The 55,796-nt window shown below is 60.7% G+C and carries 53 protein-coding genes (2 of these 53 cut by a window edge); 27 read left to right on the top strand and 26 right to left on the bottom strand.

The window, feature by feature from the left end; translation table 11 throughout:
• A protein-coding gene (locus ACYVM5_RS19335) for an aminotransferase class V-fold PLP-dependent enzyme (RefSeq protein ID WP_460619730.1) crosses the window boundary here: on the bottom strand, nt 1-659 show its 5' portion. Its footprint begins 409 nt before the window's first position; only the first 659 of its 1,068 coding nucleotides appear in the window; the start codon lies at nt 657-659; the stop codon falls past the left edge of the window.
• 357 nt (nt 660-1,016) lie between these two features.
• Nucleotides 1,017-1,463, bottom strand: coding sequence for a type II 3-dehydroquinate dehydratase (gene aroQ / locus ACYVM5_RS19330; RefSeq protein ID WP_460620205.1), 447 nt, complete (start codon nt 1,461-1,463; stop codon nt 1,017-1,019).
• A gap of 173 nt (nt 1,464-1,636) precedes the next feature.
• Here aroQ and xerD point away from each other — a divergent pair, with 173 nt between their 5' ends.
• The 8 genes from xerD (at nt 1,637) to ACYVM5_RS19290 (ending at nt 12,002) form a co-directional block, all read left to right on the top strand.
• Nucleotides 1,637-2,536 carry a site-specific tyrosine recombinase gene (xerD, locus tag ACYVM5_RS19325; protein ID WP_460619729.1) on the top strand — a complete coding sequence of 300 codons (900 nt, stop codon included), beginning with the start codon at nt 1,637-1,639 and terminating at the stop codon, nt 2,534-2,536.
• A gap of 193 nt (nt 2,537-2,729) precedes the next feature.
• A complete protein-coding gene (locus tag ACYVM5_RS19320) occupies nt 2,730-5,759 on the top strand; it encodes an FtsK/SpoIIIE family DNA translocase (protein WP_460619728.1) in 3,030 nt (1,009 codons plus the stop codon).
• Nucleotides 5,760-5,879: 120 nt separating this feature from the next.
• On the top strand, nt 5,880-6,524 hold the full coding sequence (locus tag ACYVM5_RS19315; protein WP_460619727.1) for a LolA family protein: 645 nt from the start codon (nt 5,880-5,882) through the stop codon (nt 6,522-6,524).
• A 68-nt stretch (nt 6,525-6,592) separates the two neighbouring features.
• A complete protein-coding gene (locus tag ACYVM5_RS19310) occupies nt 6,593-7,894 on the top strand; it encodes a DUF2851 family protein (protein ID WP_460619726.1) in 1,302 nt (433 codons plus the stop codon).
• A complete protein-coding gene (locus tag ACYVM5_RS19305) occupies nt 7,891-9,204 on the top strand; it encodes a hypothetical protein (protein WP_460619725.1) in 1,314 nt (437 codons plus the stop codon). The genes ACYVM5_RS19310 and ACYVM5_RS19305 overlap by 4 nt, the downstream gene beginning before the upstream one ends.
• 128 nt (nt 9,205-9,332) lie before the next feature.
• Nucleotides 9,333-9,965, top strand: a complete 633-nt coding sequence (locus ACYVM5_RS19300) for an LbetaH domain-containing protein (RefSeq protein WP_460619724.1) — start codon at nt 9,333-9,335, stop codon at nt 9,963-9,965.
• Nucleotides 9,966-10,072: 107 nt separating this feature from the next.
• Entirely contained in the window at nt 10,073-11,014 is a 942-nt protein-coding gene (gene trhO / locus ACYVM5_RS19295; protein WP_460619723.1) for a rhodanese-related sulfurtransferase, read from the top strand.
• Between the two features lie 106 nt (nt 11,015-11,120).
• The gene (locus ACYVM5_RS19290; RefSeq protein ID WP_460619722.1) at nt 11,121-12,002 is read left to right on the top strand and encodes a nucleoside phosphorylase; all 882 of its coding nucleotides are present in this window, start codon (nt 11,121-11,123) and stop codon (nt 12,000-12,002) included.
• A gap of 85 nt (nt 12,003-12,087) precedes the next feature.
• Here the strand turns inward: ACYVM5_RS19290 and ACYVM5_RS19285 are convergent, their stop codons facing one another.
• The gene (locus ACYVM5_RS19285; protein ID WP_460619721.1) at nt 12,088-12,393 is read right to left on the bottom strand and encodes a hypothetical protein; all 306 of its coding nucleotides are present in this window, start codon (nt 12,391-12,393) and stop codon (nt 12,088-12,090) included.
• 108 nt (nt 12,394-12,501) lie between these two features.
• Nucleotides 12,502-13,515 carry an acyl-CoA reductase gene (locus tag ACYVM5_RS19280; protein WP_460619720.1) on the bottom strand — a complete coding sequence of 338 codons (1,014 nt, stop codon included), beginning with the start codon at nt 13,513-13,515 and terminating at the stop codon, nt 12,502-12,504.
• A gap of 196 nt (nt 13,516-13,711) precedes the next feature.
• On the opposite strand from ACYVM5_RS19280, the gene ACYVM5_RS19275 reads away from it, so the two are divergent.
• Nucleotides 13,712-14,062 (top strand): 4Fe-4S dicluster domain-containing protein, encoded by a 351-nt coding sequence (locus tag ACYVM5_RS19275; RefSeq protein WP_342300786.1) that lies wholly within the window; start codon nt 13,712-13,714, stop codon nt 14,060-14,062.
• Between the two features lie 78 nt (nt 14,063-14,140).
• Here ACYVM5_RS19275 and ACYVM5_RS19270 read toward each other — a convergent pair whose 3' ends face one another.
• Both ACYVM5_RS19270 and ACYVM5_RS19265 read right to left on the bottom strand, forming a co-directional pair.
• The gene (locus ACYVM5_RS19270) at nt 14,141-15,319 is read right to left on the bottom strand and encodes an N-acetyl sugar amidotransferase (protein ID WP_460619719.1); all 1,179 of its coding nucleotides are present in this window, start codon (nt 15,317-15,319) and stop codon (nt 14,141-14,143) included.
• Nucleotides 15,320-15,462: 143 nt separating this feature from the next.
• A complete protein-coding gene (locus ACYVM5_RS19265; RefSeq protein ID WP_460619718.1) occupies nt 15,463-16,329 on the bottom strand; it encodes a carbon-nitrogen hydrolase family protein in 867 nt (288 codons plus the stop codon).
• Nucleotides 16,330-16,761: 432 nt separating this feature from the next.
• On the opposite strand from ACYVM5_RS19265, the gene ACYVM5_RS19260 reads away from it, so the two are divergent.
• Both ACYVM5_RS19260 and ACYVM5_RS19255 read left to right on the top strand, forming a co-directional pair.
• Nucleotides 16,762-19,392 carry a valine--tRNA ligase gene (locus ACYVM5_RS19260; protein WP_460619717.1) on the top strand — a complete coding sequence of 877 codons (2,631 nt, stop codon included), beginning with the start codon at nt 16,762-16,764 and terminating at the stop codon, nt 19,390-19,392.
• Between the two features lie 135 nt (nt 19,393-19,527).
• Nucleotides 19,528-19,962, top strand: a complete 435-nt coding sequence (locus tag ACYVM5_RS19255) for a hypothetical protein (RefSeq protein WP_460619716.1) — start codon at nt 19,528-19,530, stop codon at nt 19,960-19,962.
• A 14-nt stretch (nt 19,963-19,976) separates the two neighbouring features.
• Here the strand turns inward: ACYVM5_RS19255 and ACYVM5_RS19250 are convergent, their stop codons facing one another.
• From ACYVM5_RS19250 to ACYVM5_RS19185, 14 genes are all read right to left on the bottom strand, one after another.
• Nucleotides 19,977-20,174, bottom strand: a complete 198-nt coding sequence (locus ACYVM5_RS19250; RefSeq protein ID WP_198068127.1) for a hypothetical protein — start codon at nt 20,172-20,174, stop codon at nt 19,977-19,979.
• Nucleotides 20,175-20,234: 60 nt separating this feature from the next.
• The gene (locus ACYVM5_RS19245) at nt 20,235-21,629 is read right to left on the bottom strand and encodes a dihydrolipoamide acetyltransferase family protein (RefSeq protein ID WP_460619715.1); all 1,395 of its coding nucleotides are present in this window, start codon (nt 21,627-21,629) and stop codon (nt 20,235-20,237) included.
• A 157-nt stretch (nt 21,630-21,786) separates the two neighbouring features.
• On the bottom strand, nt 21,787-22,173 hold the full coding sequence (locus ACYVM5_RS19240) for an energy transducer TonB (RefSeq protein WP_460619714.1): 387 nt from the start codon (nt 22,171-22,173) through the stop codon (nt 21,787-21,789).
• Between the two features lie 206 nt (nt 22,174-22,379).
• Nucleotides 22,380-22,787, bottom strand: a complete 408-nt coding sequence (locus tag ACYVM5_RS19235; RefSeq protein WP_460619713.1) for a hypothetical protein — start codon at nt 22,785-22,787, stop codon at nt 22,380-22,382.
• A gap of 80 nt (nt 22,788-22,867) precedes the next feature.
• Nucleotides 22,868-23,236 carry a hypothetical protein gene (locus ACYVM5_RS19230; RefSeq protein WP_460619712.1) on the bottom strand — a complete coding sequence of 123 codons (369 nt, stop codon included), beginning with the start codon at nt 23,234-23,236 and terminating at the stop codon, nt 22,868-22,870.
• Nucleotides 23,237-23,376: 140 nt separating this feature from the next.
• Nucleotides 23,377-24,723, bottom strand: a complete 1,347-nt coding sequence (gene accC, locus ACYVM5_RS19225; RefSeq protein ID WP_460619711.1) for an acetyl-CoA carboxylase biotin carboxylase subunit — start codon at nt 24,721-24,723, stop codon at nt 23,377-23,379.
• 126 nt (nt 24,724-24,849) lie between these two features.
• Nucleotides 24,850-25,320 carry an acetyl-CoA carboxylase biotin carboxyl carrier protein gene (gene accB / locus ACYVM5_RS19220; RefSeq protein WP_460620204.1) on the bottom strand — a complete coding sequence of 157 codons (471 nt, stop codon included), beginning with the start codon at nt 25,318-25,320 and terminating at the stop codon, nt 24,850-24,852.
• Nucleotides 25,321-25,405: 85 nt separating this feature from the next.
• Nucleotides 25,406-25,969, bottom strand: a complete 564-nt coding sequence (efp, locus tag ACYVM5_RS19215) for an elongation factor P (RefSeq protein WP_190922262.1) — start codon at nt 25,967-25,969, stop codon at nt 25,406-25,408.
• Nucleotides 25,970-26,105: 136 nt separating this feature from the next.
• A complete protein-coding gene (locus ACYVM5_RS19210; protein ID WP_460619710.1) occupies nt 26,106-27,116 on the bottom strand; it encodes a beta-ketoacyl-ACP synthase III in 1,011 nt (336 codons plus the stop codon).
• Nucleotides 27,117-27,265: 149 nt separating this feature from the next.
• A complete protein-coding gene (gene plsX / locus ACYVM5_RS19205; RefSeq protein ID WP_460619709.1) occupies nt 27,266-28,207 on the bottom strand; it encodes a phosphate acyltransferase in 942 nt (313 codons plus the stop codon).
• 118 nt (nt 28,208-28,325) lie between these two features.
• Nucleotides 28,326-28,556, bottom strand: a complete 231-nt coding sequence (rpmF, locus tag ACYVM5_RS19200; protein WP_460619708.1) for a large ribosomal subunit protein bL32 — start codon at nt 28,554-28,556, stop codon at nt 28,326-28,328.
• Between the two features lie 68 nt (nt 28,557-28,624).
• Nucleotides 28,625-29,158, bottom strand: a complete 534-nt coding sequence (locus tag ACYVM5_RS19195; protein WP_460619707.1) for a YceD family protein — start codon at nt 29,156-29,158, stop codon at nt 28,625-28,627.
• Nucleotides 29,159-29,261: 103 nt separating this feature from the next.
• Nucleotides 29,262-30,296: a PdxA family dehydrogenase gene (gene pdxA, locus ACYVM5_RS19190; protein ID WP_460619706.1), complete on the bottom strand. Its 1,035-nt coding sequence runs from the start codon at nt 30,294-30,296 to the stop codon at nt 29,262-29,264.
• A gap of 139 nt (nt 30,297-30,435) precedes the next feature.
• Complete coding sequence (locus ACYVM5_RS19185; protein WP_460619705.1) at nt 30,436-31,893, bottom strand: leucyl aminopeptidase family protein; 1,458 nt, start codon at nt 31,891-31,893, stop codon at nt 30,436-30,438.
• Between the two features lie 226 nt (nt 31,894-32,119).
• Here ACYVM5_RS19185 and rsmA point away from each other — a divergent pair, with 226 nt between their 5' ends.
• The 6 genes from rsmA to ACYVM5_RS19155 all read left to right on the top strand — a co-directional run bounded on the left by rsmA (nt 32,120) and on the right by ACYVM5_RS19155 (nt 36,836).
• Nucleotides 32,120-32,950, top strand: coding sequence for a ribosomal RNA small subunit methyltransferase A (gene rsmA, locus ACYVM5_RS19180; RefSeq protein WP_460619704.1), 831 nt, complete (start codon nt 32,120-32,122; stop codon nt 32,948-32,950).
• A gap of 17 nt (nt 32,951-32,967) precedes the next feature.
• A complete protein-coding gene (locus tag ACYVM5_RS19175; RefSeq protein ID WP_460619703.1) occupies nt 32,968-33,393 on the top strand; it encodes a hypothetical protein in 426 nt (141 codons plus the stop codon).
• A complete protein-coding gene (locus ACYVM5_RS19170; RefSeq protein ID WP_460619702.1) occupies nt 33,387-34,355 on the top strand; it encodes an NAD(P)-dependent oxidoreductase in 969 nt (322 codons plus the stop codon). Before ACYVM5_RS19175 ends, ACYVM5_RS19170 begins: the two co-directional genes overlap by 7 nt.
• 101 nt (nt 34,356-34,456) lie before the next feature.
• On the top strand, nt 34,457-34,933 hold the full coding sequence (gene greA, locus ACYVM5_RS19165; RefSeq protein ID WP_460619701.1) for a GreA/GreB family elongation factor: 477 nt from the start codon (nt 34,457-34,459) through the stop codon (nt 34,931-34,933).
• 146 nt (nt 34,934-35,079) lie between these two features.
• Complete coding sequence (locus tag ACYVM5_RS19160) at nt 35,080-35,910, top strand: nuclease A inhibitor family protein (protein ID WP_460619700.1); 831 nt, start codon at nt 35,080-35,082, stop codon at nt 35,908-35,910.
• A 101-nt stretch (nt 35,911-36,011) separates the two neighbouring features.
• Entirely contained in the window at nt 36,012-36,836 is an 825-nt protein-coding gene (locus tag ACYVM5_RS19155; protein ID WP_460619699.1) for an alpha/beta hydrolase, read from the top strand.
• Nucleotides 36,837-36,904: 68 nt separating this feature from the next.
• Here ACYVM5_RS19155 and ACYVM5_RS19150 read toward each other — a convergent pair whose 3' ends face one another.
• The gene (locus ACYVM5_RS19150) at nt 36,905-38,371 is read right to left on the bottom strand and encodes a DNA/RNA non-specific endonuclease (RefSeq protein WP_460619698.1); all 1,467 of its coding nucleotides are present in this window, start codon (nt 38,369-38,371) and stop codon (nt 36,905-36,907) included.
• A gap of 105 nt (nt 38,372-38,476) precedes the next feature.
• Between ACYVM5_RS19150 and ACYVM5_RS19145 the strand changes: the two genes are divergently transcribed.
• Nucleotides 38,477-39,202 (top strand): Bax inhibitor-1/YccA family protein, encoded by a 726-nt coding sequence (locus ACYVM5_RS19145; RefSeq protein ID WP_460619697.1) that lies wholly within the window; start codon nt 38,477-38,479, stop codon nt 39,200-39,202.
• Nucleotides 39,203-39,336: 134 nt separating this feature from the next.
• Here ACYVM5_RS19145 and ACYVM5_RS19140 read toward each other — a convergent pair whose 3' ends face one another.
• Nucleotides 39,337-40,218: an alpha/beta hydrolase gene (locus ACYVM5_RS19140; protein WP_460619696.1), complete on the bottom strand. Its 882-nt coding sequence runs from the start codon at nt 40,216-40,218 to the stop codon at nt 39,337-39,339.
• Between the two features lie 141 nt (nt 40,219-40,359).
• Between ACYVM5_RS19140 and ACYVM5_RS19135 the strand changes: the two genes are divergently transcribed.
• The gene (locus tag ACYVM5_RS19135) at nt 40,360-42,933 is read left to right on the top strand and encodes an alpha-amylase family glycosyl hydrolase (protein ID WP_460619695.1); all 2,574 of its coding nucleotides are present in this window, start codon (nt 40,360-40,362) and stop codon (nt 42,931-42,933) included.
• A gap of 92 nt (nt 42,934-43,025) precedes the next feature.
• Here ACYVM5_RS19135 and aspA read toward each other — a convergent pair whose 3' ends face one another.
• Nucleotides 43,026-44,432 (bottom strand): aspartate ammonia-lyase, encoded by a 1,407-nt coding sequence (gene aspA / locus ACYVM5_RS19130; RefSeq protein WP_460619694.1) that lies wholly within the window; start codon nt 44,430-44,432, stop codon nt 43,026-43,028.
• 237 nt (nt 44,433-44,669) lie between these two features.
• Here aspA and ACYVM5_RS19125 point away from each other — a divergent pair, with 237 nt between their 5' ends.
• Nucleotides 44,670-46,421 (top strand): DUF885 domain-containing protein, encoded by a 1,752-nt coding sequence (locus ACYVM5_RS19125; protein WP_460619693.1) that lies wholly within the window; start codon nt 44,670-44,672, stop codon nt 46,419-46,421.
• A gap of 88 nt (nt 46,422-46,509) precedes the next feature.
• On the top strand, nt 46,510-47,274 hold the full coding sequence (locus ACYVM5_RS19120) for a YdcF family protein (RefSeq protein ID WP_460619692.1): 765 nt from the start codon (nt 46,510-46,512) through the stop codon (nt 47,272-47,274).
• A 113-nt stretch (nt 47,275-47,387) separates the two neighbouring features.
• Here ACYVM5_RS19120 and ACYVM5_RS19115 read toward each other — a convergent pair whose 3' ends face one another.
• Nucleotides 47,388-48,782, bottom strand: a complete 1,395-nt coding sequence (locus tag ACYVM5_RS19115) for an NAD-dependent succinate-semialdehyde dehydrogenase (protein ID WP_460619691.1) — start codon at nt 48,780-48,782, stop codon at nt 47,388-47,390.
• 271 nt (nt 48,783-49,053) lie between these two features.
• Here ACYVM5_RS19115 and ACYVM5_RS19110 point away from each other — a divergent pair, with 271 nt between their 5' ends.
• The 6 genes from ACYVM5_RS19110 (at nt 49,054) to ACYVM5_RS19085 (ending at nt 53,370) form a co-directional block, all read left to right on the top strand.
• Nucleotides 49,054-49,614, top strand: coding sequence for an RNA polymerase sigma factor (locus ACYVM5_RS19110; protein WP_460619690.1), 561 nt, complete (start codon nt 49,054-49,056; stop codon nt 49,612-49,614).
• A 7-nt stretch (nt 49,615-49,621) separates the two neighbouring features.
• Entirely contained in the window at nt 49,622-50,530 is a 909-nt protein-coding gene (locus tag ACYVM5_RS19105) for an anti-sigma factor (RefSeq protein WP_460619689.1), read from the top strand.
• A gap of 111 nt (nt 50,531-50,641) precedes the next feature.
• Complete coding sequence (locus tag ACYVM5_RS19100) at nt 50,642-51,181, top strand: heme NO-binding domain-containing protein (RefSeq protein WP_460619688.1); 540 nt, start codon at nt 50,642-50,644, stop codon at nt 51,179-51,181.
• Between the two features lie 36 nt (nt 51,182-51,217).
• A complete protein-coding gene (locus ACYVM5_RS19095; protein ID WP_460619687.1) occupies nt 51,218-51,754 on the top strand; it encodes a rhodanese-like domain-containing protein in 537 nt (178 codons plus the stop codon).
• Entirely contained in the window at nt 51,747-52,397 is a 651-nt protein-coding gene (locus ACYVM5_RS19090) for a TIGR04282 family arsenosugar biosynthesis glycosyltransferase (protein WP_460619686.1), read from the top strand. Before ACYVM5_RS19095 ends, ACYVM5_RS19090 begins: the two co-directional genes overlap by 8 nt.
• A 106-nt stretch (nt 52,398-52,503) precedes the next feature.
• Entirely contained in the window at nt 52,504-53,370 is an 867-nt protein-coding gene (locus ACYVM5_RS19085) for a hypothetical protein (RefSeq protein ID WP_460620203.1), read from the top strand.
• 120 nt (nt 53,371-53,490) lie between these two features.
• Here the strand turns inward: ACYVM5_RS19085 and ACYVM5_RS19080 are convergent, their stop codons facing one another.
• Nucleotides 53,491-54,855: a hypothetical protein gene (locus ACYVM5_RS19080; RefSeq protein WP_460619685.1), complete on the bottom strand. Its 1,365-nt coding sequence runs from the start codon at nt 54,853-54,855 to the stop codon at nt 53,491-53,493.
• Between the two features lie 17 nt (nt 54,856-54,872).
• A protein-coding gene (locus ACYVM5_RS19075; protein ID WP_460619684.1) for a cellulose synthase family protein crosses the window boundary here: on the bottom strand, nt 54,873-55,796 show its 3' portion. The gene runs 534 nt beyond the window's last position; only the last 924 of its 1,458 coding nucleotides appear in the window; the start codon falls outside the window, past its right edge; the stop codon is at nt 54,873-54,875.

Here is a 55,796-nt window from a genome sequence, read left to right as displayed (position 1 = left end):
GCGTTGTAATGGGCGCGGTCGTTCACGAGCTTGGCCTGGGCCACGGCGCGGGGCGAGAGAATCATCACGCCCAGGCCGGCCGGCAGCCCGAAGCACTTCTGCACTGAGCCGTACCAGATGTCGGCCTTGATGTATTTCAGGTTCAGGCCGGCCAGCGAGCTGGTGGCATCCACGGCCAGCAGGGCCCCGCCGAGGCGGTTATATAGGTTCAGGATGAAGCCTTCACGGAGCTGGGTGGCGGTGCTGGTTTCGTTCTGGGTGATGCACACCAGGTCGGTATCATCAGCAGCGAAGGGCAGGCTGGCCACGTCGGGCAGCTCATCGAGCCCGAAGCTGAGGCCCGTGCTGGCCGGCCGGATGGCCTTGGCGTACTTGTACCACTTCTCGCCGAAGTCGCCGTTGTAAATATGAAACGAGCGGCGCGGGGTGAGGCTTTGGGCCAGGATTTCCCAGCATTCGGTGGCCGAGCCGGTGAACAGGACGGTGTAGTCCTGCGGCACGTTGAGCTTGGCCTTGAGGTCGGCAACGGTCTGGCGCACCAGGCTGATGACTTTGTCGGAGCGGTGCCCGGCCGAGAGCCAGTCCTCGTCAAACGCATCGGTGAGGTACTGCCGAACGGCGGGATATACGGCCGAAGGGCCGGGATTGAAAGTATACATGGGAAGGGAGGTCTGAGGAGTGAGGCGCCGCCGCCGCAAAGGTAGCGGCTGGGCCAACCGCCGGAAGAACGATTTTGGGGCCGGCGAACGCCGCCCCCAACGTTTCGCCGCCGGTTTTCAGTGCATCGAACACCCTGCCCGGCCTTTCGAACCCGTTGCCCGGCCCTTCAAACACTTCTCCCGGCCTTACGAGCAGTACGCCCGGCGTTTCAAACACCTTCCCGGCCGTTACGAACAGTCATCCCGACCTTACGAACACTGTTCCCGACCTCGGGAATACTGTTCGTAAGGTCGGGATGACCGTTCGTAGGGCCGGGAAGACCGTTCGTAACGGCCAGGAAGGTGTTTGAAAGCTTTTTATACCCGAAAGCCCACGCGCTTGGGCGCCTGGTTCACGAACCACTGCACGGCGAGGCGGTAGCTTTCCAGTCCGAAGCCGCTGATGCTGCCGGCGCAGTGCCGCCCAAAGAGGCTGCGTTGGCGAAAGTCCTCGCGGGCGTGCAGATTGCTCAGGTGCACCTCCACCACGGGCGCGCTGATGGCGGCCACGGCATCGGCCAGGGCCACGCTGGTGTGGGTGTAGCCCCCGGCGTTGAGGATGATGCCGTGGTGAATGAAGCCGACTTCGTGCAGCTTATCCAGAATCGCGCCCTCGTGGTTGGACTGAAAGTGCGTGAGCTTCACCTGCGGAAAGGCTTCTTCGAGCTCAGGGAAAAAGTCTTCGAAGGAGCGGTTGCCGTAGATGCCGGGCTCGCGGCGGCCGAGCAGGTTGAGGTTGGGGCCGTTGAGGATGAGGATGTCCATGCGTAGGGGAATTGTCAAAGGGCAAAGAACGGCTGTAGAGACGCGACACTTCGCGTCTCGGCGTTGAGCGATGTCCGAACGATAACCGCATTATTTCTGAGATGGCGCGCACGCCGAGACGCGAAGTGTCGCGTCTCTACAGCCGTTCTTTGACTATTCAAAGCCCGCAACCCATGACCTGGCCCCTTGCCCTCAAACAATTCGACGGCTACCTGCGCCTCGAAAAATCCCTCTCGCCCAACTCCGTGGAGGCGTATGTGCGCGACATCACCAAGCTCCAGCAGTTTCTCATCATCCAGAAATTGCCCCTCGGCCCCACGCAGGTGAGCACCGACGTGCTGCGCGAATTCCTCAACACGCTGCAAGGGCTGGGCCTGAGCGCCACCTCGCAGGCCCGCACACTCTCGGGGCTGAAGGCGTTTTTCAGCTTCCTCATCATGGAAGACCTACTGAAGCTCGACCCCACCGACACCCTCGAAGCGCCTAAAACCGGCCGCCACCTGCCCGATACCCTCAGCTACCCCGAAGTAGAGCAGCTTCTGGCCGCCATTGACCTAAGCACCGACGAAGGCCTGCGCTCCCGCGCCCTGCTCGAAGTGCTCTACTCCTCCGGCCTGCGCGTGAGCGAGCTCTGCGACCTGCGCCTGAGCAACATCTACACCGACGAAGGCTTCATGAAAGTGGTGGGCAAGGGCAACAAGGAGCGCCTCGTGCCCGTGGGCCGCGAAGCCCTCAAGCACCTCAACTTCTACCTCAGCGGCGTGCGCGGCCACCTCAACATCAAGCCCGGCAGCGAAGATTTTGTGTTCCTGAGCAAGAACGGCCGGCCGCTTTCGCGCATCACGGTGTTCACCACGCTCAAGAAACTGGCCGAGCAGGCGGGCCTGCGCAAAACCATCAGCCCGCACACGCTGCGCCATTCCTTCGCCACGCATTTGATAGAAGGCGGGGCCGACCTACGCGCCGTGCAGGAGATGCTGGGCCACGCCAGCATCACCACCACGGAGATTTATACGCACCTGGACCGCGACTTTTTGCGGCAGGTGATTACCGAGTTTCACCCGCGCAGCTGATAGGGTGGGGGGGGATGGGATTGAAAGGGTAACGGAACTTTCATCCTGAGCGCAGCGAAGGACCTTATCACAGTTGAACAAGTCTTCTCAACGTGATAAGGTCCTTCGCTGCGCTCAGGATGACAACTGCAACTTAACTTCCCAGCCACTTCCCGCCCGCATTATGTAAATTTGACCTTTCTGCACCCGTCGAATGGCCGATAATCGTTATAAAAACCCTCCCGCCGGCCCCTCGGCTAACCGCCCGACTGAGCCCAAGGCCAACCGGCGCAACGAGCCGCGCACCAACGGCCCGGCCCCCGAGCCTGCCCCCGCTGCCCGCCCGGAGCCCCGCCCCGCCGCCGCCAACGTACCCAAAGCTGCCCGCGTAGCCCAAGCCCAGCCAGCCAAATCCGCCAAGCCGCCCCGCGCTCCGCGCGGTCCCCTGCCCGGCGTGGGCAATCTGCTGAGCCTATTGCGCGACCGCCGCTTTCACCTGTTCGTGGGCTTCGGGCTGCTGCTGGGCAGCCTCTACCTCACCATTGCTTTCACTTCTTTCCTCTTCACCGGCCACGCCGACCAGAGCGTAGTGGGCGCCATGAGTACCATCCCGGTGCGGGAGGCGGGGGCCGAATCGCACAACTGGCTGGGCCTGCTCGGGGCCTGGGCCGCCGAGCTGTTCATCTACAAGCTGTTTGGCGTGGCGGCGTTCGCGCTCATTCCCATCGTGTTTTTTCTGGGGTATAAGATTGTGTTCCGCACCGCGCCGGTTTCGGTGAGCTACGTGCTGGCGCTGGGCCTGTTCACCATGGCCTGGCTGAGCGTGTTGATGGGCTACGTGGTGGTGTCGCTAGCCACGCCGGGGGCCGACCCCGTGCTGGCCCATCGCCTCGATTTCCTGTGCGGCGGCGTGGGGTTTGAAGCCGCGTCCTGGCTCGATAGCCTCATCGGCTGGGGCACGGTGCTGCTGCTGGCCTTCGCCCTGATATCCTTCGTAGTCTTCTTCTTCAACGTCACCAGCCTCAACCTGGGCCGCTTCCGCAGCCTCAGCACCGAGGACGACGCCGACGAAGATGCCGAGCTGGAAGCCGAAATTGCCGCCGAACAAGCTGCCGCCGCCGCTCCGCCGGTAGCCCCAGCCGCGCCCGCCGCTCCGGCCATGACGCTGAAAACTCGTCCGGCCGCGCCGGAGGTCACCGCCACTTCCTCCGCTACGGTTGCGGCTGGCGGAATACAGGCCGCCGGTCCGTCTTTGGAGCTTGATGAAGAAGATGAAACGGACGAGGCCCAGGGATTCGTAAAAGAATACGAGCCCGCTCCCCGGCCCGCCGCGGGCCTGCCGCTGAGTGTGGCCGGTACGGTAGCTGCTGGCGCGCTGGGCACGGCGGCCGCAGCTTCTTCGCTGGGGACTTCGGTTGCTGGCGGCGCTTTGGCGGCTGCCTCGGTTCCGCTGGCCGTCAGCGGCCCGTCTTTCTCCATCGAAATGCCCGCCGCCGAAGAACCGGCGGTGGCTCCCGTTACACCGATTTCCACCGTTCCCACGCCACTTTCGCTGGCCGATTTGGCCGATGATGACGCGCCGCTGCCCGCTGCCCGCCCGGTGCTGCCTGTGCCCGCCGTCCGTCCGCTCGAAATCACCGTGCCCGGCCGCGACGACCTCGACCCTAACGCCGGGGCCGACATCGCCGCCGTAGCCGACGAGGACGAGGACGCCGACGCCATGCCCAACGTCAACTACGACCCCACGCTGGACCTCTCGCGCTTCCAGTTCCCCACCCTGGAGCTGCTCAACGACTACGGCACGCCCAAGGCCCAGGTAACCAAAGAAGAGCTGGAGGCCAACAAGGACCGCATTGTGGAGACGCTTGGGCACTACAGCATCGCCATTGCCAGCATCAAGGCCACCATCGGGCCTACGGTCACGCTCTACGAAATCGTGCCCGAAGCCGGCGTGCGCATCTCCAAAATCAAGAGCCTCGAAGACGATATTGCCCTGAGCCTAGCCGCACTCGGCATTCGCATCATCGCGCCGATTCCGGGCAAGGGCACCATCGGTATCGAGGTGCCGAATACGAAGAAGGAAATGGTGAGCATCCGCTCGGTGCTGGGCTCGGAGAAGTTCGCGCGTAGCGAGATGGACCTGCCCATTGCTTTCGGCCGCACCATTACCAACGAAGTTTTCGTGGCCGATTTGGCCAAAATGCCCCACTTGCTCATGGCCGGTGCTACGGGCCAGGGCAAGTCGGTGGGTTTGAACGTGATTCTGGCCTCGCTGCTCTACAAGCGCCACCCCGCGCAACTCAAGTTCGTGCTCGTTGACCCCAAAAAGGTGGAATTGAGCATCTTCAACAAGATTGAGCGCCACTACCTGGCCAAGCTGCCCGACACCGAGGAGCCCATCATCACCGACACGAAGAAGGTGGTGAACACGCTCAATTCGCTGTGCATGGAGATGGACCGGCGCTATGACCTGCTGAAAGAAGCCGGCTGCCGCAACCTGAAGGAGTACAACGCCAAGTTCATCGAGCGCCGCCTGAACCCCAAGAAAGGCCACCGCTTCCTACCCTTCATCGTGTTGGTAATCGACGAGTTGGCCGACCTGATGATGACGGCCGGCAAGGAAGTGGAAACGCCCATTGCCCGTCTCGCGCAGCTGGCCCGCGCCATTGGCATCCACCTTATTGTGGCCACCCAGCGCCCCTCGGTGAACGTGATTACCGGCATCATCAAGGCCAACTTCCCTTGCCGGATTTCCTTCAAGGTGACCAGCAAAATTGACTCGCGCACCATCCTGGACACCGGCGGGGCCGACCAGCTCATCGGTCAGGGCGACATGCTGTTCTCGGCCGGTTCGGACCTGATTCGGGTGCAGTGCGCCTTCATCGACACGCCGGAAGTGGACCGCGTCTGCGACTTCATCGGCGAGCAGCAGGGCTATTCCGATGCCTATATGCTGCCCGAAGTGGCTGGGGCCGACGGCGACGCCGGTAGCGGCAATGAGGACATGGACCCTTCGGAGCGCGACTCCATGTTTGAGGATGCGGCCCGCTGCATCGTGCTGCACCAGCAGGGCAGCACCAGCCTGCTCCAGCGCAAGCTCAAGCTCGGCTACAACCGCGCCGGCCGCCTGATTGACCAGCTCCAGCATGCTGGCATCGTGGGGCCGTTCGAGGGCAGCAAAGCCCGCGACGTGCTTATTCCCGACGAGTACCAGCTGGAGCAACTGCTGAACTCGATGAAGTAAGCTCAACTAATTTTAGCTTCATCGGCACTTCATTGGCATTTTGGCCGGACGTTTGTTAAACGAAATCCGTATCAGGCTTTCCAAGCCCCGCACAAGCGCCTTTTGAACTCTCTTCTTCTAATGAAAAAATCAATTTCCTTCCTGCTGCTCGCGGTTTCGCTGGCCCTGCCCGCCGCCGCCCAGCAGGACCCCAAGGCCGGTAAAATTCTCGACCAGATGAGCGCCAAGTATCAGGCGTTGAAAGCCTTTCAGGCCACCTTTACCCAAACGCTGGAGAACCCCAGCGCCAAGGTAAAGCAGAACATCAACGGCGACATTGTGGTGAGCGGCCAGAAATTCCGCCTCAAAATCAGTGGCCAGGAAGTCATCAACGATGGCAAAACCACCTGGACGTACCTGAAGAACGAAAACGAGGTGAACATCTCCGATTCGGACCCGGATTCGCAGGAAATGTCGCCCTCCCAGATTTATACGATGTATAAAAAGGGCTATAAGTACACCTACGTGCAGCAGGTAACGGAAAGCGGTGAGCCGCTCGACGTGATTGAGCTGGCACCCGAAAACCGCCAGAATGACGTATTCAAGGTGCGGCTGAAGGTGCGCAAGAAAGATGCCTCCGTGAAAAGCTGGCAGATGTTCAAGAAGAACGGCAACCAGTACACCTTCCTCATCAAAAACTTCAAGCCCAACCCGCCCACCGACGCTGGTACGTTCGCCTTCGACAAGGCCAAGTACAAAGGCGTGAAGGTGGTGGACCTGCGCTAAGCCTCGGGAATAACGTGATTTAAGAAACGGCCCGCTTCGAAAGAGGCGGGCCGTTTTACATTTGCCCCATGCGCGAAGATTTCTACCATTACGTCTGGCAACACCAGTACTTTGATAAGGCCGACCTGCGCACGGCCGACGGCGAGGAAATCCAGGTGCTGAAACCCGGCCACCGCAACGCCGACGCCGGCCCCGATTTCCTGAACGCCCGCCTGCGCGTGGGCGAAGTGGAGTGGAACGGCGCCGTAGAAATTCACCTCCGCGCATCCGACTGGACCCGCCACAACCACCAAACCGACCCCAAATACGACCAGGTAATTCTGCATGTAGTGGGCCGGCACGATGCCGACGTGGCCCGCACCAACGGCAGCCTGATTCCCGCGCTGGCTCTGCAAGGTCGCCTTGCCCCGGAGCTATTGGCCCGTTACCAGGCCCTGGTTGACGCGCCCGCCACTGCCCCTTTGCCCTGCGCCCCGCTGCTGAATCTGGTGCCCGAAATCACCCGCACGATGATGGCCGAGCGGGCCTTGCTGGAGCGCGTGGAGCGCAAGGCCGATGACGTGATGGCCCTGCACCAGCACCTCGGGCAGGACTGGGAAGCCACCGCCTACCACGCGCTGATGGCCGCTTTCGGCTTCCAAAAAAACAGCGAGCCGCTGGCGCGTCTGGCCAAAGCCCTGCCGCTGGCCGTGTTGCGCCGCCACCGCCACGACCAGCGCCAACTCGAAGCGCTGCTGTTCGGTCAGGCCGGATTTCTGGTTGAAGATGAAGAGACTGCGGCCGATGACTACATTCGGGACTTGAGGCAGGAATACGAGTTTCTGCGGCACAAGTACAGCCTGACCGATGCGGCCCTGGCTGTACACGAATGGAACTACCTGCGCCTGCGCCCAGCCAATTTCCCACCGGTGCGGCTGGGGCAGCTGGCGGGCCTGCTCCACGCCCGCCCCGCCTTGTTCGATGCCTTACTCACGGCCCAAAGCGTAGCTGCACTGACGGAGTTTTTCCAGGCTCCCGCCCCGGCATACTGGCGGGCGCATTTCCGGCCTGGCCGGCCGGGCAAGGTGCCGGGCCTGGGCAAAAGCAGCATCGACCTGCTTATTACCAACGTGGTGGTGCCGCTGCGCGTGGCCTATGCCCGATACGTAGGCAAACCCGAGGTAGTAGAAAGCAGTGTGGCTTTGTTGTCTGAATTACCGCCCGAACACAACCAATATACCGACGTGTACGAAGCGCTGGGTTTCACGCATCGCACGGCGGCCGACTCTCAGGGCCTGCTGGCGTTGCACAAGAATTACTGTACTCCACGCCGCTGCCTGCACTGCGCCATCGGCAGTCGACTGGTGCAACAACCCCGCGTGGTCCGGTGAAAGTAGCGCTGGCCATTTTGCTGAATGCGGCCCTGCTGGCCGGATTGCTGCCGTGGCTACGGCGGCAGTGGCGCGAAGTTTCGGCGCCCTGGTGGCGGGCCGCCTTGGTGGCTGGTCTGGGCGTGCGCGTAGCCGTGGGCCTGATGCGCAACTGGAATTTGCAGCTCGATGCCAAGTTCATGAGCGACCTGAGCCAACCCATCACGGCGCAGCTGTGGGCACACCCGGCCCAGGCCTGGCAGACGCTCACGCAAGCCGTGACACTCATTCATGTCGTCAATTACACTGCTGTTTTTCAGGGATTTTCCAATACTTGGTTCTTCATCAAGGTGCTGGCGTTCCTGAATCTGGCTTCATGCGGAGTTGGCTGGCTGAACGGTTTGTACCTAAGCTTATTCGCGTTTGTGAGCAGTTGGCAACTGGTGCGGGTGCTGGCCCGGATATTCCCAAATACACCGGCCGGAGCGGGCGCGGTGGCGTTTCTACTGTGGCCATCCGTGTGGTTCTGGGCCACGGGGCTGAGCAAGGAGTCGCTGCTAGTGGGCAGCGGGGCGTGGCTCACGGCGCTCGTGCTGGAACGGCTGTACGGTGACCCGGCAGTGCGGTCGTCCGGCGCGTGGTGGAGCCAGGCCGGCTGGTGGTTGGCAATTGTTGTGCTGGCCTTTGTCCACTTCAAAATGCGTTACTTTTTTGCCGCGCCGCTGCTGGCAGTGCTGGTGGGCATTGCGCTGGTACGGAGCCTGCAGGTGCGCGGGCTGGCGCGGTCGCGCTGGGCGCAGGCCGTGGCACTTTTGGCAGTGCTGGGCTCCGGCCTCTGGCTGGCGCAGCAGGTAAGCGTGGCCTTCAGCGTGAATAAATTCACCAACCAGGTGGTGCGCGTGTACACCTCCGACCTGCCTAACTTGGTGGGACGACCTCATTTCGAGTACCCTGACCTGCGCCCTACGCTGGAAAGCGTGCTGAGCTACGCTCCGCTGGCGGTGGCCAATACCCTCACGCGTCCCTACCTGGGCGAGTCCCACGAAATGCGCCTGGCCGCCGCCGGGGCCGAAAACCTGCTCCTGCTGGTCTTGATGATGGTGGCTGCCGTGGGTGCCGGGCGGGGCCGGGCGGGCCATTTGCCATTTATACTGGGCCTAGGGCTATTGATATTCTGCATTGTACTGGCGGCTTTGATGGGGCTGACCACGCCCAACCTAGGCTCGCTGCACCGCTACCGCAGCGACCTGATGCCTTACCTGGTGCTGCTACTGCTCCAAAATGACTACGCCGCGACCCTACTGCGCCGGCTCGGGTTTCGGGGAAAGTAGCCGTTGCCGGGGTGGCTGATGCTACCGAAACCGCCCCTGCGGCGTGTGCCGTACCTTTGCATTGCCTGGCCGGGCGGCGGCGCAATTTGCGGCCGACTGGCCGGGCCTTCCTCATCCGAATTCCCTCCATGGAAAACCCCGTTATCATTCTTGGTGCCCAAACCGTGGGCACCGCTGCCCTCGACGCTTTCCTTTCCAACGACGTGGTAGTGTATTGCCTGCTCGACGACGACCAGAAGCTGCAAGGCACCGAGCTGCTTGATGTGCCCGTGATGGGCAACACCGACGACGGCGAACTGCTGAAACTCCTCGGCAAAAAGTGCGAAGTCTTCGTAGCCACCGAAGACACCGCCAGCCGCCGCAGCCTCACCCAGATGCTGCGCACTGAGTACGAAGCCGTGCCCGTTAACGCCATCCACGAGCGGGCCAGTGTGTCGAACCACGCCATCCTGGGCCACGGCAACTACATCGGCCCCAACGCCGTGGTAGCCGCCACCGCCACCCTCGGCGACGGCTGCCTGGTGGGTGCCAATGCCGTGGTGGAAGCCCGCGTCACCGTGGCCGACTACGCCCAACTGGGCAGCGGTGCTCTGCTCGGAGCCGATGTAAAAGTGGGCGAGCAAGCCTTCATCGGAGCCGGCGCGGTGGTGGTGGCCGGTGTGAAAATCGGGGATAAGGCCCGCGTTGGCGCTGGTTCGGTGGTAGTGGCCGATGTTCCGAATGGCCAGACGGTATTCGGCAACCCGGCGGTGAAAGTTTAGAAAGTGTTGAATGTTGAATGTTGAGTTTTGAGTTGATGCAGTATTCCGAACCAAATAAATTGTGAATAGCACTCAACATTCAAAACTCAAAACTCAGAACTTTTAGAATGTATCAGGTTCTTCTTTATTACTGCTATACCCCGCTCGAGAACCCCGAGCAGTTCCGCGACGAGCACCACCGCCTGTGCCTGGCGCTGGATTTGCGCGGGCGCATCATTGTGGCGGCCGAGGGGCTGAACGGCACGGTATCGGGCACGCGCGAAAGCTGCGCGGCCTACATGGCCGCCGTGAAAGCCGACCCGCGCTTCGCCGCGCTGGAGTTCAAGGTAGACGACGTGGAAGCCCACACCTTCCAGAAGCTGCACGTGCGGGTGAAGTCCGAAATCGTGCACAGCAGCCTGCACCACGTGCGGCCTCATGAGAAAACCGGCCAGCACCTCTCGCCCGAAGAATTCAAGGCGCTGAAGGACCGCGACGACGTGGTGGTGGTAGACGTGCGCTCGGATTACGAGTACAACCTCGGCCGCTTCAAAAACGCCGTGACGCTGGACATCGAAAATTTCCGCGATTTCCCCGACCGCGTCGAGCGCCTCAAGGAGTTCAAGGACAAGAAAATTCTGACTTACTGCACCGGCGGTGTGAAGTGCGAAAAAGCCAGCGCCTACCTGCTGGAGCAGGGTTTCGAGAACGTGTACCAGCTGCACGGCGGCATCATCAAGTACGGCATCGAGGCCGGGGGCGAGGATTTCGACGGCCAGTGCTACGTGTTCGACAACCGCGTGGCTGTAGACGTGAACCGCGTGAACCCCACCGTGATATCGCGCTGCCACCACTGCCAGCAGCCCAGCGCCCGCCTCATCAACTGCGCCAACCCGCACTGCAACGCCCACCTGCCCCTCTGCGAAAGCTGCGGCGAAACCCTGCAGGGAGCCTGCTCCGAAGTCTGCGCCCAGCACCCCGACAAGCGCGTGTACGACGGCACCGGTACCTACCCCAAGCTCAGCAACCACTACAACCCCGCCCAGGGCCTGGCCTCCTACAAAGCCTAAATCTTAGTAGTCGGATTAAGTAGTCAGTAGGCGGTACTTGCCGTCGGTTGCGTTTCTTGCCGATTATTTCGACGCCTGATTTCTGACTACTCAACACCGACCCCCGATGTCAATTCCCAACTCCGAACTCATCCTCAATCCCGACGGGAGCATTTACCACCTCAACCTGCTGCCCGACCACATTTCCGACACCATCCTCACAGTGGGCGACCCTGCGCGGGTGGCCCAGGTCAGCCGGCATTTTGATTCGGTGGAGTTTGAAACCACCCACCGCGAATTCGTGACCCACGTGGGCTACTACCGCGGCAAGCGCCTCACTGTGCTCAGCACCGGCATGGGCACCGACAACATCGACATCGTGATGAACGAGCTCGACGCCCTGGTCAATATCGACTTCATGGCCCGCGAGGTGCGCCCCGAGGAGGAACGCATGAGCCTGCGCATCATCCGGCTGGGTACCAGCGGCAGCCTTCAGGCCGATGTGCCCATCGGCGCAATGCTGGCCACCGAGCACGCTGTGGGCCTCGACAGCCTCATGCAGTTCTACCCGCTGATGGAAACCGGCCTCGAAACCGAAGTAGCCACCGAACTGCAAAAGAGCCTGGGCCTGTCCTTCACGCCCTACGTGGTGCGCGGTTCCGACCTGCTGCGCGAGCAGTTGGGGGCCGGTATGACGATGGGCAACACGCTCACCTGCCCCGGCTTCTATGGGCCGCAGGGCCGCAGCCTGCGCCTGCCGCTGCGCCAGTCCGACTACATTTCCCGCCTCCAGAATTTCCGCCACCAGAGCGGCGAGGGCGAATTCCGCCTCACCAATTTCGAGATGGAAACGGCCGGCTATTATTCCCTGGGCCGCCTGCTGGGCCACGAAGTATTGTCGCTGAATGCCATTGTGGCCAACCGCGCCACCGGCGAATTTGCCGAGAATGCCGGGGCTGTGGTCGATGCCATGATTGAGCGCACGCTCCAGCATTTGGTAGCGAAATAATCTTCAGTCAAGTAACTCAAAAGGCCGGGCCGTGCGAAATCCTTCGCAGGGTCCGGCCTTTTTTTGCCGCAAATGCTGGTGCTGGCTAATAAAAATCAAACCCAAGCACGGCCCGCAACGGCAGCGAAGAGCCCGATTTCAGGGTGAGATGCTCGGCATCGGCAGCCCAGATGGTGGTGGCCACGCGCTTGGTAGCGCCATCGGCCGTCTGAAAATAGATATCGAGCTTGCCGTGGTAGGCGTTGCCCAGGGTCACGGCGCGGTCGGCATCGGCGCGGCGGCGTTGGCGGTCGGCTTCGTTGGGCAGCACATCGGCCTGGCCGAACTGCATGGTGGCTATTTCTTCCTTTTCAACAATCTCAACGGTATCAATGGGATAGGTAAAAGACATGGCGGTAATGGGTAATCGGGTGGGTGGAGGAGAGGAAGGCAAAGTGCCTCCGTTGGTCTATCCAAACGATAAATTACCCGCCGACGTCTGATTTTTTGATGAAAATTTCTAGGGCAGCTGCGCCAGAAATTCCATCGTATCCACGCGGTCGGCGTACTCGTCCACGCCCGGGGCCTGGGCTTTGCCAAACGGCACGCTGCCCGCAAACCGCCCGCTGGCCGACACCACGCACTGCGTCTGGGCCGCCACATCGGTGAGCTGGTCCACGAGGTCAACCTCGCTGGCGTACTCGGTGTAGTGCACCACCGAAATGGGCGACACCAGCGCTGCGCCGCGCGTGAGCAGCAGGAAGCCGGTGTCGTAGTGCGGCACGGCATTCACCAGCAGAATGCTCTTGTTGTAGTCGTAGTTGTTGTTGTATTTGTGATGATTAAGCACACCTTCAAACCCTTGCAAGGCATCGAGCAATGGCACAAAGTCATAGCCCTCGGGCACGAAGAGCTTGCTCACATTGCGGCAGCCCAGGCCGTAGTATTGGAAGATGTCCGGCCCCAGCAGGGCCAGCTCCGCGCCGGTTTCCTGGCCCGTGAGCACGGCCACGCTGGTGCGGTTGCGGCGGATGAGGTGCGGCCGCTGGCCAAAGTAGAATTCGAAATAGCGCGCCGTATTATCTGAGCCCGTGGCAATGAAGGCATCGGCCGCGTTCAGGCGCGGCAATACTTTGATGAAATCCACGAAACGCGGCTCAATTTTCACCAGCTCTTCTATCAGCCAGGTCATTAGCACGGTATCATCGGCGCTGGGCTTGGCCAGCAGCACGTGGCCGCTGAGCAGCACGCACAGCAGGTCGTGGAAGCCGACCATGGGAATGTTGCCGGCCATCACCACGCCCACCTGGCGCACGGTGGTGGGCTCGGCGGGGTAGCGCGCGGCCCAGTGGCGCAGCGGCGCTTCGGCCAGCAGGTGTGCGATACCGGCCACGGCGGCTGTCACGTTGGGCAGGTCGAACCAGGCATTTTGGTTGCGGGCGCGGGCCGCTAGGCCGGTCAGCTCATCAGTAGAAAGGGTGGCAAGGCGCTGGCCGAGGGCCACAAAAGCAGCTAGGCGTTCGGAATGATTCATGGGAAAAGGGGAGGGCGCGGGCTGCAAAAGGTGCCCGCACGGAAGATTACCCGGCAAAATTGGCTTAAACTGTGCAAACCCAGCCGTTGTTGGTTAATTTTGCAGGCCCAAAGAACGGCGCGGGGCGGGCGTTTTACGTAAAGCTCCCTCGTTCTGCTTTGGTTTCCTCACTTCACCCTCCGAACCCCGACGCCCCATGGCCATCATGATAACCGACGAGTGCATCAACTGTGGTGCCTGCGAGCCGGAATGCCCCAACAACGCTATTTACGAAGGCGGCGCGCAGTGGCGCTGGGCCGATGGCACCACCCTAAAGGAAGTAACCGCCGCCGACGGCACCGTGGTATCGGGCACGGCCCCGCAAACCCCGGTATCGGACGAGTACTACTACATCGTATCGGATAAATGCACCGAGTGCGTGGGCTTCCATGAAGAGCCGCAGTGTGCCGCCGTGTGCCCCGTCGATTGCTGCGTGGACGACCCCGACTACCGCGAAACCCGCGAGCGCCTGCTCGAAAAGAAAGATTGGCTGCACATTGCTGCCTAATCTGACCGCAAGCAATTCTGCTCAAAAAGAGAGGCCGCTTCCGATGCAGGGAGCGGCCTCTCTTTTTGAATTTACGGCTCAGGTGCCGCAGTTAAAGTACTTATCGTAAGTCGATTCGGGAATCAGATTGAGCCGGCTCATGAGCTTGATGGGGCCGCGCAGCAGCTGGAGCAGCGCGTAGTTGTTGGGGTAGTCGTGGAAGGTTTTGGGCGGGGCGGCCACAATGGCTTCAAACTCGGCCCGCGTCAGGCCCAGGCGCTTGATGCAGAGCTGGATAACGGTTTCGTCCTCAATGGAATTGATGTGGGAAATGCGTTCCAGAGCATATTCCCGGCTCATCTGGCCCGAGCGTATTAGCGCCGAGTAGTTGAACAGCCGCCGGTCGATGTTGAATTTGACGCGGTTCAGGTAATAAATCAGGCTTTGGTAGAGGTCGTCGGAATAATGCGCGCCAGGGCTTTTCCAAGCCAGTTCCCGCACCAGCAGCTCGTCGACCTCGGTGCGCACATAATCAAGGTGATAGAGCAGCGTCACGGTTTTGATGCGCCGCACAAACGCGTAATAGAATATCTCCTTGATGCCCAGATTGAAGCCCGGGTCGGCGGGCTGCCAGCGCCGCAGCGGCACCGTGCCAAACTGCTTGTGTACGGCCCGCAGGTAGCGGCCATCCAGAAAATTCCAGCTGAGCGGCGCAATGCCCTCGGTGCGAAACGACTGGCCAATGACCAGGTGCCGGATGCCCTCCTTGGCCGCCACGCCATACAGTGCGGTCGCGATGCCCAGGTCGGTGCCTTCTTCCATATCGGGTACGGAGGCTTTCAAAAAGGCGATTTTCAGGTCTTTCGACTCGCGCCAGTCTGAGGTGATGGTGCGGAGCTCCACGCCCAGGCGCTGGCAGGTGCGCACCATGTTTTCGCCGGCCACGGGGTTGCCGAAGCCGTCGTTGAAGTGCACCGCCAAGGGACGCAGCTTGAGTTGAGTGACGCAATACCAGAGCGTGTAGGTGCTGTCGCGACCACCGCTCACGCCCACCACGCAGTCGTAGCGGCGGTTGCGGCCGGCCCGTCGCATTTCATCAGCTTGGCGCCGCACGGTTTCGCGTCCGGCTTCACCAAGGGGGAAGGCGGTTTCCATGCGGTCATGGACGTCGCAAAAAGAGCAGGTGCCTTCCGAATCAAAGGTGATGCCCGGCGCGGTCGTGTCCATGACGCATCGAGTACAGCGCTGATAGTCAGCCGCTGAACTGGTGGTGGACATGGAATCGTGGGGGAGTAACTGAGTTAGCAATTCTAGTTGAAATGAGGGGGCTGCAGATGAAAGTGGGTGGGCAGCAAAGACAGAGCGTAAGGCGGTAAAAAGGTAGGACGAAGGATGAAAATAGAGGACTACAAAAGTCGTGATTAAGGCAATTGGTCGAAGCGGTAGCCTTTGCGTTGGAGCATGACGCCAATGTCGGTGCCCCGTTCGGGACGGTGGGGCCGGGCCAAGTCGGCCACAACCAACTGGCCGGCAAACTCATTGAACGCTCCCTGTGCGCGCACGCCGTGGGCGTCAACAGCCAGGGAGCAACCCACACTTTTTTTCCCTTCATACGGCCCGCCCACGATATAACCGACGGATGTGACGCTGACCACCACTACGTTGTAGAGCTGGGCAAGGATGGAAAACGGCTTCACCCATTTCTCCTGATAGGGGTCGTGCTCCTCGGTGATGGAGTAGTCCACAGTCCACGAGGCCGGCGCAATGATGAATTCGGCACCCATGCGGGCCAGCGTGTGGCCTATGTGCAGCCCGTCGAGGTAGTTATCGGCGCAGATGTTCACCCCGATTTTGCCTAGTGGGGTATCGACTACGTTCAGTGTCTGGCCCACGGCATAGTACGGCTGTTCTACATTCAAGAGGTTTATCTTGTGGTATTTAACGATAATATTGCCCTGCGGGTCGATGAGAATTGCCGCGTTGAAATTGCGTCCATCGGCGGCGCGCTCGGTGAGGCCGGCGCACACGTAAATCTGGTGGCGGGCCGCCGCTTCGCACAGCATATTGCTATACGCGCCGGGAATGGGCTGGGCCTCGTAGAGGGCGCTGGGGTGCGTCCAGGCAAAGTCGAGGGTTTCGGGTAGGAGTACCAGCTCACAGTTTTGGGCGGCGGCTTCAGCAATCTGCTCCACGGCCCGGGCGAGGTTGCGGGCGGGCTCCCCGCCTTCCACCAGTAGCTGCCCCAGGCCAATACGTAGCGTACCAATCGGTTCCGGTACCTCGGGCACGGTCGTAACCGGAGGTGCAGGTTTACGAAAAGAAAAGAGCGAAGCCATGAAATTTTGCGAAGCAACAAACTGAATCTCTCGGAAGGTACAAACAGCGAATTAAACTTTCAGCGTTAAATACGGTCGACGACTTTCAAAACGATAGGGTTGTAGTGGGCTTATTGAATCAATTATTTGACTAATAAAAGCATTTTATAAATTTTATGTATTTGAAAATCAGCGCAATATTATTTTATAAAAATGACTTTTGACAAGGATGTGTCGTTGGTAGCTAAATGGTTGTAAAAGGGCTGACATCGGTGAATTTTCTATTAATGCCGTGGAGCTCTTTGAAACTCAAACAGAGTAATAAGTTAGGTTGGGGTTGAGTAGCTTATTCTCCCGCAGTTCTAATGCCTATTTTTGTTGCTTCTGCTACTTGCACAACTCTCCATGTCCCTCGCCACCACCTATTCGCCTACCGACGTTGAAGCCAAATGGTACCAACGCTGGCAGGAGCAGGGCTTTTTCAAAGCCAAACCCAACCCCAAAAAGAAGCCCTACACCGTAGTCATTCCGCCGCCCAACGTGACGGGCGTGCTCCACATGGGGCACATGCTCAACAATACGATTCAGGACGTGCTGGTGCGCCGCGCTCGCATGCAGGGCAAGGAAGCCTGCTGGGTGCCCGGCACCGACCACGCCAGCATCGCCACCGAGGCCAAAGTAGTGGCCCAGCTCAAGGAGCAAGGCATCAACAAAACTGACCTCACTCGCGAGCAATTCCTCAGCCACGCCTTCGAGTGGAAGGACAAGTACGGCGGCATCATTCTGGAGCAGCTCAAGCAGCTCGGCGCCTCCTGCGATTGGGACCGCACGCGCTTCACGATGGAGCCGGATTTGACTGATGCTGTACTCCGCGTGTTTGTGGATTTGTATAACAAAGGCCTGATTTACCGCGGTGTCCGCATGGTGAACTGGGACCCCGAAGGCCGCACCGCCATCTCCGATGAGGAGGTGATTGCCAAGGATGTGCAGGCCAAGATGTACTACCTCAAATACGCCGTGGTAGGGCAGGAGGGCCAGTTTCTGACCGTGGCCACCTCGCGCCCCGAAACCATCATGGCTGACGTGGCCGTAGCCGTGAACCCCAACGACCCGCGCTACGCTCACCTGGCCGGCCAGAAAGTGCGTATCCCGCTACTGGGCCGCGAAATCCCGGTGATTTTTGACGAGTACGTGTCGATGGACTTCGGTACGGGCGCACTGAAGGTGACGCCCGCACACGACCTGAACGACTACGAGCTGGGCGTGAAGCATAACCTGCCCGTTATCGACATTCTGGCCGATAACGGCACGCTGAACGAGAAGGCCGTGCTCTACGTGGGGCAGGACCGGTTTGCCGCGCGCAAGCAGATTGCCAAGGATTTGCAGGAAGCCGGCCTGCTCGAAAAAATCGAGGAGTACGCCAGCATCGTGCAAACGTCGGAGCGCACCAAGGCGGTGATTGAGCCCAAGCTCAGCCTGCAGTGGTTCATGAAGATGGAGCAGATGGCCAAGCCCGCGCTCGACGTAGTGGAGAACGACACCGTGAAGCTGCACCCGCCCAAGTTCAAGAACATGTACCGGGCCTGGATGGAGAACGTGCGTGACTGGTGCATCTCGCGCCAGCTCTGGTGGGGCCAGCAGATTCCGGCCTACTATCTGCCCGATGGCACCTTCGTAGTCGCCCTCACCGCCGAGGATGCCCTGCAGCAAGCCATTGCCCAGAGTGGCAAGGCTGATATGCAGCTCTCCGATTTGCGCCAGGACGAGGACGTGCTCGATACCTGGTTTTCGTCGTGGCTGTGGCCGATTTCGGTGTTCGACGGCTTCAAAGACCCCGACAACGCCGACATCAACTATTTCTACCCCACCAATGACCTGGTGACCGGGCCTGACATCCTCTTCTTCTGGGTGGCCCGCATGATTATGGCCGGTCTGGAATACCGCCAGGAAGTGCCGTTCAAAAACGTGTACCTCACCGGCATCGTACGCGACGCGCAGGGCCGCAAAATGAGCAAGCAGCTCGGCAACTCGCCCGACCCGCTCGACCTCATCGCCCAGTACGGTGCCGATGGCGTGCGCACCGGCATGCTGTTTTCGGCCCCCGCCGGCAACGATTTGCTCTACGACGTGAAGCTGGTGGAGCAGGGCCGCAACTTCTCCAACAAGCTCTGGAACGCTTTCCGCCTCGTAAAAGGCTGGGAAGCTGATGCCTCGCTGCCTTTTGTGAATGAGAAGGCCGTGACGTGGTTCAATGCCAAGTTGCAGGCCGCCATCGTGGAGATGGACGACCATTTCGAGAAATTCCGGATGTCGGATGCGCTGATGACCATTTACAAGCTGGTGTGGGACGATTTCTGCGCCCAGTACCTGGAGATGGTGAAGCCCGCCTACCAGCATCCCATCGATGCCGAAAGCCTGCGCCACACCACCGCCTACCTCGAAACGCTGCTCAAGCTGCTGCACCCCTTCATGCCCTTCATCACCGAAGAGCTGTGGCACGAGCTGGCCGAGCGCGGCCCCCGTGACTACGTGACCGTGGCCCCCTGGCCCCGTGCCATCGCCCCCGCCAACAGCGCCGAAACCCTGGCCAACATGGACAAGGCCCTAGCCATCGTTGCCGGCATACGCACCGTGCGCAACCAGAAAAACCTCGGCCCCAACAAGCCGCTGACGCTGGTAGCCAAAACCGACGAGCCGCAGCTGGTGACCGATTACGAAGGCATCATCCGCAAGCTGGGCAGCATTTCGGAGGTGAGCTTTGCCGAAGCCGGCCCCGCCGCCTCGGTGAGCTTCGTGCTGGGCGGTAGCGAGTTTTTCATCCCGCTCGAAGGCCACATCGACATGGCCGCCGAGCGCACCCGCCTCGAAAAAGAGCTGGAATACGCCCAGGGCTTCCGCGATTCGGTGCAGAAGAAACTTGGCAACGAGAAGTTCGCCCAGAACGCCAAGCCCGAAGTATTGGAAAAGGAACGCCAGAAACTGGCCGATGCGGAGGCAAAAATCGCCGCGCTGGAACAGGCGCTGAAAGGCTTGTAACTTCGGACTGGTAAATTTTCAGAAATAAGAAAAGCCGCTTCTGAGAACCAGAAGCGGCTTTTCTTATTTCTGACGTTAAAGGGATAAAACCAGCCCCGCGACATTTTTTATGATATTCAAGTAGTTGTCGTTACTATGAATTTTCCAAAGACTGCAGACGATGTAGAAAGTGAAATCCTAGTCTCTGTTGGCAAATACAGGGAACACCAAAGCCTCCGAATCAGGCAATTGGCATACGTTCTGCAAAAGGTGGACCCCGAAATAGTTGTGGAGGGTGTAATTATGATTTTGGAGCGGGAAAGTGATGCGGATGATTACTCACAGCAGGAATTCGCCGGCCAACTTTTAGAAGTTATCTGTCCAAAGTCACAAAAAGACTTAAAGCAAGTGTTACAACGGGCTCTAAAAGGGTGGAATAAAAGCGTTGCGCAATTTCCTTTCTGGCTGAGAGACAACTACGGTATTGATAAACTGAAAGAGGAGTTTGCCGAATTAGAGTTGACTGAAACAGAAAAGGACAAGCTGCAGACCATGAAATGGTGGCTGCGTTTAAATGAATCCAGCACCTAAAGGCTACGCAATGATTACTGCGGAATTCCGCCCGGCTGTTTTTTTTGCAAGGGTGCGAGCTGGTTCTGAAGCTGGAATGTGACCTTTTGACAATCAGCAAAGCGCTGCTCCGATAGTTTCAGCGCCTTTTCGGTGGCATCGAGTTGTTGGTATAAATAGCCGATGAGGCCCAGTGCCAGCACCAGAGCTCCGAGGAAAACAATGTTTTTCATGGTTCAAAAGAAAAGCCCACCCGCCAGGGATGGGCTTTTTTAATAGTATCAAACAGGAAATTAAATCGCCGTATTCGGGTCGAACTGCTCCAGATAATCAGCCACTTTGCGCACGAACATACCGCCGAGTGAGCCGTCTACCACGCGGTGGTCGTAGCTGTGGCTCAGGAACATGAACTGGCGAATGCCGATGAGGTCGCCCTGCGGCGTTTCAATCACGGCCGGTTTCTTCTTGATGGCGCCGACGGCCATGATAGCTACCTGCGGCTGCATGATGATGGGCGTGCCCATCACGTTGCCGAACGAGCCCACGTTGCTCAGCGTGTAGGTGCCGCCTTCGAGGTCTTCCGGCTTCAGCTTGTTGATGCGGGCACGGTTGGCCAGGTCGTTCACCTTCTTGGTCAGGCCGTTGAGGTTGAGCTGGTCGGCATTGTGGATGACGGGGACAATGAGGTTGCCACTGGGCAGGGCCACGGCTACGCCGATGTTGATGTCGCGCTTCTTGATGATGTAGTCGCCATCAATCGACACGTTAATCAGCGGGAAGTCCTGGATGGCGCGGGCCACGGCCTGGATGAAGATGGGCGTGAAGGTGAGGTTTTCGCCCTCGCGCTTCTTGTAGGCATCCTTGTGCTTGTTGCGCCAGTTCGCAATGTTGGTTACGTCGGCTTCCACGAAGCTGGTGACGTGCGGCGAAATGCGCTTCGAGTCCACCATGCGCTGCGCAATCATCTTGCGCATCCGGTCCATCTCAATCAGTTCCTGGCCGCCGCTCACGCTGGGTACCGGCTTGACGCTCGCCGCCGGGGCCGGAGTGGAAGCTGCTGCAGGAGCGGGAGCCGTCGGGGCAACTTGCGGTTGCGGAGCAGCCGCCGGAGCCTGCACCGAAGCCGTAGCTGCGGCGGTGCCAGTCAGCGAGGGCTTGCCAGCCGCCACGTAGTCGAGAATATCTTTCTTGGTGACGCGGTTTTCCTTGCCGGTGCCGGGCAGGTATTCCAGGTCCGTCATGCTCACGCCTTCTTCGCGGGCAATGCTGAGCACCAGCGGCGAGAGGAAGCGGCCGGGCTGATGCTCGGCACCCGCTACGGCGGCCACGGGCTGGGGAGCCTGCGGCTCGGGCAGGTAGGGCACGGCGCTGCCGTTGCTGGAAGGCGCGGGGGCGGCCTGCGGAGCAGCCGGGGCGCTGGCCGGTGCCGCAGCACCAGCGGCGGCCGCATCGGTTTCCATGATGGCGATGGGCGCGCCCACGGCCACAACCTGGCCTTCCTGCACCAGAATTTCCGTCAGCACGCCGGCGTAGATGGCCGGCACTTCGGTATCAACTTTATCGGTGGCTACTTCCAGCACTGATTCATCCTGCTCAATCGTGTCGCCAACTTGCTTGAGCCATTTCAGGACGGTGCCTTCCATGATGCTTTCGCCCATCTTGGGCATCGTCATTTCCACTCGTGCCATAGGTAAGGAGGGGTATTTTGGGGTAAGTGAGGGTGGGGTGGGAGTTTGGTGCCGCAAAGGTAGCCCAAAAGCCCAACGCCCCCGCCGCAATGTGCGGCGGGGGCGTTGGGGAATCATTTTTAACATTGGTAACCAGTTCGGGGCAAACCGGAAATCATCAATTGATAGTGAATTTGAAGGTGTAATACCCCGTGGCTCCGCCCGGTTTTGTTCCAACCTGCTCGAAGCGAGCCTGCAGCAACGCCTGCCGACATAGTGATTCCTGCCTGGCCGAAACGGTGCTGCTGACCGGGAGCACAGATTCGATGGTTCCCTCCTTGTTAATCACAATCTTAAAACGAACTTCTCCCGATTTGTCGTCAACAGCCTCAGCAACAGGCCTGACTGTAAATCGCCAGCCAGTGGTATCGAGCGGGGTACCGGTTCTGACCTGATTTGGCCGAAACAATGGTGCCGCGGATAGCTCCGGCTTCGGAAGCGTTTGCGCCGGAGCATTTCCCAATGAAAAAACGGCCAGAACATTTAATAAAAAGAATACACGCATGATGGTAGCGAAGATGGGGCACAATAAGGGCGATAATTGCTGGAAGTTGTTGCGGGGCCGTAGCTATTTGCCATTATTGTTTTGCCAATGACCACTGCAGCGGTTATTTCTTCGATGACAGTCTTTCAAAATAAGACGTAAAAAGCGCAAGGGTGAAATGAGGCCTATGCCTTTTCCGCGACATTCCGCATTTCAGCCTACCAGCATCATTGCGGCACCGCCAGCGCCTTGAAATGCTTGGGCCGGAGACGCCACCGCACCTGGGGCGGCAGCGGCCAGCCCTGCTCGTACTGCCGTACCACGCCGCCTTCCCGTTCCTGGCTGTAGCGCCAGTACTGCCGGGTGCCCAGCGCCGTGGGCACCACGCCAATCAGGCCCAGCAGCACCCCCGCGCCCGTTTGCCCGTGCACCAGCTCGAAGCCCATGCCCGTGAGGCCAGCCATGCCGTAGCCGGAATCGCGCATGCCCTTGAAGCGCCGCTCCCGAAATAAATTGTGCACGGCATAGGCCGTATCGCGGGGCGGCAGCGGGGCCACCGCCTGGGCCCCGGCGCGGCGCAGCGGGCCGGAAATGAGAACGAAGAGCAGGCAAGCCGGGAGAAGCCGTGGACGCATAGAGTAACAAAAAAGGGCCGAAACTCTCCGTAAGAGTTCCGGCCCCAGGAGCAAGGTTACACGCCTGGCTGGGCAGTGCGCTACTGCGTCACCGTAATTTTCGGGAGTCCTTCCTCCGTCAAATCCCCGCCCCGTTCAGCCGCATTTTTCTCAAACTTCGAAAAGCAAATCGTGCGGTTCGAAGCATAGCGACTGGTGGGGTCGTTGATGATGACGACGTGATTGAACGTGCCAAACTCCTTGCCCTCATACATCAGGGTCTGCTTGATGCCCAGGTCGGGCTTGTTCACCACGTCCACGTAAATGTTTCGGCCCACGCCCTTCGGGCCCGGCTTGGCAAAGAGCACCGTAGTTTCGATGCTGCCGGTGCAGGAATCGGCGCAGGAGGTGAGCCCAAGGCAACTGGCCGTCCCCGCCGCAGCAACAAGGAATTTAAAAAGGCTATGCATGGTACGCTAACTAAAAGGCGAAGCCCCAGTAGAGCGGCATTCGCTGGTGCGAGTGTCGCCCTGCTGGGGCTTTAAATTGGAAAGAAACGCATTTGCAATCAATCGATGAACCGCCCCGCCGACGCGACAAGGCAAACGCCCTAAATCGTCGAGAAATCGAACGACTGCTCCAGAAAAGCCGTCGTGAAATTTCCTTCCTTAAAATCCGCGTTGTCCATCAGGGCGAGGTGGAAGGGGATGGTCGTTTTCACGCCTTCCACCACAAACTCGCTCAGGGCGCGCTTCATCTTCACGATGCACTCCTCCCGGGTCTGGGCCACGGTGATGAGCTTGGCAATCATCGAATCGTAGTTGGGCGGAATCTGGTAGCCCGCATACACGTGCGTATCCACGCGCACGCCGTGGCCGCCGGGGATGTGCAACGTGGTGATGCGGCCGGGCGCGGGCCGGAAGCCGTTGCGCGGGTCCTCGGCATTGATGCGGCACTCCATGGCGTGCATCTTGGGATAGTAGTTTTTGCCCGAAATCGGGATGCCCGCCGCCACCTTGATTTGCTCCTTAATCAGGTCGTAGTTGATGATTTCCTCCGTCACGGGGTGCTCCACCTGGATGCGGGTGTTCATCTCCATGAAGTAGAAATCCCGGTTGGCATCCACCAGAAACTCAATCGTGCCCACGCCCTCATAGCCAATAGCGGCTGCGCCCGCAATGGCTGCTTTGCCCATCTTCTCACGCAGCGCGTCCGTCATAAACGGCGACGGCGCCTCTTCCACCAGCTTCTGGTGGCGGCGCTGGATGCTACAGTCGCGCTCCGACAAGTGGCAGACGTGCCCGAACTGGTCGCCCACAATCTGCACCTCAATGTGGCGCGGCTCCACCACGTACTTCTCCAGGTACATGCCGTCGTTGCCAAACGCGGCCTTCGATTCCGTGCGCGCGTCGTCCCAGTGCTTCTGGAACTCGTCGTCGGAATGAATGATGCGCATGCCGCGCCCGCCGCCCCCGGCCGTGGCCTTGATGATGACGGGGTATTTGATTTTGTTGGCAATTTTCTTGCCCTGCTCCACCGATTCGAGCAAGCCCTGCGAGCCCGGTACCACCGGCACACCGGCCTTAATCATGGTTGCCTTGGCCGTGGCCTTGTCGCCCATCTGGTTAATCATCTCAGGCGAAGCCCCGATAAACTTAATGCCGTTTTCGGCGCAGATGCGCGAGAATTCCGCATTTTCGCTCAGGAAGCCGTAACCAGGGTGAATGGCATCGGCGTTGGTGATTTCGCAGGCCGCAATCAGGTTGGGCATGCTCAGGTAGCTGTCTTTAGAGGCCGGCGGCCCGATGCACACGGCCTCATCGGCAAACTTCACGTGCAGGCTTTCTTTATCAGCAGTCGAGTACACGGCCACCGTTTTGATGCCCATTTCCTTGCAGGTGCGGATAATGCGCAGGGCAATTTCGCCCCGGTTGGCGATGAGTATTTTCTTGAACATTTGGGTGGGAGGGTCAGGGTTAAAACCTGTCATCCTGAGCGGAGCGAAGGACCTTATCACGTTTGAACGACTCGTTCCGACTTGATAGGGTCCTTCGCTCCGCTCAGGATGACAAAGGGGGAAAAACTACTCAATCAAAAACAACGGCTGGTCGTATTCAACCGGCGTGGCGTTGTCCACCAGCGCCTTCACAATGCGGCCGCTTTCTTCGGCTTCAATCTCGTTGAACAGCTTCATCGCCTCAATGATGCAGATAACCTGGCCTTTCTCCACCATGTCGCCCACCTGCACAAAAGCAGGCGCCTCGGGGCCGCTGCTGCGGTAGAAAGTGCCAATCATGGGCGCTTTCAGGGGCTTATAGTTGCCAGCAGGCGCTTCTGTGGCGGCCGGGGCGGCGGGAGCGGCCGCCGCAACTGGTGCGGGGGCTGCGGCTACGGGCGCGGGCGCGTGAGCTACCGGAGCTGCCATCGTCGTCACGTGCTTGGTGTTGGGGTCGCGCTGCACCGAGATTTTAAATTCTTCGGTTTCAATGTTGACCTTGTTCAAGCCCGATTTGGCGATAAAATCGAGCAGTTCCTGGAGTTCTTTGGCTTTCATTGCAGCGTCCTTTTTGGGCGGGTTTGACATGTTCAATCAGCGGCTAATTGCGCGCTGTCAGCTATTATACTAACGGCTTAAGTTATTATTTTACGCGCTCAACGTAGCTGTAGTCGCTGGTTTTAATGCGGATTTTGGTGTCCACATCGATGAACAGCGGCACCTGGATGCGGGCCCCGGTCTCCACGGTGGCAGGCTTCAGGGTGTTGGTGGCAGTGTCGCCACGCAGGCCGGGCTCGGTATACGTTACCACCAGGTCCACGGTGGTGGGCAGTTCGGCAGTGAGGGGCATTTCGGTTTCGGCGTGCATGAGGATGGTCACGTCCTGGCCTTCCTTCATCAGGTCGGCAAAGGGCACCATTTCCTCGGGCAGCACCACTTGCTCGAAATCTTCCTTGTTCATGAACGTGTAGCCGTAGTCGTCCTTGTAGAGGAACTGGTGGGGGCGCTGCTCTACGCGAGCTGTTTCCACTTTCACACCGGCGTTGAAGGTGTTATCAATGGTGCGGCCGGTTTTGATGTTGCGCATCTTGGTACGCACAAAGGCGGGGCCTTTGCCGGGCTTCACGTGCTGAAACTCGGTGATGACGTGCAGCTCGTTGTTGTAATTGAGAACGAGCCCGTTGCGGAAGTCGGCGGTTGATGCCATGGTTTCTAAACTTTTAGCTGATAGCCAGTAGCTATGAGCTTTTTTGTGGGTGTTTTTGTGAGCGGTTATTCAAAAGCCCTTGGCTATTAAACAACCGGGAATCCAAAGGAGTGACAAAGCTAACAGCTAACGGCCATTAGCTAACCGCCACGCGGTCGCCATCATACGCCCATTTGAGGTAGATGGAGCCCCAGGTGAAGCCGCCGCCGAAGGCTGCCAGCACCAGGTTGTCGCCGCGCCGCAGCTGGCTTTCGTAGTCGGCCAGGCACAGCGGAATGGTGGCGTTGGTGGTGTTGCCGTAGCGGTCGATGTTGAGCATTACTTTCTCCGGCCCCACGCCCATGCGGTTGGCTGTAGCGTCAATAATGCGCTTATTGGCCTGGTGGGGTACTAGGAAGGCCACATCGTCTTTGCTGAGGTGGTTGCGCTCCATTACCTGGGCGGCCACGTCGGCCATGCTTTTCACGGCGAATTTGAAAACCGTCGCGCCCTCCTGGTAGATGTAGTGTTCCTTGGCATCCACGGTGGCGTGGGAGGGCGGGCGGCGGCTGCCGCCGGCTTTCTGGTGCAGGTAGGCCTCGCCCGAGCCGTCGGTGCGCAGCACCTGGTCGAGAATGCCGAAACCCTCGGTGCTGGGTTCGAGCAACACGGCCGCCGCGCCGTCGCCAAACAGAATGCAGTTGGCGCGGTCGGTGTAATCCACGATGGCCGACATTTTATCGGCCCCCACCACAATTACTTTTTTGTGCGTGCCGGCCTGAATGTATTGCGCGCCCGTGGCCAGCGCAAAGAGGAAGGTCGAGCACGCCGCGTTCATGTCGAAGCTGAACGCCTTGGTAACGCCCACACCATTGGAAATGATGTTGGCCGTGGCCGGAAACAGCAAATCGGGCGTAGTGGTGGCGCAAATCAGTAGCTCCACGTCCTCGGGATTGGTGCCGGTTTTTTCCAGAAGCCGCCGCACTGCCTTGATGCCCATCACGGAAGTACCCTGGTTCTCGCCCTTCAGAATGCGCCGCTCCCGGATGCCGGTGCGCGACATAATCCATTCGTCGTTGGTATCCACCAGCTTTTCAAGCTCGGCATTGGTAAGCACGTAGTCGGGCACATAAGAGCCCACACCAGTGATGGCGGCAGTAATCTTCATACGGGCAAAAGTAGGCGGGGCAAGCGTAAAATGGGAATGCGAGCGGCGGTGCGGCCGGAAATAGCCACCCAACGCTCCGGCAATGAGCGCCCAAGCGTCTAAAAAAAATCCGGCCGAAGCCGGAAGTTTTTCACCGCCGGGGACCGGGGCTAGGACTTAAAAGTAGCCTTAATTTGGTCAACAATCCCGGAGTCGGCCATGTTGAAGCCCTGCACCAGCATGTTGCCGATGGCCAAAGGCGTGCTGCGCCCGTGCCCGATAATTGCGTTGTCGTTGATGCCTAGGATGGGCGAGCCACCCACGGCTTCGTAGTTGAATTTGTCGAAGAATGGGTCGTGAATGTGCTTGGCCTCCATCAGTTCGTAGATGGATTCGGCCATTTTCAGCAGAATGTTGCCTGTGAAGCCGTCGCACACAATCACGTCGGCTTTGTCGTTGAACATGTCGCGGCCTTCCACGTTGCCCACGAAATTGATGTGCGGGTTCACCTTCAGCAGCTGGTGCGCGGCCTGGGTGATGGGCGTGCCCTTGCCCTCTTCTTCGCCGAGGTTCACGAGGCCCACTTTGGGCTGCTCGATGCCCAGCACGTAGCGGGCATACAAAAAGCCGAGCTCGCCGAATTGCTCCAGCATTTCGGGCTTGCATTCGGCATTGGCTCCCACATCCAGCAGGATGCCGAATTCGCCCGTCATTTTGGGAACGAAGTTGGCAATGGCCGGGCGAATCACGCCGGGCACGGCCTTCACCGTAAGCATGGCCCCCACGAGCATGGCACCCGTGTTGCCGGCCGAGCAAAAGGCATCGACTTCGCCCGTGAGGAGCATTTTGTAGCCCACGGCAATGCTCGAATCCTGCTTCTGCTGGAAGGCTTTGGCAGGGTGCTCGCCCATGTCGATAACCTGCGACGCGGGAACGAACTCAAGCGCGGCTCCGGCGGGGCCGGCAGCCTGAAGCAGGGGACGCACCGCGTCTTCCTGGCCGATGAGGACAATGGTAGCCTTACCGGCGAGTTGTTCGGCGGCCAGCAGGGCACCCGCCACGGCGGCTTGGGGGGCGAAATCGCCGCCCATTGCGTCGAGGGCTATTTTCATGAAAGAGGTGTTTGGAGGGAGGTCAGCGGAATGCGAAAGTACCAAAAATCCGGCCCCGCTGGCTTAAAAAAGGAGCGAAGCCGGACCTAGTGGTGCCGCGAAGTAACAACCAAACGCGCTATTCGTCGTCGCCGGTAGCATCAGCCGCAGGAGCGACGTTGGTCTTCGAGTAGTTTTTGATGGCCAACTGGCCGTTGTGATACAGGTCGCCATCCACTACGTACGCCTTGTGGCGCAGGTGCAGCTCGCCCGTGTTGGGGCACAAGGTCACGGCCTTAGGGGTCAGCTTGTAGTGGGTACGACGCTTGTCGCGAACGGCGGAAGAGGTGCGGCGCTTAGGATGTGCCATGGTTTAGTTGAAATTAGGGGATTGAAGTTGCGGTTAACGAGTGGGGAGCGACTCGGGGCACTGACGGATTAATTCAAATTGCGCAGCGCGGCCCAGCGGGGGTCGGCCGGCTCGTCGTCGTCGGGCGCATCATCGGCAGGACGGGTGCTGAAGATGAGCTTGGTCGGCGCGTCGGGGTTGTCGTCGGCCTCGTTCTGGAAGCGCGGGTGCAGCTTCTTCATGGGCAGGGCCAACCCGATGTAGTCGTAAAGATGCTGGGCGAGGGGCAGGGTCTGGGTTTCGGGCGTGATTTGCAGCACGTTGTCGTCCAGTTCCTTGGCTTCGTCACCGAAGCGCACCAGCAGTTGTTCGTGAATATCCAGCGGCTGGTCGAACTCGTCGAGGCTCCGGTCGCAGGTGAGCTGCACGGTGCCGGTGATGTGGAAGTTCAGCGTCATCAGCCGCTCGGTTTTAATGAGCTCCACGTCGGCGTGCAGGTGGCCTTGCTCCACCAGCGGCTGGTCGAATAAGGCGAAGAATTCGGGACCTAACTCGAACTCAAAGTGGTGCGTTTTCAGCGCCAGCTTGGCTAAGTTGAGGTCGTATTTGCTTTCTTTTTTCACGGTCGCTTGGATAGCAGGGGGCAAAAGTAGTGAAAATCCGGCTTTTTGCCAAAAAAACAGCTAAGTTTCTCGGTGGCAAGGTGTCGGAAAAGCCCTTGTACGGCTACCGTGCCGAGCGTGGCTGGGCATCTTCCCAACGCTGCTTCCAGATGTCGCAGGCCAAGTACACGGCGGCGCGGAAGGAGGATTCGTCGGCTTTGTACTGGCCGGCGAGGCCGTAGGCGGTGCCGTGGTCGGGCGAGGTGCGGACTACGGGCAGGCCGGCGGTGAAGTTTACGCCGCGCTCGAAGGCCATGAGCTTGAAAGGAATCAGGCCTTGGTCGTGGTAGAGGGCCAGCGTGGCGTCGAACTGCCGGAACTGCTGGGTGCCGAAGTAGCCATCGGCCGGGAAGGGGCCGACGACGAGGTGACCGTCGTGGGCGAACTGCTGAATAACGGGTGTCACGATGTCGCCTTCTTCCTTGCCCAGCAGGCCGTTTTCGCCGGCGTGGGGGTTGAGGCCGAGCACGGCAATGCGTGGCTTAAGGATGCCAAAGTCGTTTTTGAGCGACTTGAGCAGCAGGGTGATTTTGGTGCGCAGCAGTTCAGCCGTGAGCTTGGCGGGTACATCTTTGAGCGGGACGTGGCCGGTGACAGTGGCAATGCGCAGGCCGGCATCCTCGTCCACCAGAAACATCAGGCTCTCGGGGGCTTCGAAATAGCTGGTGAGAAACTCGGTGTGGCCGGGGTAGCGGAAATCGTCGGACTGGGTGTTGTCTTTGCTGATGGGCGCGGTCACAATGCCGTCGAGTTTGCCGGCTTTGAGGTCGCGGGCGGCACAGAGCAGGCTTTCGCGGGCGGCCGCGCCGGTAGCGGCAGATGGCTGGCCGGGGGCGAGGGCGAAGTCCTCATCCCAGCAGGTTACGGCGTTGAGGCGGCCGGGGGCAATGTCGGCAGCATCGCGCAGCTGGCGAAACTGGAGGTGCTCGGTATCGGCCGGGGTGGGGAAATCGTCGAACAGCGCCGTGGCCGTGCCGTAGATGACGGGCGTGCAGATTTTCAGCAGGCGCTCATCGAGCAGGGTTTTGTAAATGACTTCGGGGCCGATGCCGGCGAGGTCGCCCACGGAAAAGCCGAGGCGGGGGAGGTTTTGGGGCATGTTGTGTATTAGACGGTCATGCTGAGCAAGCGCAGTGGAATCGAAGTGTCTCTACTTCAATGGCATTCAAACTGATGGCAACGAAGCGGTAGAGATGCGTCGACTCCGCTGCGCTCGCTTAGCATGACGTTCTTTAATATTAGGCAATCTGCTTGGTCAGAAACTCATACAGCAGGCGTACGCCCACGCCGGTGCCACCTTTGCCGCGGTAATTTTCGGGCGCGGTGAGGTAGGCCGGGCCGGCGATGTCGAGGTGAATCCAGGGGTAGCCTTCGGCGAAGCGCTCCAGAAATTTGGCGGCGGAGATGTGGCCGGCTTCGCCCTTGCCCAGGTTGCTGAGGTCGGCAATGTCGGACTTGATGTGGTCGGCGTACTCATCCCAGAGCGGAAACTCTACGAGGCGCTCGTGCACCGCGTAGCCAGCTTCGGAGAGCTTTTGCATAGTGGCAGGCTCGGCGGTGCCCATCGAGGCGCTGGCTTCGGTGCCGAGAGCGCGCACGGCGGCACCGGTAAGCGTGGCGAGGTCGATGACCAGCTCGGGCTCGTAGCGCTTGGCAAAGCTGAGGGCGTCGGCGAGGAGCAGGCGGCCTTCTGCGTCGGTGTTTTTTACTTCGACGGTGAGGCCGGAGTGCATCGTGATGACGTCGCCAGGGGCGTAGGCGAGGCCGCCGGGGCGGTTGTCGGTGGCGGGCACGAGGCCGATGACGTGCAGCGGCACCTGGTTTTTGGCCAGGGCGAAAAGCGTGCCGGCCACGGCCGCGCCGCCGGCCATGTCGCACTTCATCATATCCATGCTGTTGGGCGTGGGCTTGAGGCTGAGGCCGCCGGTATCGAACACCACGCCTTTGCCGACGAGGACGTAGGGCTTGGTGTTTCTAGCGTTCGCGGGCTTGTATTCGAGGATGCTGAAGGTGGGCGGCTCTGGCGAGCCGAGGTTAACGGCGAGTAGGCCGCCCATGCGCAGGGCTTCGATTTTGGCCAGGTCGAGGATGTCGGTGGTGTAGCCGGCTTCGTCTCCGGCCTGGGCCATGCGCTCGGCAAACTGCACGGCGTTCAGCTTATTGAGCGGAGCGTTGACGAGGTCGCGGGCCAGTTGCACGCCGGCGAGCAGGTTGGCAAGCTCATGAATTTTGGCTACTGAGGTCTGGCCATTCACCAGGTAAACCGTTTTCAGCGCTGGAGCTTTGAGCGACTTCTCGTCGGTCTTGTAGCCTTCGAACTGGTAGGCAGTCAAGGCTAAGCCTTCGGCCAGCAGCAGGGCCGCGTTGGGCGTGGCGCTGAGGTTCTGGATGAAAACTTCGACGGTTTTTTCGGCTTTCAGTCGGCCGTGGAGGGTGTTGCCGGCGCGGCGGAGCTGCTCGGCTACCTGGGCGGGGGTGGGCTTGTCGGCGAGCACCACGAAGTAGTGGTGGTGGCTGAAATGGTTGAGGTGAACGAGCTTTTGGTCGTCGGCGAGGGCGGTGTTCACGTACTGGCGGGCGGCGGCCGCAAGGTCGCCGGCGGCGGCATCGGGCAGGGTAGTGGTGCCAGCGGGCAGGATGAAAACCTGGGTGGACTGGGCCGGCGCGGCGGCCGCGTGAGCGAGGGCTGAGGACATAAGCGGAGTTGGAGGCCGTAGATTTGAGGCCGCAAGGTACTGTTTAGGTAGCGAGGTTTTTCTGACGTTCGGAATAGCGCGTTGCTTCAGCCCAAACAGACCGTCATGCAGAGCGCAGCGAAGCATCTTTACCACAGTAGCAAATAATACTTCCACAACGAAGCGGTAAAGATGCTTCGCTGCGCTCTGCATGACGGACAATTAACACCCTTAAATCCCCATTCGCGTGAATACCGTCCGCCCCAAAAAGCACTTAGGCCAGCACTTTCTGGCCGACCCGAATATTGCCCGCAACATCGTAGGCGCGCTGCAACTGCCCGATGGGGTGAAGGAAGTGCTCGAAATCGGGCCGGGCATGGGCGTGCTCACGCAGTACCTGCTCCAGAACCCTGCCTACCAGACCAGCGTGGTGGAGATTGATACCGAATCGGTGGCCTACCTGAAAGTGCATTACCCGGCGTTGGCCGACCGCATCTACGCCACCGACTTTCTGAAGCAGAGCCTGGCCACGCTGTTTCCGGACCAGCCGCTGGCCATCATCGGCAACTTCCCTTACAACATCAGCAGCCAGATTTTTTTCGCCGTGCTCAACAACCGCCAGCAGGTGCGCGAGGTGGTGGGCATGATTCAGAAGGAAGTGGCCCAGCGCCTGGCCGAGCCGCCCGGCTCGAAAACCTACGGCATCTTGAGCGTGCTGCTGCAGGCCTTCTATAAGATTGAGTACCTGTTTACGGTGCCGCCGCACGTGTTCAACCCGCCGCCCAAGGTCGAGTCGGCTGTGGTGCGTCTCACCCGCAACGACGTGCAGCAGCTGGACTGCGACGAAAAGCTGTTTTTCCGGGTGGTGAAGCAGGCGTTCCAAACGCGACGCAAGACGCTGCGCAACGCCTTGAAACCGTTTGGGATGCCCGCCGAGACGACGACGGACGCCCTTTTCGAACGCCGCGCCGAAACGCTGAGCGTGGCTGATTTTGTGGCGCTGACGCGGCATGTGGCGCAGCATCAGGCGGGCGGCGCATCCTTGCCGGATTTAAATATCAATGATGTGGCGGATTGACCCATAGTCGTTAATTCATGAGGAAGTTTCCACGATTCACGAAGCTGCTGCCGCTGCTGTTGTTGCTGCTAGCCGGCTGTTTCTGGGGTGATGAATATGAGACACGTCATTTGATAGGGCATTATTATCTGGATGAGGTTGAGCCCGATGCCGGAGCATGGTATCTGCACTTCGAGGATGAGGAATTTGGCTTGGCGGATGCACTATTTAATTGTCAGATTGTAGAGGCCGGCTTTAATGAGCGGTGCATAATTGTGCGGGCAATCTGCACCAATCCACAATTCTACATCGTACCCGTAACGCATACAAAAGACCGGGAAACAGCCCGTAGCAGCATTAAAGGCCCTCTTTCCAGGCAACAATTTCAAACTGAATTGAGAAGAATCTGCGGTGATGAATTGCCCCAATTCGATTCTAAGCTGACCAATCCGAGCAAATGGTAACTACATGCCTCGTTGTCGACGAAATGCACCCCTCGCTGCAGCCGCTGCTGCAAAGCATCGGGGTCGAGATTGATTATCAACCCAGCCTCACCGCTGCTGAAGTGCCGGCCGCGCTGGCCGCGAAACGCTACGAAGGCTTGGTGGTGCGTAGCAAGCTGCGCGTGACGGCCGACCTGCTCGCCCACGGCCCGCATTTGCGCTACGTGGCCCGCGCCGGCGCCGGCACCGATAATATTGACGAAGCCGCAATGGCCGCGGCCGGCGTGACGCTGCTAAATGCACCCGAGGGCAACCGCGACGCGGTGGGTGAATTTGCCGTGGGGCTGCTGCTGGGGCTGCTACGCAACATCGCGCGGGCCGACCACGAGGTGCGCAATGGGCAATGGCGGCGTGAGGCCAATCGGGGGACCGAAATCGGCGGCAAAACCATCGGGCTGCTGGGCTACGGGCACATGGGGCGGGCGTTTGCGCGGCGGCTGGGGGCGTTTGGCTGCACCGTACTGGCGCATGACAGTGACCCGGCGGTGCGCACCGACGGCCATGCCACGCTGGTGCCGCTGAATGAGCTGCAGGCCCGGGCCGACGTGCTCAGCCTGCACATTCCATATTCGGCTGCCAACCACCATTTTGTGAATGAAAGTTTTCTGGTCGGTTTCGCCAAGCCGGTTTGGGTGATGAACACGGCGCGGGGCGAAGTGGTGGACCAGGCCGCGTTGGTGCAGGCGCTGCGGGCCGGCACGGTGCGTGGCGCGGCCCTCGACGTGCTCGATAATGAGAAGCTCAACAGCCTCAGTCCGGCCCAGCAGGCCACGTTCGACTTCCTGCGAACTGCTCCCAATGTGGTGCTTACACCGCACGTAGGGGGGTGGACGTTTGAAAGTTATGCCCGCATCAACGAGGTGCTGATGGAGAAAATTCAGGCTTTTCGGGCCGGGGTGCCGGGGGCAAACGCGGGGAGCTAATTCGTTTTGCGTATCTTTGCCATGAACCTAAGAAGGGAGAACGGTTGGCAGTGCCAGCCGTTCTCCTTGCTTTTTAGCCAAACCGTCAAGCATCTACTCCCATGGCCACCACCATCAATTATTACACCCCCGAGGGCCTGCAAAAACTGAAGGATGACCTCCAGGACCTCAAAATCCGGGGCCGGGCCAAGGCCGCTGAAGACCTGCGCGAAGCCCGCGACAAAGGCGACCTGAGCGAGAACGCCGAATACGACGCCGCCAAGGACGCCCAGGGCCTGCTGGAACTCAAAATATCAAAGCTCGAAGAAGTGCTGGGCAATGCCCGCCTCATCGACGAAACCAATATGGATTTCAGCAAGGTGCTCATCATGAGCAAGGTGAAGCTGAAAAACCTGAAAAATAACATGGTGCTCGACTATACCCTGGTGGCCGAGGAAGAAGCCAACCTGGCCGCCGGCAAAATCTCGGTGAAGTCGCCCATTGGCAAAGGGCTGCTGGGCAAATCGGCCGGCGACACGGCCGAAATTGTGGTGCCCGCCGGCAAGCTGCAGTTTCAGATTCTGGAGATTTCGCGGTAGATTTTTTTTCGCTGCAAGCCTCAAGTTGTAAGCCGCAAGCATCGTTAGGTGCTTGCGGCTTTTTTGTGGAGAAGCGGCCGGACTCCGGGTAATATGAGAAAAAGCTTGCAGCTTGCAGCCTAAAGCTTACAGCTCAAAACCAACCCATGCCTTCGATTTTCTCCCGCATCGTTTCCGGCGAATTGCCGGCTTATAAGGTAGCCGAGGACGGCCGCCACCTGGCCTTTCTCGACATCACGCCGCTGGTGGAAGGCCACGCGCTGGTGATTCCGAAAAAGGAGGTCGACTACATCTTCGACATGCCGGCCGATGAACTGGCGGCGTTGCACGTCTTTGCGCAACGCGTGGCCAAGGCCGTGCAGGCCGCTGTGCCCTGCAAGCGCATTGGCGTGGCCGTGATTGGGCTGGAAGTGCCGCACGCCCATATTCACCTCATTCCGATGAACAAGGTGTCGGACATGAACTTTGCTAACCCCAAAATCAAGGTGCCTGAGGAGCGGATGAAGGAGCTGGCCGCCGCAATTGCTGCCAAAGTGGAGGGCGGCAGCGGCCTGAACGAGGCCAAACCTACCGGGGCCGATGCCAGCGCCGCCGTGCCGGCCGAGCTGCAAAAGCAGGTGGCCGGCCTGCACTTTATGAGTGAATCGGACGCCCCGTTGGAAGCCGTGGCCTACGCCGCACCGGGCGGCGAGCTCAGCAACGCCGCGCTGCTGAAGCTGCTGGGCGAGCCCGCCGGCGCCAAATTGGAAACCGTGGAGCTGACCCAGTTCCTGCGCAACCATACGGCCGACGATGGCGTGCTCGGCGACGTGGCGCTGTCGAACCGCTACAAGGCGCTGCAAATGTTTATGAAACAGGACATGGACGGCGTGCAGGTGTACCGCGTGGGGGTGGGGCCGCAAATTCATGCCTACGCTTTGGGACGCATGATGGACGGCACGCTGGCCGGCTTCAAAACCGTGCTGACGGAAACCTGATACTAACGAACGGCTCCGGCCTTTTTAGGCACGATTGCAACGGTGGGGATGAAAGGCTGTCAGTAGCGACAGTCTTTCATCCCCATTCTCGTTTTTTGCTTATGCGCCGCCTCGTACTGCTAAGCTGCTTACTGTTACTGAACTCCTGGGCCTGGGCGCTTAAACCCAGCCGCGAGTGGGTGGCCACGCCCGACTCGCTGGGCCTACGCTACCAGACTACCGCCCTCACCACGCCCGACCACGCCCAACTGGCCGGCTGGATAGTGGAGCCCGCCGCCAATGTGCCCGACCGGCACACCACGATGGTAATGGCCTACGGCGACATGAATAACATGTCGTATTTCCTGTGGCAGGCGCGGGCACTGAGCCAGGGCGGCTACCGGGTGTACTTGTTCGATTACCGCGGCTTCGGGCACAGCAGCGACTTTGCTATCGACGGGCAGCGGCTCTATTACCCCGAGTTCAGCACCGACCTGCGCACCGTGTTGGCCGATGCCCGGCACCGTTACCCGCGCAGCCGCACGGGCATCATCGGCTACTCGATGGGCACCATTATGGGCTCGGAAGTAGCGGCCCGGGGTGGGTGTGATTTCCTGATTGCCGAAGGCTACGTGGCCAGCCCGCAGCGCATTGTGGCTGAGCAATTCGGGCGCTATCAGAAAACGGTGACGCTACCTGCCGAGGCCGCCGACTACGCGCTGGAAGCCCGCCGCGTGAACTGCCCCTGGCTGCTGATAGGCGGCACCGGCGACCACAACACGCCGCTAGCCGATTCCGTGTTGATAGCGCGGCAAGCCCGTTGGTTGCAGCGCCGGCAGGTGCTGTGCTTCGAGGGCGGCCACGGGGAAGGCTTCTATAAGCTGAGCGAGGCTGAGTATGGCGACAAATACGTGCGGGAGGTGACGCGCTTTCTGGCCAGGAAGTAGCACGGACTTTTAGTTCGCGAGTAAAATAGATGTGATTGAACTCGCGGACTACAAAGTCCGCGCTGCAACTACTCGGCCCGGCCGCTGTCCACCAGCTTTTGCAGGCGGGCCTGGGCGTCGCGGGGCAGGGCGCTGAGCAAATCCAGGCCGGTGGCGGCTTCGATTTTATCTACGGAAGTCAAGTACTGCCGCCAGTCGGGGCTCACGGTGTTGTTGTCGTTGGGCGTGTCGATGGCGAGCACGCGCACGGCGGGGTCGGTGGCAATGCGCTGGAGGTCGTTGGTGCCGTCGGGTAGTATCACCATCACTTTCCAGATGCGGGCGGGTACCGTCACGCGGCCCTGGTCGAGGGTCTGCACGAAGCCGTTGGAACCGGTGCCGCCGCGCCCGTAGCTGCCCATTATCACGTAGATTTCCTGGCCGCGCTGCACCTGCGAGCGGCCGTACTCCTCGAGGTGGGCCCAGGTTTGCTGGTTGTTGTGCGGGGCCTGGGGCACCATGTTGGTCATCAGAAAGGTGTTGGAATTGGCGTCGAGGTCGGCGGTGCGGTCGCCGCTGGGGCAGTTGTGGCCTTTGTCGAAGCCGGAGCGGGCGTAGCTGGCGGGCGTCACCTGGTAGAACTGGCGGGGCAGGGCAGCATCGGGCCGGAAGTTGTTTTGGCGCGGGGCTTGGCCCAGGTCGGCCTTATCGATGTGCCAGCTCACCCAGTTGGGAATGCCGCGCGGCGCGTTGTAGCCGATGGTGAATTCGGGGTGGACCAGCAGGTAGTTGCTGGCATTGTTGGGGTCGGAAGTGGCGCCGCTGGGGTTGCCGAGGGCCAGGTTGGCATCGTTGGGGTCCTGTGCCTGGCCGGTGCCGGTTCCGGCCGGGTACTGGGTGGGGGCGGTTTGCGTGGCGGGCGCTTGCGGCTGGTTTCGATTCTCGAAATAGCCGCCCGTAGCCCCCGCACCCACGGCTACGGCGGGGCCAGCGGCGGTTTCGAGCACGATGTTGTCGATGTCGAGCCGGTTTTTGGGGCCGCTGGTTTTGCGGATTTCCAGGCGCAGCGGCTCGTTGGCGAGGCCGGCAAAGACGTGGGGTGTGAGCGCGGGGCCGCTGGTAACCACTGGCGCGCCGGTGCGGGCGTAGGTGCGGCCGCCGTCGCGGCTCAGCCAGAGCTCCCAGGTGCTGGGGCCGTCCTGGCCGTAGGCAGCAGCCGAGATGGTGATGCGCCGCACGCCAGCCTTGGCATCGAAGCGCATGGAAATACGGCCCAGATTGCGCAGGCGGGCGGCGCGCTCACCGGCCTTGTGGTCCTGCGGGCTTCTGCCGATGAGGGCATCCTGAAAGTGCCAGGCGCCGGTGGCCAGCGGTTCGTCGGCCTCTTCATAAGCGCCCTTGCTGCCGGCCTCGAAGGTTTCGGGGAAGGGGGCCGGGGCGGGCTGCTGGGTGGTGCGGACTTGAGAGGCGTGGGTGGCAGTGGCGGTTTCGGCCGGCTGCTGGGAGCAGGCCAGCAGGCCAAACGCGGCGAGGGTGAGATAGGCGGAAGCGTGCATGGGGCGAAGATATGCGCCGGCCCGGCCCCACTTGACCAAGTGAAAAACCAATGCGTAGCTTCGTCTCACTTATTCATCATTCCAACCTTTCACCTCAACTGTTTTATGGAAGACAATCAATTCACGCCGCAGCCCCGACGGATACAAATTTCGGCCGAAGAAGCCGCCGAAGTACAGGCCCGTTTTTTTGCGCAGGTATATGGCTGGATGGCTGCCGGACTGGGCCTGACGGGCGGCATTGCCATGTTCGCCTCTACGTCGCCGGAGCTAATAAACTTCGTTTTTGGCACTCCTTTCGTGTTCCTGGGGCTGATTATCCTGGAACTGGTGGTGGTGGGCTTTCTCTCGGCTCGCATTTTCGACTGGAGCCTAGGCAAGGTGCAGGCGGCCTTCGTGGGCTACGCCCTGCTGAATGGCGTGACACTGAGCTGTGTGTTTCTGGCCTACACGTCCTCGTCCATCGCCTCCACGTTCTTTGTTACGGCGGGCACATTTGGCGTGATGAGCCTCTTCGGCTATTTCACCAAAGCCGATTTGTCGGGCTGGGGCAAGCTGCTGAGCATGGCCGTTATCGGTTTGGTTATTGCCATGCTGGTCAATTTTTTCTTCAATAACCCGGTGGTGGAAATCATTACTTCCTTTGTCGGAGTACTGATTTTCACGGCCCTCGCTGCCTACGACACCCAGAAGCTGAAGCAGCTGGCGCTGCTGGGCATCACGGAAGGCGAGGAGGTAAGCAATAAGGCGTCCATCCTGGGCGCACTCACGCTGTACCTCGATTTTGTGAACCTGTTCCTGTTTCTGCTGCGCATTTTTGGCCGTCGGCGGTAGGCTGCTACGCTGGTGTGGTCATTCACGCTAAACAAAAAGGCCCGCTGGCAATGCCAGTGGGCCTTTTTGTTTGCCTCAGCGGGATACGGGGGCGAAGCCGGGGTTTGGGAGAATTAGCCGGGATTGCCACTTGATTAGCGCGGCACCATCACCCCGTTGGCCTGCAACGCATTGGTCAGAAACAGCACCTGGTAGGGCAGGGCCGATTGCCAGTATTCCCAGGTGTGGGCCCCGGGGCGCTCGGTGTAGTCGTGCGGGGTGTGGTTGTACACGAGGCGGCGGTGCAGCTCGCGGTTGATGTCGATGAGGCCATCGTCCACGCCGCAATCTAAGATGAGGGGCAGGCCGTTTTTATGGATTTGGTCGACCATATTTATCACCGAGTTGGTGCTGAAAAACGTGGGGTTGTCGGCCTCATTGCCCAGGATGGGGGCCATGTTTTTAACGCGCCAGGCCACTTCGTCGGGCGTGAAATGGCGGTTGGCGCTGCTCAGCTCCAGCGCGCCGCTCATGCTGCCGGCGGCGCAGTACAGGTCGGGGTGGCGGGCCGAGAGGTAGAAGGCGCCAAAGCCACCCATCGAGAGGCCGGTGATGACGCGGCCCCGGCGGTCGCGCACGGTGCGGTAGGCCTGGTCGATGGCGGGAATAACTTCCTTGGTGAGGTAGGTTTCAAACTGACTATCGGCCTTCACCGGGCTGTCAATGTAAAAGCTAAAGGTTTCGCCCTCAGGGTTCACGATAATCAGGTTGTACTGGTCGGCCAGGCGGTGTAGGAGTTGCTTGTCGGGCGTCTTGCTCAGCCAGTTATCGAAGTGGCCCCAGGCCCCGTGCAGCAGGTAAAGCACCGGGTAATTCACCTTTTTATTCTTGGCGTAGGAAGCCGGCAGTACCACGGCGGCGCGGTAGGTTTTGTGCATGGCCGCGCTCGGAATGGCGAGGGTATCGACACGGGCGGCGCGGGCGACGGTGGCGGTGAGGAACAGGCAGGCGAGAAGCAGGAAGCGGAAGCCGGGCATGGGTTGGGTTGGATGAAGGGGGGGTAAAAGGAGAACGTCATGCTTCGCGGTGTTCTGCATGGCGTTCGGGTAACATGCGGTCACTGTTCGGCTATCTTTCAAACGTACCTTTGTCGCTCTCGCATTCGCAAATATAAATCGATGAAAATCCGCTTACTACTTATCTCACTACTGGCCGGCTGGGGCAGCGCACAAGCAAATCAGCTCACTTTCCGGGTCGATATGGGCACTACGGCCGTGCCCGCGGGGGGCGTGCACGTGGCCGGCAACTTCCAAGCCGCCGCCGGCTTTCCGGCCGACTGGAACCCCGCCACCACGGCCCTGACCGATGCCGACGGCGACCACGTGTGGGAAGCCACCGTGAACGTGCCGGCCGGCACCTACCTCTATAAGTTCGTGAACGGCAACGCCTGGGGCGTTTCTGAAATCGTGCCCGCTACCTGCGGCATCACCGATGGCGGCGGCAACGTGAACCGGCAGGTGGTGGTGGGCGGCTCGGCCGTGCGCCTGCCCATTGTGGCCTTCGCCGACTGCGCCCCGCAGCTGCGCTTCGCCGTAGACATGACCGGCCAGACCGTGGCCCGCACGGGCGTGCACGTGGTGGGCAATTTCCAGGCCCTGGCCGGCTACGGCGCGAATAACGACGCCACCGCGCTGCCCCTGACCGACGAGAATAACGACGGCATCTACGAAGTAACGATTTCGCTGCCGGCCCCCGGCATGTTCCAGTACCGCTTCGTGAACGGCAACACCCTGGCCGTGGCCGAAACCGTGCCCGCCGCCTGCGGCACCGCCGATGCCAGCGGCACCCTGCTGCGCGTGGTGAACGCCACCGCCGCCGTGAACACCACGCCCAGCTACTGCTTCGGCACCTGCACGGCTTGCAACGGGGCCACGCTCACGAGCTACTCCACGTATTGGTGGAATGACGCGGTGTTCTACGAGGTGTTCGTGCGCAGCTTCTACGACAGCAACGGCGACGGGAAGGGCGACTTCGTGGGCCTCACGCAAAAGCTGGACTACCTCAACGACGGCAACCCCGCCACCACCACCGACCTGGGCATCACCGGCCTCTGGCTGATGCCCATCATGGACTCGCCCAGCTACCACGGCTACGATATCAACGACTACAAGGCCGTGGAGCCGGATTATGGCACCATGGCCCAGTTCGATGCCTTCCTGGCCGCCGCCCACCAGCGCGGCATCAAGGTAATTCTGGACATGGTGCTGAACCACTCGTCGAGCCAGAATACGTGGTTCACGCAGTCGGCCGCCAGCACCACCAGCCCGTATCGCGACTGGTACCTGTGGTCACCCACCGATTTGGGCTACGGGCCTTTCGGCGGCAGCGGCTGGCACCTGCGCAACGGCCAGTATTTCTACGGCGCTTTCTCTACTGGCATGCCCGATTTGAACTGGCGCAATCCTCAGCTCAAGGCCGCCATGTGGGATGCTGACCGGTTCTGGCTGCGCAAGGGCGTGGACGGCTTCCGCCTCGATGCCGTGCGCTACCTGGTCGAAACCGGCACCACCACCGCCGACACGCCCGAAACCCTCGGCATTCTGGAAGAATTTCACGACTCACTGAAGGCCGTGAACCCGGCCGCACTGTCGGTCGGCGAGGCTTGGACCAATACCACCGCCGTGGTGCCCTACGTGCGCAACAGCCGCCTCGACCTGTGCTTTGAGTTCGACCTGGCCAGCAGCATCATCAGCGCCGTGACGGCGGGCAGCCCCACTGCGCTGCGTACCCAGCTCAACCTCGTCACGAGCCTGTACCCGCGCCTGCAATACGCCACCTTCCTCACCAACCACGACCAGAACCGCGTGTTCGACGCGGGCTTGGGCAGCAACGTGGCCCGCATGAAGCAGGCGGCCGCGCTCTACCTCACCATGCCCGGCGTGCCATTCATCTATTATGGCGAAGAAGTGGGCATGGCCGGCACCGGCGCCGACGAAGACAAGCGCAAGCCCATGCAGTGGACGGCCGGCACGCAGGCGGGCTTCACCACCGGCACGCCCTGGCGCGGCATCAACTCCAACTTCGGCACCTACAACGTCGCCACCGAGCAGGCCGACCAGAACTCGCTGCTCAGCCACTACAAGAAGCTCATCGGCCTGCGCACCGCCAACGAAACCCTGCGCAAGGGCTACTACCTGCCCGCCACTTCGTCGGCCACCTCAGTACTGGCCTACGCCCGCGTATTCAATCAGGAAGCCACGGTGATTGCCGCCAACCTGGGCAGCACCGTCGTTACCGGCTCCACGCTTTCGCTCACGATGTCGACGCTGGCCCCCGGCACCTACCAGGTCACCGAACTGTACACCGGCCAGGCCGCTGGCACCGTCACGGTGAACGCGCAGGGCGGTTTCAGCAGCTTCGCCACGACCTTGCCGGCGCTGGCAGCCAACCAGACCTGGGTACTGAAGCTGCGTTCCACCACCGCCACCAGCACGGCCAGCGCGCAGCCTGCCTTCGCCGTGGCCCTCTACCCGAACCCCACGGCCGGCGCGGTGCGCCTGGCCCTGGCCGCCGCCCCGGCCGCCCAAAGCCAGCTGCAAGTGTTCGACCTCACTGGCCGCCTGCTGCAAACCCGCAGCTTCAGCGGCAACAGCTTCGCGCTGGAAACCAATAGCTGGGCAGCCGGCACGTACTTCGTGCGGGTACAATCGGGCACGGCGGTAGCCATGCAACGCTTGGTGGTGGAGCGGTAATTTGTTTGAGATAACCTCATTCAAGGGGGTGAAAAAAAGAACGTCATACTGGATTCAGCATGACGTTCTTTTTTATCTGGCCTTGGTGGGCTCTACTTCATAAACACCGGCCGAATCAGGTTTTCAAACGTGAAAATCTCGTCCCATTTCTCCTGCGTCAGCAACCCGCGCTCCGTCACGGCGATGTCGTGAACGGATTTGCCCGTTTTTAGGGCTTCTTTGGCAATGTCGGCCGAGGCCTCATAGCCGATAACCGGGTTAAGCTGCGTGACGATGCCGATGCTATTGCGCACGAGGTTTTCGGCGTGCTCCTTATTGGCCGTTATGCCGATGACGCACTTATCGCGCAGGGTGCGGCAGGCGTTGGTCATGTACGAAATCGAGGTGAACAGCGCGAAGCTGATGACCGGCTCCATCACGTTCAGTTGCAACTGGCCAGCTTCGGCCGCCATGGTCACCGTGAGGTCGGCCCCGATGACGTAGAAGGCCGTCTGGTTCACCACTTCGGGCACCACGGGGTTCACCTTGCCGGGCATAATGCTGGAACCGGGCTGCAAGGGCGGCAGGTTGATTTCGTTGATGCCCGTGCGCGGGCCCGACGAGAGCAGGCGCAGGTCGTTGCAGATTTTGCTGAGTTTCACCGCCGTGCGCTTCAGCACGCCGGAAAGCTGCACATAAGCGCCCGTGTCGTAGGTGGCCTCGAACAAATCGCCGGCCAGGCTCAGGTTCAGGCCGGTGATGGTGCGCAGGTGCTCGGTCACGAGCTCGGGGTAGCCGGTGGGCGCGTTGATGCGCGAACCGATGGCCGTGGCGCCCATGTTGATTTCGTCAATCAGCCGGCGCGAGTCGTCGATGCGCAACAGCTCTTCGCGCAGGTTGGTGGCGAAGGCCTTGAACTCGTCGCCCATGCTCATCGGCACGGCATCCTGAAGCTGGGTGCGGCCCATTTTCAGGATGTCGCGGAATTCTTCGGCTTTTTGGGCGAAGGCATCGGCCAGTTCTACCAGGGTTTCGCGGTAGCCTACTAGCTTGTTATTGAGCGCAATGCGGAAGGCGGTAGGGTAGGCGTCGTTGGTGCTTTGCGAACAGTTGACGTGGTTGTTGGGGTGGCAGAACTGGTATTCACCCTTCTGGTGGCCCATCATTTCGAGGGCCACGTTGGCGATGACCTCGTTGGCGTTCATGTTCACCGATGTGCCCGCGCCGCCCTGAATCATGTCGGTGAGAAACTGGTTGTCGAACTCGCCGGCGGCCACGCGGTCGCAGGCGGCTGCAATGGCGTCGGCGATGTTGGCGGGCAGCACGCCGAGCTCTTTGTTGGCCAGGGCCGCGCCTTTTTTCACGTAGGCCAGCGCCTGCACAAAGAGCGGCTCGTTCTTAATCGGAATGCCGGTGATGGCGAAGTTTTCAAGGGCGCGCAGCGTCTGAATGCCGTAGTAGGCGGTGTCGGGCAGGCTGCGTTCGCCGAGGAAATCGTGTTCGATGCGGGAAGTAGGCATGGGGAATTTTGGGGTGGGATGATAGGGCTTGTACGGAATGGCCGAATGGTGGGACAAACCTACGGCGGCGCTTTGCAACGTGCCGGGTTTTTGCGTGTGTGTGGGTTTGTCGTCCGTCATGCCGAGCGCAGCGAAGCATCTTTACCGCTTCGTTGCAATGGTCTTAATTACTATTGAGGCAAAGATGCTTCGCTGCGCCCTGCATGACGGGCTTTTTTCAATCGCCAAACTTCACCTATGAAATTCCGCTGCCTGCCCATCCTGGCCCTGGCCCTCGCCAGCTGTTCCCAAGCCGATAAAACCACCGCCGCCAGTGGCCCCGACGCCCGCTTTGATGCCTTCAAAAACCAGTTCATCGAAGCGCTGTGGAAGCAGAACCCCGACTATGCTTCCAGCATGGGCTACCACAAGTACGACTCGCTGCTGGTGATTCCCAACGCCGCCCAGCGCCAGGCCGATAACGCTTTCGCCCAACAAAACCTGGCCGCGCTGGGCAAATTCACGCTCGACAGCCTTTCGCCCAACAACCAGATTGACCTGCGCCTGCTCCGCAACGAGCTCCGCGCCGAGCGCTGGTACGCCGACACCCTGAAAAGCTGGCAATGGAACCCGGCCAGCTACAACCTCGGGGCCGCGGTGGGCGACCTGCTCAACGGCCGCCACTTCCGGCTCGACCGCCGCCTGCGCAACATCTCCGATAAAATCAGCCACGCGGCTGAATTTTATGCCGCCGCCCGGGCCAACATCAGCAACCCGACCAAGGAGCACACCGAGCTGGGCATCAAACAGAACGCCGGTGGCCTAGAGGTTTTCGGCTCAGCACTGGCCGATTCGGTGCGGAAATCGGGCCTGACCGAAGCGGAGAAAAAGACCCTGACCGACCGCGTGGCCGCCGCCCGCACCGCCGTGCAGGGCTACATGGATTTCCTCAAAAACGACGTGCTGACCAAGGGCCAGTTCCGCTCGTTCCGCATTGGCAAAGCGTTGTTCGACCAGAAGTTTGCCTACGATATTCAGTCGCGCTTCACCGCCGCCGAAATCTACCAGCAGGCTTTGAAACACAAGGCCGAGCTGCTGCACGACATGGGCCACCGCGCCGCCCGCCTCTATCCCAAGTATTTCCCCGGCCAGAAGGCCCCGGCCGATACGCTGGCCCTGATTACAGCCGTCATCAACCAGCTCACGCTCAAGCACGCCCCGCGCGATGGCTTCGTGGACGCCGTGAAGCGCCAGATTCCGACCCTTGTGGCCTACGTCAACGAGCACAAGCTCCTGACTCAGGACCCCAGCAAGCCGCTGGTGGTGCGCGAAACGCCGCTCTACATGCGCGGCAGTGGCGCGGGCGCCAGCGTGTCGGCCCCCGGCCCTTACGACAAGGGCGCGAACACCTATTACAACGTGGAGCCGCTGCCCACTGACTGGACGCCCGCCCAGGCCGAAAGCTACCTGCGCGAATACAACGACTACACCCTCCAGATTCTCAACATCCACGAGGCCATTCCGGGCCACTACACGCAGCTTGTGTACGCCAACCGCTCGCCTTCGCTGGTGAAAAGCATTTTCGGCAACGGCGCGATGGTGGAGGGCTGGGCCGTGTATTCGGAGCGCATGATGCTGGAAAGCGGCTACGGCAACAACTCCGACGAAATGTGGCTGATGTGGGACAAATGGAACATGCGCTCGACGCTGAACGCGGTTATCGACCACGCCATCCAAGCCGAAAACATGAGCGAAAATGACGTGGTATCCATGCTGCGTCGCGAAGGTTTCCAGGAAGAGGCCGAGGCCCGGGGCAAGTGGCTGCGCGCCACCCTCAGCCAGGTGCAGCTCAGCAGCTACTTCACGGGCTACTCCGAGATTTACGCCCTGCGCCAGGAGCTGAAGCAGCAGGAAGGCAAAGCCTTCGACCTGAAAGCCTTCCATGAAAACTTCCTCAGCTACGGCAGTGCCCCGGTGAAATACATTCGGGAGCTGATGCTGCGCAAATAAGCCGAACCTGTAAGCCGAAGTGCGCGCCGGGCTCGCCTGCCTGCGGGCCTTTGTGCCCGTCCACGCGTAGCCGGCGCTACCTTTGGTCGTGTTTTTTCTGCTCTCGAAGGTTCTCGACTTTGTGCTGCTGCCCACGGTATGGCTGGTGGTTTTGCTGATTGCGGCCCTGGTAGCCCGGCCGCCGCGCCAGCGCCGCTGGTTGCTGGCTGCGCTGGTGCTCACGCTGTTCAGCACCAATCCCTTTCTGGTGAATGAGCTGCTGCTGGCCTGGGAGCAGCCCCCCGTAGCCCTGGCCGCGCTGCCCCGCCACGCCGATGCTGCCGTGCTGCTCACGGGCATCACCAGCGTCAATAAATCGCCGCACGACCGGGTGTATCTCGGCCCCGGGGCCGACCGCGTCACGAGTGCGCTCTGGTTGTATCGCGCCGGTCGGGTGCGCCGCATTATCGTGTCGGGTGGCTCGGGGGCGGTGCAAGCCAAGGCCCACACCGAAGCCGATGACCTGACCACGCTGCTGCGCCTGGCGGGGGTGCCCAACTCCGCCATCATCCGCGAAGAAAAAAGCCGCAACACCCGTGAAAACGCACTTTTTACGCAGCAGCTGGTGGCTGCCCGGCCCGAGCTTGACACGCTCATCCTTGTCACGTCAGCCTTTCATCAGCGGCGCGCCATGGGTTGCTTTGCGAAAGTTGGGCTACATCCCATCAGCTTTCCGGCCGGCTACCGCAGCGCCGACCGCCGCCTCTCGCCCGACGCCTGGCTGGTGCCCAGCCCCGAGGCCATGGTCAATTTCAGCCTGCTAATGCACGAAGTAGCGGGCTGGCTGACGTACAAGGTGCTGGGGTATTTGTAGGGGGAGAAAACGGGCTTGTCATCCTGAGCGCAGCGAAGGACCTTATCACTTCTGAACAGGTTGTTCGAACGTGATAAGGTCCTTCGCTGCGCTCAGGATGACAGGCGGGAAAATTACTCCGTTTTCGCCGCCGGCGCAACTTCCTTCCCAATCCAAATCGACTTCTGGTTAACGAACTCGCGGATGCCCAGATAGGAAAGCTCGCGGCCATAGCCCGACTTCTTCACCCCGCCAAACGGCATTTCGGACATCGATTTCACCAGCCCGTTCACAAACACAGCTCCGCTTTCAATCTGGCGGGCCATTTCCTCGCCTTTCTTCGTGTCGGCAGTCCACACGGCGGCGCCCAGGCCGAAGCGGGAGTCATTGGCCAGACGCACGGCATCGGCGGCGTTTTTGGCTTCGAGCACCAGCGCCACCGGGCCAAATAATTCCTCGGCATATGCGCGCTGGCCGGGCTTGATGTTCGACAGAATCATAGGCCGGAAGAGGGCCGTGCCGGGCTTGGCCTGGCCGCCGAACAGCTCCACTTTCGCGCCCTGCGCTACGGAGTCGTTCACTTGCTCGGTGAGCTCATCGGCCAGGTCAGGGCGGGCCAGGGGGCCATATTGGGTGGCCGGGTCGAGCGGGTCGCCGGGGCGCATGGCCAGCAGGTGGGTTTTGAGGTGGCCGATGAATTCTTTTAGCACCGGCTTTTCCACGATGAAGCGTTTGGCGGCGATGCAGCTTTGGCCGCTGTTTATCATGCGGCTCTGGGCGGCGGTTTTGGCGGCCAGGACCACGTCGGCATCGGCCAATACAATGAACGGGTCGGAGCCACCCAGCTCCAGCACGGTTTTCTTGATGTGCTGCCCGGCGGCGGCGGCCACGGCCGCGCCCGCGCCTTCGCTGCCCGTAAGCGTCACGGCCCGCAGCCGGTCATCGGCGATGAGTTTTTCCACCTGGCTGGTTTCAATAAGCAGTGTGCGAAAGCAGGCCGGTGGCAGGCCCGCATCATGAAAGATTTTCTCCAGTGCCAGGGCGCATTGGGGTACGTTGGAAGCGTGCTTGAGCAAGCCCACATTGCCGGCCATGAGCGCCGGCGCGGCAAAGCGCACCACCTGCCAGAACGGAAAATTCCACGGCATCACGGCCAGCACCACACCCAGCGGCTGGTAGCTGAGGAAGCTGCGGCCGGCATCGGTTTTGATGAGTTCGTCGCTCAGGAATTCCTCGGCGTGGTCGGCGTAGTAATCGCAGCAGGTGGCGCACTTCACGGCCTCGGCCCGGCCGTCGGTGATGGGCTTGCCCATTTCCAGGGCCATGAGATGGGCCAGCTCGTCTTGCCGTTCGCGCAGCAGGGCGGCGGCGCGGCGCAGCACCCCGGCGCGGTGGGCAAACGTAGTAGCGGCCCAGGTGGCTGCCGCCCGGTGCGCCTGGCCCAGAATACGTTCGGTCTTGGCCCAGCTGAAAGGGGAGAAGCGGCGCAGCACGCGGCCGGTGTAAGGGTTGTAGGACTCGATGGGCATTGCAAAAAAAGAAAATCGAAGGAAAAATTAATTAGCGCGCAACCAACAATTCAGCGGCAAAAAATGGCGGCATCGCACTGTCGGTAAATAGCTGGTCAACAACATAGCCCCGGCGTGGGTTGTGGCGATAGCCGGGCTGGCAAGCCTCCGTTTCCGACTTCGGTTGTGGCCCGCAAAATGCCGTATACGGGCAATTGCGTGGCACACCGTATTTTCGTGCGCTTCCCACGTCTCCGCCTTGCTGCTTTATCTCTCACTTTCAGTCACTCCCGTGTCCGATAATCCATTAATTTCCCTACCACCCGCCGCCGAGGAGGACCTGGTCCGGCGCCTTCAGGCCCGCGACGAATCGGCCATGACGCTGTTTTACGACCGATACTCGGCCGCGCTCTACGGCGTCATCTTCCGCATTGTGAAGGCCGAGGACGAGGCCGAGGACGTGCTACAGGAAGCGTTGGTAAAAATCTGGAACGCCTTCGCCAGCTACGACCCCACCAAGGGCCGGCTATTTACCTGGGTGCTGAACATTTGCCGGAATCTGAGCATCGACAAAATCCGCTCACGACAGCACCGCGTAGGTAGCAAAACAACGGGGCTGGACGACAGTCTGACGGCGCAGCGCCAGGCCGCGCCCACGGCCTTTCGCCCCGAACACATTGGCCTACAAGAGATTACTCAAAAACTTATTCCTGAGCAGCGCCAGATTATCGACATGCTCTACTTCGAGGGCTTCACCCAAAGTGAGGTGGCCGAGGAGCTCAACATCCCTTTGGGGACGGTGAAAACCCGCGCCCGCACCGCTATCAAAGTCCTAAGCAAACTTATTCGCTGAACCAACCGTGGAAAACATCCAAGACTATATAGAATCGGGCATCCTGGAGCAGTACGCTCTGGGCGAGCTTTCGGCCGCCGAGCAGGCGGCGGTGGAAGCCCAGGCCGCCAGCCACCCCGAAATCCGGGCCGAGCTGGAGCAGGTTCAGGCAGCGTTGGGTTTCTACGCCGAAGCCCACGCCCTCACGCCCCCCGCCGCCATGGGCGAGCGGGTACTGAATAACGTACTGGCCCAAATCTCGGGCCCCGCCGCCAATTCCAGCCTTCGTGCCGACGTAGACGCCGTGGCCCAGACCACCAGCCGCCCCGTAGCCAGCGCTCCGCAGCCTGTCGCTGCCAATGAAGCCGTGGTACGGCCCCTGTCCTCTGCGCCGCTGGAAATGCCGGCCAGCCGTTCGGGCTGGGCCATTGCCGCCTCGGTAGCCCTGCTGCTGAGCTTGGGCGGTAACATGCTGCTGTATTCGAACTGGAAAAGCGCCAGCTCTGAGCTGGTGGCCTTGCAAAACGAGCAGGCCCGCTTTGCTACCACTTCGCAGGTAGTGGAGAAAAAACTGGGCGCCCTGCAACAGGAAAACCAGGTGCTGCGCAACGACGAGTTCCGCGCCGTGGCCCTGGCCGGCACCAAAACCGCGCCCACGGCCCACGCCCGGGTGCTGTTCAACCCCGCCACCCACAAGGTGTACGTGGATGTGCGCAGCCTGCCCGCCTTGCCCGCCGACAAGCAGTACCAGCTTTGGGCCCTCGACAAAGGCAAACCGATTGATGCCGGTGTGCTCACCGTGGCCACGGCCACCGGCGAAGGCCTCCAGCACATGAAGGACATCGCCAGCGCCCAGACTTTTGCCATGACCGTGGAGCCCGCCGGCGGCAGCGCCGGCCCCACGCTGAGCACGATGACGGTAGTAGGCAATATCTAGCCCCTGAGAGCCAATTGCATTTGGCTTGACCGAAAATAAACAAAGCCGCCTGTTAGCCGTTTGGGCTGGCAGGCGGCTTTGTTTATCACCCGAAAAATCTTTTTTAAGTCCATGCACGGCACTATTCTGACACTGCTAAAGCGTTATGTCCAAACGCAATACGACCACAGCACCTGGGTCAGGCTGATGGAGCTGTCGGGTCTCGATAAAGTAGAATTTGACCACAAAACCGTGTACCCCGACGAACATATTTATGCGCTGGTGGGCCACGCGGCCGAGATGACGGGCCTCTCGGCCGGCGAGCTGCACGAGAAATTTGGCGAATACCTCGTGCCCGACCTCATGTACATGTACCAGCGCCTGCTGAAGCCCGAGTGGAAAACGCTGGACATGCTGGAACACACCGAGCTAACCATGCACAAGCAAGTGCGGCAGGAGCACGCCGAAAACTCGCCGCCCGTGCTCGAAGTCAGCCGCCTGGGCCCCAACGAGCTCATGATTGATTATGTGTCGCCGCGCCGCATGGGCGGGCTGGCGGTTGGCATCGTGCGCGGCCTGGCCACCTACTACGACGAAGCCGACCGCATCGACGTGATGCCCACCACCACCGAAGACGGCGAGCGGGTCCGGATTCATGTGCGTCGGCGCTAGCTTATCTTGCTCCGATTTACCATCTTGCTTTTACCCATGCGCTGGCTTTTTCTTGTTCGCATCAGCCTGATTGCCGGCTTGTTGGCACTGGGTGCCTGCGGAAGTGGAGCCGGTGATGAAACCGCTACTCCTGGCATGCTTTACAAGCAGTTGCTGCGCACCCTATACCGCAACACCGTGCCCACGGTGCCCGCCGCCGCCCTGGCGCAGGAGCTGGCCGCGCCGGCCCCGCCGCTGCTGCTCGACGTGCGCACGCCCGCCGAATACCGCGTGAGCCACCTGCGCGGGGCTCGGTTTGTGCCCTTCGATTCCATTGCCACCGCGCAGTTTGCCGGCCTCGACCGCAGCCAGCCCGTGGTGGTGTACTGCTCGGTGGGCGTGCGGAGCGAGCGGCTGGGCGAGCGCCTGCACGCGCTGGGCTTTCGCAATGTGCGCAACCTCTACGGCGGCCTGTTTGAGTGGGTGAACGAAGGCCGTCCCGTAGTGGATGCCACCGGCCCCACCACCAACGTGCACCCTTATTCTGCGGTCTGGAGCCCTTGGCTGAAACGAGGCCGAAAAGTATATGAATGAAGACCTTGTGGCTCGCGCCGCCCAATCGAATGCTGATGCCCACCTGCTGGTATTTGCCCGCGTACCGGCCCTGGGGCGGGTGAAAAGCCGGCTGGCGGCCGGGGTGGGTGAGCCGGCCGCACTGGCCATCTACCGCGAATTGCTGGCCATTACCAATGCTGCAATAGTAGACGCCGGCGTGCCGGCCACCGTCTGGCTGGCCGATACCGCGGGCCCGGTCCCTACTGCCGCCGAAACCCGCGAATGGGCCGCCCACCATGCCCAATGCCAGCCCGAAGGCGACCTCGGCGCGCGCATGACGGCAGCCTTTGCGGCCGCATTTGAAGCGGGAGCGGGCCGCGTGGCCATCATCGGGACGGATTGCCCGGGACTGCGCGACACCCATCTTACCCAGGCCTTTGCGCTGCTCGAAACCAACGACCTGGTGCTGGGGCCGGCCACCGATGGCGGTTACTACCTGCTCGGCCTGCGCCAGCCCCGGCCCGAGCTATTCCAAAACAAAACCTGGAGCACCGATTCGGTCCTGGCCGATACGCTGGCCGATGCCGGACGGCTGGGTCTGCGGGTGGCCTTTCTGCCTACCTTGCGCGACGTGGATGATGCCGATGACTTAGCAGTGTGGCGTGCTGAAAGCGTAAGGTAGTCCCAGATTCCGCGTTGCAGGTGGGCGCGCCGCTGAAACGCGGTGCCTATATTCGCTTCCCAAAAACCCATTTGGCCGTATGAGTTGCTTTCCGTTGCGCCTGTTGATGCCTGTGCTAGTGGTGGGCCTGCTGGTGGGCGGCTGCAATCCTGACGGGGACAAGCCAGTGAAAGCCCGCACACCGACATCGGCCCAGGCCTTGCAGGCGGTGATGCCATATTTCGACCAGAACTGGGCCATGCACAAGCTGTGGGAGGACGGCTTGGCCGAGGTAGCGACTTACGATGCGGAGCGGGTGATTTATAAGGAGAAGCGCACGTTTGAGTACACGCAGATTACGGTGAAGGAGGAGTTCAACCAGCAGTTCAACGTGAAAACGGACGACTACCAGCGGAATGACCTGTTTCCGGTGATGAAAATCAATCAGTTCTGCAGCATTCAGGCCGATGAGTACCCGTACCACTACCTCACGTCGCTGTTTTTTCGGCGCGACCAGCCGGTGTCCCTGTTCAAAATGTCGTCGTCGTCGCAGGAATGGTGCGGCAACACCTTTAAATCTATTATTGATGACGGGGTGAATTTCGAAATGTGGTTTCATTCCTACTGGGACGGGCAGGGCGACAACAGCCGCGACCTGCGCCGCGACGTCTTCCTCGAAGATGCCCTGCCGTATACGCTTCGCGCCCTGAGATTTGACCAGAAGCCCAGCTTCAAGCTCGTGGTGCTGGACCTGCAGCAAACCAACAAAGCCACGCCGCCGGTCTACTACCAAGCCCATCTCACCACCGCCGAAGCCCCGGCCGCCGATGCGCCCGAGCCCGCCTGGTGGGTGTCCGTGACGCTGGCTCCAGGCAAGGAAAACGTGTATTGGTTCGCCAAAAGCTACCCCAATATTCTGCTCCGCCAAACTACCTGGGACGGCCGCACCCTGCGTCTGAAATCGACGCGCCGCTACGCGTATTGGCCGAAATAAGGCGAACCTCGATTATTGAAACTGTCATCCTGAGCGGAGCGAAGGACCTTATCAAGCCTGTTTCTCTCGAGTTCCTGTTTCTTGTAATTAGTTCTAACGTGATAAGGTCCTTCGCTCCGCTCAGGATGACAATTCCTCGTTGTTCGTTAAGCCCAGCGTCATTAATTCCCACGCCAGAACCCCAAACGTAACCACGTATTCCAGCGCCACCAGCCACAGGTTTTCGGTGTAGGCGGTGGTGCGGTAGGCGGCGTAGGACAGCACCGCCAGCCCACCCCACACCAGCGGAAAGCGGAGCCGCGAAAGCGCCCCCAGCCCGATGAGCAGCGTGAGATACCAGGGGTGCACGGTGGTAGCCAGCGCATAATACGCGGTGAGCATCAGCAGCAGCGTTTGGGCCAGGGAGGCCACGGTGAGGCGGCGCTCGCGCCACGCCAGCCCCAGCCCCAGCAGGGCGCTGGTGAGCGCCAGCGCCGGCCCGATGCGGGCAATTTCATTGTAAGTCGTGAGCCAGATGCCAATGGGCCGCAGTACGTAGTAGATGCTGGCATTGAACTCAAAGCTGCGGAAATACAGGTTCAGGCTGCGGCTGACGTTGACCACCAGCGCCACCGACAGAAACGGGCTGAACAGCACCAGCAGCGTGCCCGCCACCACGCCCGCATACGCCAGAAACCGCCGCCCGCCCAGCCGCCGCACCAGTAGCGGCAGCACTAGCAGTGGCAGTAGCTTGGCGGCTACACCCAACGCCAGCGCGCCGGCTGATTTAGCCCATTGCTGTCGGCTCAGCAGCCAGATGGATAGCAGCATAAAGCACAAGGCCAGTGCTTCAAAATGCAGGTTGCCGGTGAGTTCCACGATGACCAGCGGGTGCAGCAGGTAGCGCAGCGCCCGCGCCCGGGGCCAGCCCATTGCGGCCAGTAGCGCCAGCAGGAGCCAGGCCGTGCCGGCTTCGGCTGCCAGAATAACCAGGCGCAGGCAGGCGATGAAGCCGCGCTCGGAAGTGGGAAAAAGGCGGGCCGCTCCGCCGAATACTGCCTGGCACACCGGCGGATATACCGAGTAGTAATGCGGCGAGTTGAGCTGCCGGTACAGCTGCTGAAACTCGGGCAGCACGGCGTTGCGCACGGCGGCATCGGGCAGGGCGGTGCGGGCCCCGTCGGCGATGATTTCATCGGGCCGAAACTGAAAGGGGTTGACGCCGTGTGCCACCAGCAAGCCGTCCCAGCGGAAACGAAAAATATCGTCGGAAAAAGCCGGGGTGGCTGGCAGCCACAGCAACCGGAACACTAGCGCCGCGCCCAAGCCCCAGCGCAGCGGCAAGCGGCTGTGCAGCAGCCACGCATAGGCCCCCAGCGCCACCGCAAACAAGCCCGCCAGCTGTTCAAAATTCGCCCTCGGCGTGGTAAAAGCCAGGCCCGCATACGCCGCGCCAGACAGCAGCAGCGCCACACCCTGAGAAACGGAAGGCAGCTTGAGAGTCAAGGGATTCAGAAGGCTATTTATTTGTCGTCGCGGATGGAGAAGTAGCAAATGGCCGCGAAGCCAATGGTCAGCAGCGAGTGAAAGGGCAGTAGCCCGAAATCATCGAAGTAAATGCCGGCCACGAGGCCAAACGCAAAGTAAGCCGCGAGCACGCCCTCCAAAATGACCAAGCCGCCCACACCGCCGGTGCGGTAGCGCCGCTTGCGGGCAGAACTGCCGGTGCCGGCCTTGGGCGTGCGCACAAACGGCGTGCGCTTGCCCCACCAGCCCAGAATCACGGCCCGGGCATTGTGCAGCGCCAGGCCCATCGAAACCGACAAAAACAGCAGGAAAAAGCCCGGGTAACGCCACAGCGGCTTATCGGGGTGGGCCAGCCGCCAGGCGGTATAGTAATAATAGATGAGCGGCGTAAACCCAATCAAAAACACCGAAGCCAGCTGAAAAACGGCCTTGTACTCGTGGTACTGCGCCCGAACGAACACCAGTGGCACGCTTAGCAGCGCCATGAGCATGATGACGACGTACACCGAGCTGTTCAGCAAATGGAAAGTGGCCTGCAGCTTTACGGGGAGCGGCTGCGCGGAGCGCCACATGTTGCCGAGGTGCTTGTGGGCGGTTTCGGCCGCGCCCTTGGTCCAGCGGAATTGCTGCGATTTGAGGGCGTCCATCACGGCGGGCAACTCGGCGGGGGCCACGATTTCGGGGCGATAGATGAAGCGCCAGCCGCGCAGCTGAGCGCGGTAGCTCAGGTCGAGGTCTTCGGTGAGGGTGTCGGTGTGCCAGCCGCCGGCATCGTCGATGCAGGCGCGCCGCCACACGCCGCCCGTACCGTTGAAATTGATGAAAAAGCCCGCCGCCGTGCGTCCTACCTGCTCGATGAGAAAGTGCGCGTTCAGCCCAAAGGCCTGCAGGCGTGTGAGCAGCGACTCGTCCTCATTCAG

The sequence above is a fragment of the Hymenobacter ruber genome (assembly GCF_054783255.1).
This window is presented reverse-complemented; position numbering and strand designations above follow the sequence as displayed.

What these genes read in the sequence shown, in the direction of transcription:
- aroQ (WP_460620205.1), bottom strand. Translation starts at nt 1,463, where the DNA reads ATGGACATCCTCATCCTCAACGGCCCCAACCTCAACCTGCTCGGCCGC.
- xerD (WP_460619729.1), top strand. Translation starts at nt 1,637, where the DNA reads ATGACCTGGCCCCTTGCCCTCAAACAATTCGACGGCTACCTGCGCCTC.
- ACYVM5_RS19320 (WP_460619728.1), top strand. Translation starts at nt 2,730, where the DNA reads ATGGCCGATAATCGTTATAAAAACCCTCCCGCCGGCCCCTCGGCTAAC.
- ACYVM5_RS19315 (WP_460619727.1), top strand. Translation starts at nt 5,880, where the DNA reads ATGAAAAAATCAATTTCCTTCCTGCTGCTCGCGGTTTCGCTGGCCCTG.
- ACYVM5_RS19310 (WP_460619726.1), top strand. Translation starts at nt 6,593, where the DNA reads ATGCGCGAAGATTTCTACCATTACGTCTGGCAACACCAGTACTTTGAT.
- ACYVM5_RS19300 (WP_460619724.1), top strand. Translation starts at nt 9,333, where the DNA reads ATGGAAAACCCCGTTATCATTCTTGGTGCCCAAACCGTGGGCACCGCT.
- trhO (WP_460619723.1), top strand. Translation starts at nt 10,073, where the DNA reads ATGTATCAGGTTCTTCTTTATTACTGCTATACCCCGCTCGAGAACCCC.
- ACYVM5_RS19290 (WP_460619722.1), top strand. Translation starts at nt 11,121, where the DNA reads ATGTCAATTCCCAACTCCGAACTCATCCTCAATCCCGACGGGAGCATT.
- ACYVM5_RS19285 (WP_460619721.1), bottom strand. Translation starts at nt 12,393, where the DNA reads ATGTCTTTTACCTATCCCATTGATACCGTTGAGATTGTTGAAAAGGAA.
- ACYVM5_RS19280 (WP_460619720.1), bottom strand. Translation starts at nt 13,515, where the DNA reads ATGAATCATTCCGAACGCCTAGCTGCTTTTGTGGCCCTCGGCCAGCGC.
- ACYVM5_RS19275 (WP_342300786.1), top strand. Translation starts at nt 13,712, where the DNA reads ATGGCCATCATGATAACCGACGAGTGCATCAACTGTGGTGCCTGCGAG.
- ACYVM5_RS19270 (WP_460619719.1), bottom strand. Translation starts at nt 15,319, where the DNA reads ATGTCCACCACCAGTTCAGCGGCTGACTATCAGCGCTGTACTCGATGC.
- ACYVM5_RS19260 (WP_460619717.1), top strand. Translation starts at nt 16,762, where the DNA reads ATGTCCCTCGCCACCACCTATTCGCCTACCGACGTTGAAGCCAAATGG.
- ACYVM5_RS19255 (WP_460619716.1), top strand. Translation starts at nt 19,528, where the DNA reads ATGAATTTTCCAAAGACTGCAGACGATGTAGAAAGTGAAATCCTAGTC.
- ACYVM5_RS19250 (WP_198068127.1), bottom strand. Translation starts at nt 20,174, where the DNA reads ATGAAAAACATTGTTTTCCTCGGAGCTCTGGTGCTGGCACTGGGCCTC.
- ACYVM5_RS19245 (WP_460619715.1), bottom strand. Translation starts at nt 21,629, where the DNA reads ATGGCACGAGTGGAAATGACGATGCCCAAGATGGGCGAAAGCATCATG.
- ACYVM5_RS19240 (WP_460619714.1), bottom strand. Translation starts at nt 22,173, where the DNA reads ATGCGTGTATTCTTTTTATTAAATGTTCTGGCCGTTTTTTCATTGGGA.
- ACYVM5_RS19235 (WP_460619713.1), bottom strand. Translation starts at nt 22,787, where the DNA reads ATGCGTCCACGGCTTCTCCCGGCTTGCCTGCTCTTCGTTCTCATTTCC.
- ACYVM5_RS19230 (WP_460619712.1), bottom strand. Translation starts at nt 23,236, where the DNA reads ATGCATAGCCTTTTTAAATTCCTTGTTGCTGCGGCGGGGACGGCCAGT.
- accC (WP_460619711.1), bottom strand. Translation starts at nt 24,723, where the DNA reads ATGTTCAAGAAAATACTCATCGCCAACCGGGGCGAAATTGCCCTGCGC.
- accB (WP_460620204.1), bottom strand. Translation starts at nt 25,320, where the DNA reads ATGAAAGCCAAAGAACTCCAGGAACTGCTCGATTTTATCGCCAAATCG.
- efp (WP_190922262.1), bottom strand. Translation starts at nt 25,969, where the DNA reads ATGGCATCAACCGCCGACTTCCGCAACGGGCTCGTTCTCAATTACAAC.
- ACYVM5_RS19210 (WP_460619710.1), bottom strand. Translation starts at nt 27,116, where the DNA reads ATGAAGATTACTGCCGCCATCACTGGTGTGGGCTCTTATGTGCCCGAC.
- plsX (WP_460619709.1), bottom strand. Translation starts at nt 28,207, where the DNA reads ATGAAAATAGCCCTCGACGCAATGGGCGGCGATTTCGCCCCCCAAGCC.
- rpmF (WP_460619708.1), bottom strand. Translation starts at nt 28,556, where the DNA reads ATGGCACATCCTAAGCGCCGCACCTCTTCCGCCGTTCGCGACAAGCGT.
- pdxA (WP_460619706.1), bottom strand. Translation starts at nt 30,296, where the DNA reads ATGCCCCAAAACCTCCCCCGCCTCGGCTTTTCCGTGGGCGACCTCGCC.
- ACYVM5_RS19185 (WP_460619705.1), bottom strand. Translation starts at nt 31,893, where the DNA reads ATGTCCTCAGCCCTCGCTCACGCGGCCGCCGCGCCGGCCCAGTCCACC.
- ACYVM5_RS19175 (WP_460619703.1), top strand. Translation starts at nt 32,968, where the DNA reads ATGAGGAAGTTTCCACGATTCACGAAGCTGCTGCCGCTGCTGTTGTTG.
- ACYVM5_RS19170 (WP_460619702.1), top strand. Translation starts at nt 33,387, where the DNA reads ATGGTAACTACATGCCTCGTTGTCGACGAAATGCACCCCTCGCTGCAG.
- greA (WP_460619701.1), top strand. Translation starts at nt 34,457, where the DNA reads ATGGCCACCACCATCAATTATTACACCCCCGAGGGCCTGCAAAAACTG.
- ACYVM5_RS19160 (WP_460619700.1), top strand. Translation starts at nt 35,080, where the DNA reads ATGCCTTCGATTTTCTCCCGCATCGTTTCCGGCGAATTGCCGGCTTAT.
- ACYVM5_RS19155 (WP_460619699.1), top strand. Translation starts at nt 36,012, where the DNA reads ATGCGCCGCCTCGTACTGCTAAGCTGCTTACTGTTACTGAACTCCTGG.
- ACYVM5_RS19150 (WP_460619698.1), bottom strand. Translation starts at nt 38,371, where the DNA reads ATGCACGCTTCCGCCTATCTCACCCTCGCCGCGTTTGGCCTGCTGGCC.
- ACYVM5_RS19145 (WP_460619697.1), top strand. Translation starts at nt 38,477, where the DNA reads ATGGAAGACAATCAATTCACGCCGCAGCCCCGACGGATACAAATTTCG.
- ACYVM5_RS19140 (WP_460619696.1), bottom strand. Translation starts at nt 40,218, where the DNA reads ATGCCCGGCTTCCGCTTCCTGCTTCTCGCCTGCCTGTTCCTCACCGCC.
- ACYVM5_RS19135 (WP_460619695.1), top strand. Translation starts at nt 40,360, where the DNA reads ATGAAAATCCGCTTACTACTTATCTCACTACTGGCCGGCTGGGGCAGC.
- aspA (WP_460619694.1), bottom strand. Translation starts at nt 44,432, where the DNA reads ATGCCTACTTCCCGCATCGAACACGATTTCCTCGGCGAACGCAGCCTG.
- ACYVM5_RS19125 (WP_460619693.1), top strand. Translation starts at nt 44,670, where the DNA reads ATGAAATTCCGCTGCCTGCCCATCCTGGCCCTGGCCCTCGCCAGCTGT.
- ACYVM5_RS19115 (WP_460619691.1), bottom strand. Translation starts at nt 48,782, where the DNA reads ATGCCCATCGAGTCCTACAACCCTTACACCGGCCGCGTGCTGCGCCGC.
- ACYVM5_RS19100 (WP_460619688.1), top strand. Translation starts at nt 50,642, where the DNA reads ATGCACGGCACTATTCTGACACTGCTAAAGCGTTATGTCCAAACGCAA.
- ACYVM5_RS19095 (WP_460619687.1), top strand. Translation starts at nt 51,218, where the DNA reads ATGCGCTGGCTTTTTCTTGTTCGCATCAGCCTGATTGCCGGCTTGTTG.
- ACYVM5_RS19090 (WP_460619686.1), top strand. Translation starts at nt 51,747, where the DNA reads ATGAATGAAGACCTTGTGGCTCGCGCCGCCCAATCGAATGCTGATGCC.
- ACYVM5_RS19085 (WP_460620203.1), top strand. Translation starts at nt 52,504, where the DNA reads ATGCCTGTGCTAGTGGTGGGCCTGCTGGTGGGCGGCTGCAATCCTGAC.